At 58.4% G+C, this 43719-nt stretch carries 33 protein-coding genes; 24 read left to right on the plus strand and 9 right to left on the minus strand.

The genetic code is table 11. The features are described from left to right. Positions 1 to 16: 16 nt before the first annotated feature. Positions 17 to 478, minus strand: coding sequence for a DUF2946 family protein (locus JK199_RS12360; protein ID WP_244985119.1), 462 nt, complete (start codon positions 476 to 478; stop codon positions 17 to 19). A gap of 212 nt (positions 479 to 690) precedes the next feature. On the opposite strand from JK199_RS12360, the gene JK199_RS12365 reads away from it, so the two are divergent. The 4 genes from JK199_RS12365 (at position 691) to JK199_RS12380 (ending at position 7570) form a co-directional block, all read left to right on the plus strand. Further along, positions 691 to 1476, plus strand: a complete 786-nt coding sequence (locus JK199_RS12365; RefSeq protein ID WP_212376408.1) for an ImuA family protein — start codon at positions 691 to 693, stop codon at positions 1474 to 1476. A 100-nt stretch (positions 1477 to 1576) separates the two neighbouring features. After that, positions 1577 to 2446: a KPN_02809 family neutral zinc metallopeptidase gene (ypfJ, locus tag JK199_RS12370; protein WP_086654958.1), complete on the plus strand. Its 870-nt coding sequence runs from the start codon at positions 1577 to 1579 to the stop codon at positions 2444 to 2446. Between the two features lie 184 nt (positions 2447 to 2630). Next, positions 2631 to 6053 (plus strand): autotransporter outer membrane beta-barrel domain-containing protein, encoded by a 3423-nt coding sequence (locus tag JK199_RS15835; protein WP_244985120.1) that lies wholly within the window; start codon positions 2631 to 2633, stop codon positions 6051 to 6053. Between the two features lie 350 nt (positions 6054 to 6403). Continuing rightward, positions 6404 to 7570 carry a S41 family peptidase gene (locus JK199_RS12380; protein ID WP_212376411.1) on the plus strand — a complete coding sequence of 389 codons (1167 nt, stop codon included), beginning with the start codon at positions 6404 to 6406 and terminating at the stop codon, positions 7568 to 7570. A 163-nt stretch (positions 7571 to 7733) separates the two neighbouring features. Here JK199_RS12380 and pgm read toward each other — a convergent pair whose 3' ends face one another. Further along, positions 7734 to 9380: a phosphoglucomutase (alpha-D-glucose-1,6-bisphosphate-dependent) gene (pgm, locus tag JK199_RS12385; protein WP_077929732.1), complete on the minus strand. Its 1647-nt coding sequence runs from the start codon at positions 9378 to 9380 to the stop codon at positions 7734 to 7736. Positions 9381 to 9714: 334 nt separating this feature from the next. Between pgm and JK199_RS12390 the strand changes: the two genes are divergently transcribed. The 6 genes from JK199_RS12390 to JK199_RS12415 all read left to right on the plus strand — a co-directional run bounded on the left by JK199_RS12390 (position 9715) and on the right by JK199_RS12415 (position 16273). Beyond that, positions 9715 to 10410: a GntR family transcriptional regulator gene (locus tag JK199_RS12390; protein ID WP_212376414.1), complete on the plus strand. Its 696-nt coding sequence runs from the start codon at positions 9715 to 9717 to the stop codon at positions 10408 to 10410. Between the two features lie 125 nt (positions 10411 to 10535). Then, the gene (locus JK199_RS12395; protein WP_212376417.1) at positions 10536 to 11822 is read left to right on the plus strand and encodes an allantoate amidohydrolase; all 1287 of its coding nucleotides are present in this window, start codon (positions 10536 to 10538) and stop codon (positions 11820 to 11822) included. Positions 11823 to 11846: 24 nt separating this feature from the next. Further along, positions 11847 to 13076: a pyridoxal-phosphate-dependent aminotransferase family protein gene (locus tag JK199_RS12400; protein ID WP_212376420.1), complete on the plus strand. Its 1230-nt coding sequence runs from the start codon at positions 11847 to 11849 to the stop codon at positions 13074 to 13076. 34 nt (positions 13077 to 13110) lie between these two features. Beyond that, positions 13111 to 13296 carry a DUF4089 domain-containing protein gene (locus JK199_RS12405; RefSeq protein ID WP_212376423.1) on the plus strand — a complete coding sequence of 62 codons (186 nt, stop codon included), beginning with the start codon at positions 13111 to 13113 and terminating at the stop codon, positions 13294 to 13296. Beyond that, positions 13296 to 14660: an AtzE family amidohydrolase gene (locus tag JK199_RS12410; RefSeq protein ID WP_212376426.1), complete on the plus strand. Its 1365-nt coding sequence runs from the start codon at positions 13296 to 13298 to the stop codon at positions 14658 to 14660. The genes JK199_RS12405 and JK199_RS12410 overlap by 1 nt, the downstream gene beginning before the upstream one ends. A 5-nt stretch (positions 14661 to 14665) precedes the next feature. Beyond that, positions 14666 to 16273 carry a gamma-glutamyltransferase family protein gene (locus tag JK199_RS12415; RefSeq protein WP_212376428.1) on the plus strand — a complete coding sequence of 536 codons (1608 nt, stop codon included), beginning with the start codon at positions 14666 to 14668 and terminating at the stop codon, positions 16271 to 16273. 16 nt (positions 16274 to 16289) lie between these two features. Here JK199_RS12415 and guaD read toward each other — a convergent pair whose 3' ends face one another. Together guaD and JK199_RS12425 are read right to left on the minus strand one after the other, a co-directional pair. Next, positions 16290 to 17624: a guanine deaminase gene (guaD, locus tag JK199_RS12420; RefSeq protein ID WP_212376431.1), complete on the minus strand. Its 1335-nt coding sequence runs from the start codon at positions 17622 to 17624 to the stop codon at positions 16290 to 16292. A 25-nt stretch (positions 17625 to 17649) separates the two neighbouring features. After that, on the minus strand, positions 17650 to 18552 hold the full coding sequence (locus JK199_RS12425; RefSeq protein ID WP_077929738.1) for a LysR family transcriptional regulator: 903 nt from the start codon (positions 18550 to 18552) through the stop codon (positions 17650 to 17652). Positions 18553 to 18672: 120 nt separating this feature from the next. Between JK199_RS12425 and JK199_RS12430 the strand changes: the two genes are divergently transcribed. The 5 genes from JK199_RS12430 to JK199_RS12450 all read left to right on the plus strand — a co-directional run bounded on the left by JK199_RS12430 (position 18673) and on the right by JK199_RS12450 (position 23345). Continuing rightward, positions 18673 to 20112, plus strand: a complete 1440-nt coding sequence (locus JK199_RS12430) for an NAD(P)-binding domain-containing protein (RefSeq protein WP_408742381.1) — start codon at positions 18673 to 18675, stop codon at positions 20110 to 20112. Between the two features lie 63 nt (positions 20113 to 20175). After that, positions 20176 to 21069, plus strand: a complete 894-nt coding sequence (puuE, locus tag JK199_RS12435) for an allantoinase PuuE (RefSeq protein WP_212376434.1) — start codon at positions 20176 to 20178, stop codon at positions 21067 to 21069. Further along, positions 21066 to 21572 carry a 2-oxo-4-hydroxy-4-carboxy-5-ureidoimidazoline decarboxylase gene (gene uraD, locus JK199_RS12440; protein ID WP_212376437.1) on the plus strand — a complete coding sequence of 169 codons (507 nt, stop codon included), beginning with the start codon at positions 21066 to 21068 and terminating at the stop codon, positions 21570 to 21572. The genes puuE and uraD overlap by 4 nt, the downstream gene beginning before the upstream one ends. Beyond that, positions 21569 to 21901 (plus strand): hydroxyisourate hydrolase, encoded by a 333-nt coding sequence (gene uraH / locus JK199_RS12445; protein WP_086654971.1) that lies wholly within the window; start codon positions 21569 to 21571, stop codon positions 21899 to 21901. Before uraD ends, uraH begins: the two co-directional genes overlap by 4 nt. Before the next feature lie 25 nt (positions 21902 to 21926). Beyond that, a complete protein-coding gene (locus JK199_RS12450; protein ID WP_212376491.1) occupies positions 21927 to 23345 on the plus strand; it encodes a nucleobase:cation symporter-2 family protein in 1419 nt (472 codons plus the stop codon). Between the two features lie 13 nt (positions 23346 to 23358). Here the strand turns inward: JK199_RS12450 and JK199_RS12455 are convergent, their stop codons facing one another. Continuing rightward, on the minus strand, positions 23359 to 24399 hold the full coding sequence (locus JK199_RS12455) for a LysR family transcriptional regulator (RefSeq protein WP_212376440.1): 1041 nt from the start codon (positions 24397 to 24399) through the stop codon (positions 23359 to 23361). A gap of 186 nt (positions 24400 to 24585) precedes the next feature. On the opposite strand from JK199_RS12455, the gene xdhA reads away from it, so the two are divergent. From xdhA to xdhC, 3 genes are read left to right on the plus strand one after another with little or no spacing between them, the layout of a single operon-like run. Further along, positions 24586 to 26061, plus strand: coding sequence for a xanthine dehydrogenase small subunit (gene xdhA / locus JK199_RS12460; RefSeq protein WP_212376444.1), 1476 nt, complete (start codon positions 24586 to 24588; stop codon positions 26059 to 26061). After that, complete coding sequence (xdhB, locus tag JK199_RS12465) at positions 26054 to 28405, plus strand: xanthine dehydrogenase molybdopterin binding subunit (protein ID WP_212376447.1); 2352 nt, start codon at positions 26054 to 26056, stop codon at positions 28403 to 28405. The genes xdhA and xdhB overlap by 8 nt, the downstream gene beginning before the upstream one ends. 13 nt (positions 28406 to 28418) lie before the next feature. Continuing rightward, positions 28419 to 29240 (plus strand): xanthine dehydrogenase accessory protein XdhC, encoded by an 822-nt coding sequence (gene xdhC, locus JK199_RS12470; RefSeq protein ID WP_212376448.1) that lies wholly within the window; start codon positions 28419 to 28421, stop codon positions 29238 to 29240. A gap of 72 nt (positions 29241 to 29312) precedes the next feature. Here the strand turns inward: xdhC and hpxZ are convergent, their stop codons facing one another. Together hpxZ and JK199_RS12480 are read right to left on the minus strand one after the other, a co-directional pair. Continuing rightward, positions 29313 to 29717 (minus strand): oxalurate catabolism protein HpxZ, encoded by a 405-nt coding sequence (gene hpxZ / locus JK199_RS12475; RefSeq protein WP_408742382.1) that lies wholly within the window; start codon positions 29715 to 29717, stop codon positions 29313 to 29315. A 108-nt stretch (positions 29718 to 29825) separates the two neighbouring features. Beyond that, positions 29826 to 32129 carry a TonB-dependent receptor gene (locus JK199_RS12480; protein ID WP_244985132.1) on the minus strand — a complete coding sequence of 768 codons (2304 nt, stop codon included), beginning with the start codon at positions 32127 to 32129 and terminating at the stop codon, positions 29826 to 29828. 610 nt (positions 32130 to 32739) lie between these two features. Between JK199_RS12480 and fdnG the strand changes: the two genes are divergently transcribed. The 5 genes from fdnG to JK199_RS12505 all read left to right on the plus strand — a co-directional run bounded on the left by fdnG (position 32740) and on the right by JK199_RS12505 (position 39671). Then, positions 32740 to 35790: a formate dehydrogenase-N subunit alpha gene (gene fdnG, locus JK199_RS12485; protein WP_212376455.1), complete on the plus strand. Its 3051-nt coding sequence runs from the start codon at positions 32740 to 32742 to the stop codon at positions 35788 to 35790. Between the two features lie 9 nt (positions 35791 to 35799). Then, entirely contained in the window at positions 35800 to 36753 is a 954-nt protein-coding gene (gene fdxH, locus JK199_RS12490) for a formate dehydrogenase subunit beta (protein ID WP_212376496.1), read from the plus strand. 2 nt (positions 36754 to 36755) lie between these two features. Then, entirely contained in the window at positions 36756 to 37409 is a 654-nt protein-coding gene (locus JK199_RS12495; protein ID WP_077929749.1) for a formate dehydrogenase subunit gamma, read from the plus strand. Next, positions 37406 to 38386: a formate dehydrogenase accessory protein FdhE gene (gene fdhE, locus JK199_RS12500; RefSeq protein WP_244985121.1), complete on the plus strand. Its 981-nt coding sequence runs from the start codon at positions 37406 to 37408 to the stop codon at positions 38384 to 38386. The genes JK199_RS12495 and fdhE overlap by 4 nt, the downstream gene beginning before the upstream one ends. Before the next feature lie 64 nt (positions 38387 to 38450). Next, positions 38451 to 39671 carry a molybdopterin molybdotransferase MoeA gene (locus tag JK199_RS12505; protein ID WP_244985122.1) on the plus strand — a complete coding sequence of 407 codons (1221 nt, stop codon included), beginning with the start codon at positions 38451 to 38453 and terminating at the stop codon, positions 39669 to 39671. Here JK199_RS12505 and mobB read toward each other — a convergent pair. Next, the gene (gene mobB, locus JK199_RS12510; protein ID WP_342356328.1) at positions 39653 to 40180 is read right to left on the minus strand and encodes a molybdopterin-guanine dinucleotide biosynthesis protein B; all 528 of its coding nucleotides are present in this window, start codon (positions 40178 to 40180) and stop codon (positions 39653 to 39655) included. The genes JK199_RS12505 and mobB overlap by 19 nt on opposite strands. Positions 40181 to 40392: 212 nt before the next feature. Here mobB and JK199_RS12515 point away from each other — a divergent pair, with 212 nt between their 5' ends. Then, a complete protein-coding gene (locus JK199_RS12515) occupies positions 40393 to 42870 on the plus strand; it encodes an excinuclease ABC subunit UvrA (RefSeq protein ID WP_244985123.1) in 2478 nt (825 codons plus the stop codon). Positions 42871 to 42941: 71 nt separating this feature from the next. On the opposite strand, the gene JK199_RS12520 is transcribed toward JK199_RS12515, so the two are convergent. Next, complete coding sequence (locus JK199_RS12520; protein WP_212376459.1) at positions 42942 to 43364, minus strand: NUDIX hydrolase; 423 nt, start codon at positions 43362 to 43364, stop codon at positions 42942 to 42944. Between the last annotated feature and the right edge of the window lie 355 nt (positions 43365 to 43719).

Raw genomic sequence — 43719 nt, forward strand, 5'->3', positions numbered from 1 at the left:
TCAGCGCGTATCGTTTTCAGAGGAAAGCGGGTGGCCCTGTCGGGGGTGGCCGGAGGGCAAGGGCGCGGAGCGGCGGCGCACGCGGCAGCAGCACCCCGTAGGCTGTCTGGGACCACGCAATCAGAATCAGGGCCGCGAGGAATGCGACACTGAAGATAAAAGCCGGAAGATGCAGCAGCGGGCAGAGCGGGCAGGACCCGTCATGATGGTGCCCGGATGGGTGCGGCGCACCGGCCTGCATCATGGTGTGGTTGTGTCCGGTAGCCATATGCATGTGCATGTGGTGGGACATAGGCGGTGACTGATCCGGCCCGATATGCAGACCCGTCAGCCTCTCGAACGTCACGCGCGGTGCTTCATCCGGCAGAGCGTTGCTTTGCAGAAGAAGCTGCCCTCCAAGGCCCAGCAGAACGCAGCACACCATCAGCCAGCGGCACAGGGCCGCCAGTATCCGGGTGTGTGTGTCTGAACGGCGCATGATGAGAGAGTCCGCCTCCATTCGGGGAATGCCCCTAAAGAAAGCACCCGGAGGCAGTTGTAAAGAGTATAATCATACTCAGGCTCTTTCCTGAACCCCGGTGGGGTATAGGCGCGGTGTGGGGTGGTTCGGGTGGGAGAGCGTGTGCTTAAAAAATCCTTGTGTTCTTGTTTTGTTCTTATTATAAAAACCGGAACAGGAGGACTGCACTCATGGCGTCATCACACTCGGATACACTGGATTTGCTGCGGGACCGAATTGCGCGGATGGAGAGCGAGCCTGCCAGATCCGTGGCGCAGCGGCTTTCCACGGGCGTTGCGGAAATTGATGCCCGTCTTGGCGGGGGGCTGGAAAAAGGCACAGTGCACGAGTTTTTTGGAGCCGGGAGTGACAGGCAGGTTTCTGCCAAGCCCTCGCGTTTTGTAGCGGCGGTGCTGGCACGCACAACAGGCGCTGTTATCTGGATTGGGGAGGAGCACCTTGATCTGTGCGTGGCAGGCGTTGAACAGGCTGGCCTGAACCCAGGACGGCTGATCTGTGTGACAGCTACGCAGGCGTCTTTTGTGGATTTGTGTGAAGCTGTCCTGCGGGAGCCGGGGGTGGCTGCTGTGGTGGCTGATAGCCGCGCCGCGCCAGACCTGAATGCAACCCGTCGCCTGCAACTGGCCGCGCATGAGCGGGGTGCGACCGGCTTCCTGCTCTACCGGTCCACCTTTCTGGGGAGCGGAGCGTCCCGTTGCCTGAGTGCGACACGCTGGAAAATTGCCCCAAGCACCACTTTCAGCCTCCGCGATAACACGGCAGCGGGGCCATATAAGGCGGAAGAGCGGTGGTCTATTGAAATGCTCAGCCACCATCACGGAGGTGTTGCCGGATGGGTTGTTGACCCCGCCCGGTATGAAACGCATCCCTTTTCCGTTGCGCCCCAACATGCGTCTCACAATGATCGTCGCGAGACAACACGGCGCTCATGGTGGCGGAGCGCCTTGCGCGCCTGATTGTCCTGCACAGCGCATCAGTTCTTCTTGCCGTGCCTGATGCTGATTTGTGGTAAGAAACACCGCATGATCAGAACCGCAGGCATAAAAAGGACAAACCATGCGTCTGGATGATGAACGGGAAAGCACGAATATTGATGATGAGCGCGGAAGTGGCGGCGGTGGAGGCGGGCGCGGCCCGCTGAAGGTTGGCATTGGCGGGATTCTTCTGGCGCTGGGTGCTTTGTATTTTGGAGTAGACCCGAAAATTGTCTTCAGCCTTCTGGAAGGCAGTGCATCGTCTGGCAATCAGACAACGGTTGTGGCCCAGCAGCCTGCGCAGGGCCCGGACCCGCAAAAGCAGTTTATTGCCCGTATTCTCGCCTCAACCGAGGACGTCTGGACATCTTATTTCCAGCAGATGGGCCGTACCTATCATCAGCCGCGTCTGGTGCTGTTTACCGGCGGAACGCAGTCTGCCTGCGGATACGCGCAGACGTCTGTTGGCCCGTTCTACTGCCCTGCTGACCACAAGGTTTATCTGGATCTCGCTTTCTTTCAGGAACTGAAAAACCGTCTGGGTGCTGGAGGGGACTTCGCGCGGGCGTACGTTGTGGCGCATGAGGTCGGGCACCATGTGCAGAACGAACTGGGGATTATGGAACGGCTCGACAGGCAGGGGGGCGGCATGAGTGAGCGCGGTGCGACAGGTGCGTCTGTCCGCACCGAGCTTCAGGCAGACTGCTTTGCCGGGGTATGGGCAAAGCGGGCGAATGACGCGCGCAGTATTCTGCAATCAGGCGATGTGCAGGAAGGCTTGAACGCGGCCTCCGCTGTGGGGGATGACCGTCTGGAAAAGCAGGGGCAGGGCTATGTTGTGCCTGACAGCTTTACGCACGGCACGTCGGCTCAGCGCGTCAACTGGTTCAGCCGTGGGTTGCAAACGGGTGATATCCGGCAGTGTGACACGTTTAACGCACCGGCTCTCTAAAAAAAGATCTCACAAAATCCTGCTATTCCATCAGGCTCTCCAGCAGGGAGAGTCTGGTGTGAGGCTTTTTTACAACATCATGACGGTTTTATAACGAATTTCCTAAAAAGACCTTTTTTGTCAATTCAGACATATTATAACGGTCAGGTAATGTTTTAAACCAATCCTGTGGCCGAGAGTTCTGATGCAGTCATTTCGTGTGGTGTCCTGCCGGTTATTTTTAATGAGTTGCGTTTTTGCCTGTTACGAACATCAGGCCAGAGCCGCAGAAATTCCGCTGGATATTATTACAGAAAATGAGGACGGATATTCTTTCGGGCGGCTTGGCATCAAGGTCGGGGTGAATAACGCTCAGCCGGAAGAATATCTGTTCGATACCGGGTCAGATTCCTTCAATATCGCTGTGGGCATGAGCAGCAGCCAGAACGGACCTGCATGGTTTCCTACTCAGGCGGGCACAGCAATCAGCTCCCCTTACGGTTATATGTATGGAGATGGCACCTATGGGTATCTGCAATCCGATACGACCGTCTCCAACGTGCAGTTTTATAACAGCGCTACCGGCAAGTCCGTCGCGACGTATGATACGTCAGCGGGGCTCGGGGTTGCGCTGATTCAGGCATCTATTGCCACACCGGACAGGCTGAGCGGTGACCCCGGCCAGAAGATTCCGGACAACACCCCGGGCCTTTTGCCGGGGCAGACATATTATCAGGATCTGGGGTGGCAGCAGGCACTGGATCAGGGCAAAGCGCCGGATGAAGGCCATTTTTACGGGATTGTCGGGGCCGGGGATTTTGTTTTTCCGGGCGATAATGGCGGCGTTCCGGGCCAGTTGACCAAGACCGGCTATATTGTTGAGTCCAATGGCACGCCCACAGCCCCCGGAGACTGCGGGCAGGCCTGCCTGATTATGGACCTCACGCCCGCGCTGCGGGCGCAGTTTTTTACACAGATCCCCTGGCGCGGTGTGATTGGCAGCTTCCCGCTTTCGGGTGCGAATGCCGGACACCAGTTTGATGTGCTGTTTAATTATACCCTGAATCATAGTCTGAACACCGGCCCGATGCCGACATTGCTGGATTCCGGTACGCCGAGCATTATTCTAGGCAGCCCCAGCCTCCAGCAGCAGGCAACGGCGGCAGGGCTGACCGGCAGTGACGGTTATGACACTGACGTCAATCCCGGCCAGACACTGACCGTAACAGGGCAGGTGGCGGGCGCACAGCCTGTCAGCATTACCACGGGCGACGGAAGCGGCGGGGACCAGAGCAATCAGCTCACGGTAGGGAGCAACCCCTATACGTATGATAACTATGCCCTCTATGGCCTCTCCTTCTTCCAGCATAATGCTGTCATGTATGATCTGGAGCGGGCCGTTACGGGCTATACGCCGTTTTATGTGACGGCATCCAACTTCACCAACGGTCTGACGATTACGCAGGATATGGGGCCAGTCGGGCTGGCGGGTGTTGTCTCCGGCTCAAATGGCCTCACGCTTGAGACGGGGAGTGTTGCGTATCTGACAGGTACGAACACCTATACCGGCGCAACCACTCTCAGCCAGAAAAGCTGGATGGGGGTTGGTGGCCCCGGCAGTATCGCGCAGTCCTCCGTGGTGCGGGTGGATGGCACGCTGGACATCACGCGGTCTGATGGCGGACAGAGCATTCGCTCTCTGGCTGGCAGCGGGCAGGTGGTGCTGGGGGATAATACGCTGGTGCTTTCTCAGGCTTCCGGAACATTTAGCGGGTCTCTTGGAAATTATTATGCCACCGGGACAACACTCCCGGATGCTGTTCCAGCGTTCCTGTCGGTGCCGTTTTCACTGTCCGTCCCGTTGCCATCAGAGGTGGATACGCGGACCCATGGGGGCCTGATTATTGCCTCAGGGCAGGAAACATTAACCGGAACCAGCACATACACAGGCAAAACCGGAATTGCGCAGGCGGGTGAACTGATCCTGACGGGGCGTCTGGAAAAAACGCAGGTTGAAAATGCCGGGCATTTTGAAAATGATGGGGTCACGACAGGCGCTGTTAATTCAACAGGATTTGTGACCGGCACCGGGGCGTTTGCAGGGGGTCTGTCCGTCGAGAACGGATATGTCTCGCCCGGTCGTGCGGACAGCGTGACACCGGATACCGTGACGGTGGACCGCACGCTCACACTGGGGCAGGCGTCCACCTATCTTGTGCGCGTGGGGGATACGGCGGCCAGCACGATCACGGTCAACGGTCAGGCTGTTTTGCAGGGTGGCACGGTTATGGCGATGGCGTCTGCCAACACGCCCGCACCCTCCCTCGGGCAGCACTACACCATCCTGACGGCGACGGATGGCGTGCAGGGTCAGTTTGGCAAGGTTGTCAGCAATCTGAGCGGCGATGCCGCACTTTACCCGTTCCTGACAACCGGCGTTTCTTACCAGCCTGATCTGGTGGCGCTGGAAATTGCCCGCAGCAATACCGCATTTGCGGATGCGGCCCAGACCCGTAATGAACAGAGCGTTGCTACGGCACTGGACGGTCTTGCGCCGACGTCTGATGTTAGCCGTCCAGTGACCTCTCTGGATTTCTCCCGCGCTCGTGGCGCGTTTAATGCGCTGTCCGGTGAGATCCACGCTTCGGCCCGCACCGCGCTGATTCAGGATGCTTATGAAATCCGCGATGTTGCCATTGACCGCATGCGCGCGGCGGACTGCCTGCCGGGTGCGCAGAGCGGCACGGCTAAAACCGCCGTGCATGGCCGAGTGCAGGAAGGGAGCCAGTGCCATGCCGATGCCGGGCAGACATTGTGGATGCAGGCTTATGGAAGCTGGAGCCGGAATGGCCATACCGACAACGCTGCGGGAATGAGCAATTCCACCGGCGGCTTTGTCATGGGGGCGGATACCTCTGCCATTCAGGGCTGGCATGTGGGTGGTCTGGTCGGGTATGGCCATTCCAGCTTCTCCACGTCTGGTCGCGCAGCCTCCGGGCGCAGCGATAACGTCACACTGGGTGGGTATGCCAGCACACACTGGAAACGTCTGAGCCTGCGGATGGGGGCGACGTATACGTGGAATATGCTCTCCACACGCCGCACCGTGGCGTTTCCCGGTTTTTACGACCGGCAGAACAGCGATTATAACGGCGGCACAGCGCAGGCCTTTGGTGATCTGGGTTACCGGTTTGATCTGGGGCGTGTGACGGCAGAGCCGTTTGGGGATGTGGCCTACATCAACCAGCAGACCAAATCCTACCGTGAGCATGGTGGAGCTGCCAGCCTGTATGGCCACGGGCAGGATACCGGCGTGACATACGCAACCTTCGGCACACGTCTGGCATCCCGCATGCAGGTTGGCAAAGCCGTGCTGATCCCCGGTATGACGGTTGGTTACCGCCATGCCTTCGGGGCGCTTACGCCCACAACGCGTGAAGCCCTGATTTCCGGTAGTTCTGACTTTGAGGTCGGCGGTGTGCCGCTCGTGCAGGATGCTGCGCTGGTAAAAGTCGGCGTTCAGGCTGAGGTGACGCATCGCCTGCGTGTCGGCATCTCTTATACCGGCCAGTATGGTGTCCATTATTCAGAAAGCGGCCTGAAAGGCTCTGTTTCCTGGATTTTCTAGTTTTCCGCCTGTGCTCAGTAAAAATACAAAAAAGACGATACCCCCGAAGTGCTTCGGGGGTATTTTTTTACTCTGTCATATATCTCAGGTGTTTTGGTGGCGCATAACCTGAAGCGGATGCCGGGATAAAACGTCCGATCGTGCGGAAGATGAAAGTCATGTGAGGCGGCATTATGATAAAAAACAGAGTATTTAGGGTGATATTTCGTTTTATAAGCGCTTGCGCTGCTCTTTTTATTATACTGCTTTCTATTTGTGTCGGTTATTTCTTTAGTGTGGTTGCGCCGCGCAATCAGGCCGCTCAGCAGCAGGCGGACCTCTTTCTTACATTAAAAGGGCCAGCCCGCAGAGTGGCAATTTTTGATGCGGCAACCCGGATTATCGAAGCACAGTATTATGACCACAGCTTTACCGGGCTAAACTGGCCGTTATTACGGTCGCAGTCCCGTGTCAGGGCAGAGCAGGCAGAAGACGATTTTCATCTGTATTGGACTGTCTTAGTCCCACTCGCCATGGCATTTCCCGCATCACATATGGGTTTTACGATGCCCCCTCCGGCCCCGGTTGTTGCGGCACCCCGGAATGGAAAGACTGAAACAACTCCTGAGTGTGAGTTTGATGCGGGGGGAGTAACGCTTACATCCATCCAGCGTAAAACCGGGCGCTTTCTGATGGTTGCTGAAGTTACGCCAGAGTCTCCTGCTGCGCAGGCAGGCGTCGTGCCCGGCTGGCCCGTGCAGGTTTATTCCGTTCAACATGATGGGAACTCTTTGAAGAATACGATAACTGTGCACCCTCTGAACTCAGTGCAGCAGCATGATTTTGGCGTAACGGGAGAAGGAGCGACTGTGCCTGCTTCTCGCGATAATATCCGGCAAGAGCACAAAATATCGGCACCGTCTCTGACGCTTACATTCCGCTCGACCTGTCATGCGCCACAGGCTTTGTTTGAAAGTCGTCGACTGCCGGATGGTCCACTTTATATTCGTTTTGATAAATTCGATGCGCCGGAGACCGATAAAGTTGCGGCGGCGTTACATGCTGCGGATCGGCGTGGTGTTATTATTGATCTCCGGTTTAATACCGGGGGTAAGCCTGCGCTGCTTCTCAATCAGATCATGCCCAGAGGGGCAGAACTGTATCGTGAAAAGCGGTCTTCCGGCCCCAAGATGGTGCGGGCGGATTACTGGACGCATCGGTATACTGGAAAAATAGTTGTCCTTATCGGCCCGGCTTCAAAAAGCGCTGCTGAAGTCGTACCCTGGGTCTTGCAGCATGCAGGCAAGGCACTTCTGGTCGGCAGGCCTACCGGTGGCGCGGTTTTAGGTGCAGGTTTCTTTCCTTTACCGGACAGTGGTGTGGCTGAAGTTGCTGTAGAGGACATCGAGATGCTGGACGGGAGCCATCTCGAGGGGAAAGGCGTCAGACCTGACGTTGAGGTCTATCCAACTCCAGAAGACGTCCGTTCCGGTAAAGATGCCGCTCTTGAGGCCGCTATCCATGCTTTGGGGTTTTGAAAAACGTTCTCTGACTATTAAGGGCCGCATTGGCTGCCGGAAGGCGTTTGCTGGAAAATAGTATAGGGCGCAGCGTGTAGAAAAATTGCTGCGCCCTATGCTGTAAAAACTGGTCAGGAAAGCGCCTGCTTTATCTCAGGGCAGAGGAAAGCAGGCCTCTTTTTCAGGCTGCAAAAACTTTGGAAATGGCTTCCTGCGCTTCCGTCTGGATCGCGTGCAGGTGTTCCTCGCTTTTAAAGCTTTCAGCGTAGATTTTGTAAACATCTTCCGTGCCGGAGGGGCGAGCGGCAAACCAGCCGTTTTCCGTCACAATTTTCAGGCCGCCAATAGGGGCATCGTTGCCCGGAGCGCGGGTCAGTTTGCTGATGATCTTGTCACCCGCAAGTGTTTCCAGCGGGAACTGTTCCGGGGAGAGCTTGCTCAGTTTGGCTTTCTGTTCCGCATTGGCGGGCGCATCAATCCGCGCATAGAACGGCGTGCCCAGACGGGCGCTGAGTTCATGATACTGCACGCTGGGGTTTTTGCCGGTTTTTGCAGTGATTTCAGCCGCCAGCAGGCCCAGAATGATGCCATCCTTATCCGTGGTCCAGACAGTGCCATCACGACGCAGGAAGGTGGCTCCGGCACTTTCCTCACCGCCAAAACCCAGTGACCCGTCCATCAGGCCCGGTACAAACCATTTCAGGCCAACCGGCACTTCAACCAGCTTGCGGCCAAGGTCTTTGGCAACCCGGTCAATCAGCCCGCTGCTGACCAGCGTTTTGCCCACACCCAGTTCCGGGCTCCAGTCAGGCCGGTTGCGGAACAGGTAGGAAATGGCAACGGCAAGATAATGGTTGGGGTTCAGCAGGCCGTCCGGTTTGGCCACAATGCCGTGGCGGTCGGCGTCAGTGTCATTCGCGAAGGCTACGTCAAACTGGTCCGCCATGCCAATCAGGCTCTGCATGGCGTAAGGGGAGGAGCAGTCCATCCGGATCTGGCCATCCCAGTCGGCAGTCATGAAAGAGAAGGTCGGGTCAACGGCCTCATTCACCACCGTAGCGTTCAGGCCATACTGTTCAATAATGGGCTTCCAGTAACGCACCGCGGCACCCCCCAGCGGGTCGATGCCGATTTTAACGCCCGCATCCCGGATCGCCTTCATGTCGATCACAGAGTCCAGGTCGGCCACATAAGGGGTGATATAGTCATACCCTTTGATGCAGGCCGCTTTGCGGGCTTCGTCATAGGGCAGGCGCTTTACGTCCTTCAGGCGGTCGGCCAGAAAGCCGTTTGCCATGTCCTGAATGGCCTTTGTAATGGCGGTGTCTGCCGGGCCGCCATTGGGCGGGTTATATTTAAAACCGCCGTCTGATGGCGGGTTGTGGGAGGGGGTGATCACAACACCATCCGCCAGCCCCGTGGTGCGGCCTTTATTATAGGCCAGAATAGCGTGGGAGATCACGGGCGTGGGCGTAAAGCCCTCATGCTCATCAATCCGGACATCCAGCCCGTGGGCTGCAAAAACTTCAATGGCAGAACGCTGGGCCGGGCCGGACAGAGCGTGGGTGTCCATGCCAATAAACAGCGGTCCATCAATGCCTTCTGCCTTACGGTGGCGGCAGATGGCCTCACAGATTGCCAGAATATGGCCTTCGTTAAAGCTGGTATGAAAGGAAGAGCCGCGATGCCCGGATGTGCCAAAGGAGACGCGCTGCGCGGGGATGGAAACATCAGGCTTGCGGTCGTAATAAGCGGCAATCAGAGCTGGAATATCAGTAAGCCGGGACGGATCAAGTGTCTTGCCAGCTAACGGGCTGAGTGAGGCCATCGCTTCAGAAATCCTTGTCGATCTTGAGGGTATCAACGGTCTGCCAATACGCTTTCTGTCAGGAGGAAACCCTGTGTGTGGAGCGATGTCCAGAGCGGACGGGCTGTTTCAGCAGAATGTAAGACTAAAAAACATGCTGAAATGCGTCCTCGTCTGACAAAAAGACTGTCCCGGAGGGCCGAAAGAGCAGAGAAAGAGGCCCGATATGGCTTGCTGGCGGGATGGCGGCGGTAAAAAACAGAATGCTGTCTCCTCCGCTCACGGCATTATGTATAAGAAGAAACGTCTGGTAAGCCGGACGATGCCCTGAGCGATGATAACGGACATATCCCGCATGCCTCTGACGCCCAGCCCCGAAATCGACTCACCATCTGCCCGGATTGAGGACCGAATTGTTTATGCGGCGCTGTGCGGGCGGATTGCCCCCGGAGAGCGGCTGGGCGAGAAAGATCTGGCAGAGATTTTCGGGGTTTCCCGCACACTGGTGCGTGAGGCCATGATGCGCCTGCAGGCACGGGGCATTGTGCAGGTTTCCTCCCGGCGCGGCTGGTTTGTAATTGAACCCACGGAGGAAGAGGCCCGGCATACGCTGGATGCCCGCCGGGCGCTGGAAGTGGGCATGCTGGTCACGCTGGGGAAGGTGGACGCCCCTACCATTCAGGCGCTCCGTGCCCATGTTCAGGCCGAACAGGCCGCTATTGAGAAGAATGACAGGGCAGAGCGGAGCTATCTGCTGGGGCATTTCCATGTCTGTCTGGCGGAAACGCTGGGCAGCCCGGTTCTGGCCGCGCTGTTGCAGGATCTGACAACACGAACGGTGCTGATTGCGGCCCTGTATCAGTCTTCTCACGATGCCTGTGAATCCAGTGCAGAGCATGAACTGATTATTGATGCGCTGGAAGCAGGTGATGTGCCGGAAGCCGCGCGCCTGATGGACACACATTTGCGGCATGTTGAGAACGCGCTGAATGAGCGGCACGTCCGCAGCCGGCTGAAAAACCTGAAATCAGCCCTCAGTCACCCCGACTAAAAAGCGCGGTCAACACACGCGCATCGCGGCATAGGCCAGAAGGGGGTTGCAAGACCTTTTTCTTGTATGCAAGATTGTATTTGTATTGCAACGACCTGTGGTGACGCAGGCAGGAGCGGCTTTTAATGATGCCTTCAGACTGTTCGGATAGTGCTGGTCTGTCAGCCTCTGTGCCCGGAGGTGTGCGTGCCGTAACGCGCTGTGATGTGCTGGGACAGGCCCCGTTTTCTGAAGAGCCGGACCGGTTGTTTCGTCCGTATCTGAGTGCCGCCTATCGTGCCACCAGCACACAGATTGCAGCATGGATGCAGGCAGCGGGCATGCAGACCCGGATTGATGCGGCCGGGAATCTGATCGGGCGGTATGAAGCTCTGGCGCCGGGTGCTCCGGCCCTGCTGATCGGTTCCCATATTGATAGCGTGCGGGATGCCGGGCGGTATGATGGCATGCTGGGGGTTCTGCTGGGCGTGGAGCTTGTGGCGCATTATGCTGCGCAGGGCAGGCGTTTTCCCTTCGCGCTGGAGGTGATCGGGTTTGGGGATGAGGAAGGGTCGCGCTTTCCGGTCTCCATGCTGACGTCCCGTGCTGTGGCTGGTCTGCTCAGGGAGCCGCCAACTGGCATGCAGGATGCGGCAGGTCTGTCCTTGCAGGCCGCACTGGCCGGAGAAGGTCTGGCGCTGGAGCAGATGCCAGACGCGGCGCGCAGACCGGAAGAAATCCTCGCTTATCTGGAAGCCCATATTGAGCAGGGTCCGGTGCTGGAAGCCGAAAACCGCGCTGTGGGCGTGGTGACGGCCATTGCCGCGCAGTATCGTTTCCGGGTGCATCTTCAGGGTGTGGCGGGCCATGCGGGCACCATGCCCATGACCCTGCGGCAGGATGCGCTGGCGGCAGCGGCTGAGGCTATTCTGGCGATTGAGACAATTGCGCAGTCCGGCCCGCCTGATCTGGTGGCAACAGTCGGGCAGCTTACAGTGGCCCCCGGTGTGCCCAATGTGGTGCCGGGCTCTGTTGTGTTCAGCATTGATGTGCGGGCCGGAGAGGCCGCCGTGCGCAATGCCGCGGCGGAGGAGATCCGTAAAGCACTGGAAGCGCTGGCAGCGCGGCGCAAAGTGACGCTGGATATGAGCTTACAGCAGGATCTGCCCGCTACGCCGTGTGATACCGCTCTGACGGATCTGCTGGGTGAGGCCGCGCGAACTGTAACCGGCGCGGAACCCCGCAGAATGGTGAGCGGGGCCGGGCATGATGCGATGGTGATTGCCGCACTGGCACCAGTCTGCATGCTGTTTATCCGCTGTGAAGGCGGCATCAGCCACAACCCGGCAGAGGCTGTGGACCCGGCTGATGTTGATCAGGCCTTTCAGGTCATGACCCGCTTTATTGAAGATTTTGCCGGACGCCGTCCGTAAAGCAAGCAACGAAAGGCCTGTTGAATGGCAAACGATTTTTTTGGTCAGATTGACCCGCCGCAGCGGCTGCTGATGGGACCGGGCCCGGTTAATGTGCATCCGCGCGTCCTGCGCGCCATGGCAGCGGATATGCTCGGGCAGTTTGACCCGGAAATGACAACCTACATGAATGAAACTATGGCGCTGTATCGTCAGGTTTTCATGACGCAGAACCGCTGGACCTTTCTGGTGGACGGCACGGCGCGGGCAGGGATTGAGGCCGCTCTGGTGTCTCTTGTGGAGCCGGGGAGCAAGATTCTGATTGTGCGGGCCGGGCGGTTTGGCCTGCTGCTGTCTGAAATTGCCGAACGGATTGGCGCGGAAATCTGCACGCTGGATCTGCCCTGGGGCGAGGTGGCAACACTTGAGCAAATTGAAGATGCTCTGATTGCGCATCGTCCACAGGTGTTTGCCTGTATCCATGGTGACACCTCCACCACCATGGCGCAGCCGCTTGACGGTGTTGGTGCGCTGTGCCGCAAATATGATGTGCTGTCCTACGTAGATGCCACGGCAACGCTAGGCGGGATGCCGGTTGCAACGGATATATGGGGCGTGGACGTTATTACCGGGGGCTTGCAGAAATGTATGGGGGGCCCTCCGGGTTCCGCCCCCATTACCATTTCTGACCGTGCGGCAGAGCATATCATGGCCCGTCGCCATGTGGAGGCCGGGATCAGGAGCGGGGATATGGCTGATGGTAGCCGCGCCCGTATTCCGTCCAACTATTTCGATCTGGCGATGGTGATGGATTACTGGTCTGAAAAACGGCTGAACCACCATACGGAAGCCACCACCATGCTCTACGGCGCGCGGGAAGCCGCGCGGGTGATGCTGGAAGAAGGGCTGGACGCCCGGTTTGCCCGGCACAAGGCCGCGGGGGCGGCGATGGTGGCCGGTCTGCGGGCCATGGGGCTGAAGGTGTTCGGGCAGGATGCGTACCGCATGACGAACGTCACCGGCGTGTGGATCCCCCAAGGTGTGGAGGGTGAGCCTGTGCGCCAGCAGATGCGGGATGATTTCGGGATTGAAATTGGCACGGCCTTTGGCCCGCTGGCCGGGAAGATCTGGCGTATTGGTGCGATGGGCTATAACGCCAAAAAGCATAATGTGTTGCTGACACTGGGTGCTTTGGAAACCTGTCTGGCCACACAGGGATATGCCGTAAAGCGGGGTGCCGGGGTGGATGCCGCACTTGCAACCTGCCGGACCTGAGACACAAAGAAAAATATAATAACGGGAGGGTGATATGCGCGAACAGGATAAAACACTCACCAGACTGGAGGCGATGGCTGAGTCTCTTGGGCTGGCCATCCCGGATGCATGTCTGCCGGGCGTTCTTGCCAATACGCAGCTCTTGCAGGGCTATGTGGATCTGATTTGCGGTATGAGCCTGCCTGATACCTGTCTGCCTGCTTATGAGTATCAGCCCTGATGATCGCGATAACTGACCATGCACACCGCATCCGCACAGGAGCGGTGTCGGCTGTCCACACCGTTCAGCAGACGCTTGAGGCATTCCGGCAGCGTGACGCGGCGTATCATACCGCTACCCGGTTGCTGGACGAGCGTGCCCTGAAAGCTGCGGCTGACATTGATGCACGTATTGCACGCGGGGAACCGGTCGGGCCGCTGGCGGGTGTGCCATTTGGCGTGAAGGATCTGTTTGATCTGGCTGGTCTGGTGACAACTGCCGGGTCCGTTGTTTTGAAAGATCAGCCTCCGGCCAGGCAGGATGCGGAGGTGGTGCGCCGCCTGTGCGCCGCAGGGGCTATTCCCGTGGCGACCCTCAATATGGATGAGTTTGCGTACGGGTTCGCGACAGAAAACGCGCATTACGGCACAACAAAAAACCCGCATGATACGGCCTGTCTGGCCGGTGGCTCTTCCGGTGGCTCCGCTGCGGCCGTAGCGGCCGGGTTGCTGCCGCTCACGCTTGGGTCTGATACCAACGGGTCCATCCGTGTTCCGGCTTCTTTATGCGGTGTCTGGGGGCTGAGGCCGACGCAGGGTGCGCTGCCTCTGGAGGGTGTTTACCCGTTTGCCGCAAGTCTGGATGTGGTGGGGCCATTTACGCGCACCAGCGCAGATCTCGCCTGCGCATTTGAAGCCCTAAGTGGTGAAAATGGCGCAACAGTTCAGGATGTTTCCGGCCTGAAGATCGGGCGTCTGGACGGCTGGTTTGCACAGGATCTGGACCCGGACCTTGTGGCCGGGGTTAACCGGCTTCTGGCTGCATGCGCGGATGTGCGCAGCGTAACTCTGCCGGACGTCGCGCGGGCGCGGGCAGCGTCTTTTGTGATCACCGCAGCAGAGGGCGGCGCGCTGCATTCCGGCCGGTTGCGGACGCAGCCCATGGCGTATGACCCGGCAACGCGGGACAGGTTGATTGCTGGCGCTCTTCTGCCCTCCCTGCCCGTCATACAGGCGCAGAGACTGCGTGCATGGTTCCGGGATGTGCTGCATGAGACCTTCCGGGATGTTGATATTCTGATAGCCCCGGCCACGCCTGGCGTGGCGCCCCGGCTGGATCAGCCGACTATCACTCTGGGCGGCAGACAGGTGTCCGCACGGGCTAATCTGGGTCTGTTTACCCAGCCTCTCAGTCTGGCGGGGATGCCGGTTGTGGCCGCACCACTGGCTCCCGCACCGGGAAAACCTGTGGGGCTGCCGCTTGGTGTGCAACTGATTGCCGCACCGGGGCGGGAAGCAATATTGCTGGCATTTGCGCAGACAATGGAAAAAGCCGGTCTTCTGGGGTTTCCCTCCGCCAGTGCCGACGTAAGCAAACAGGCCTGACATCCATGCTGCACACGCCGCGCTCTACCCGCGGGATGGTAACATCCCCGCATCATCTGGCCAATCAGGCCGGGCTGGATGTTCTCAAAGAGGGCGGAACGGCGCTGGATGCCGTGATTGCCACGGCTGCGGCGCTGGCCGTGGTCTATCCGCACATGACTTCCATTGGCGGGGATGCGTTCTGGCTGATCCAGTGGCCAGACGGGCGGACAGAAACCATTGATGCCTGCGGCGCTGCCGCAGGCAGGGCTGATCTCGCATTTTACCGCAATGCCGGGCACGCAACTATTCCCTGGCGCGGCGGGGCCGCGGCCAATACGGTTGCCGGAACAGTGTCTGGCTGGGGTGAGGCGCACCGGCTTTCCGGGGCCTATCACAGGCAACAGCAGACGCAGGCGCTGCCGCTGGGGCGGCTTTTGCGGGATGCAGTCTGGTATGCGGAGCAGGGTGTGCCGGTTACGGCGGGCGGGGCTGAGGTTGCCGCGCAGAAAAGTGCTGAATTGTGCGCAGTGTCGGGATATGCGGCCGTTTTTGAACCAGAAGGCCGCCCGTTACAGACTGGCGATATTCTAAAAAACCCTGCACTGGGAAAAACCTTGCGCAAACTGGCTGCTGAGGGTGTGGCCAGTTTTTATACCGGGTCTCTGGCGCAGAGCGTGGCGGCGGATCTGGCACGAGCGGGTAGCCCTCTCTCTGCTAAGGATCTGGCCGTCCATGTGGTGAGCCTTCGTGCACCGTTGTCTGTCGGAGTGAGCGGCGCAACGCTGTATAATATGGCCCCGCCAACGCAGGGTGTTGCGTCGCTTCTCATTCTCGCTGTGTTTGACCGGCTCAAGGCGGAGGCTCCCGAAAGCTTTGCCTACTGGCACGGGCTTGTTGAAGCGACGAAGCAGGCTTTCCGGTATCGGGATACCCATGTGGGAGATCCCGTTTATATGACAGTCGAAGCCCAGCACACGCTGAATGATTCTGCCATGCTGGACCAGATGGCAGCAGCTATTGATCCTCAGAAAGCGGCCCCGTGGCCTTATCCGTCACAGGCCGGGGATACGGTCTGGATGGGGGCTATTGATGCGGATGGTGTGGCTGTCAGCATGATCCAGAGTACCTATTTTGAATTTGGATCAGGCGTGGTGCTGCCCCAGACCGGGATTGTCTGGCAAAATCGGGGCTCCAGCTTCCGGCTGGCAGAGGAGGGGTGGAATGTGCTCCGCCCCGGCCGCAAGCCGTTCCACACGCTGAACCCTGCGGCGGCCCGGTTTGAGGACGGGCGGGTGATGGTTTACGGCACCATGGGGGGCGAGGGCCAGCCGCAGACGCAGGCGGCGATTTTCACCCGCTACGCACAGTATGGCATGGGCTTGCAGCAAGCCGTTACTGCCCCGCGCTGGCTACTGGGGCGCACATGGGGGGATGAAAGCGTGACCCTGAAATATGAGGATCGGTTTGCGCCGGACCTCGTGGCACAGATGGCGGCGGCAGGGCACAAGATGGAACGTGTGGCACCCTTTACCTCTCTGATGGGGCACGCAGGCGCACTTGTCCGTCACCCTGACGGGATGCTGGAAGGTGCTACGGACCCCCGGAGTGATGGGGGTGTTGCCGCATGGTAGCGCAAGGTTAAGAGCGTTATGAGGCGGTGTTTTGCCGGATATGGACAGGCCGCCCATCTACCCATGTGGCTTTGACGCAGCGGTCATCCCCCAGCGTCATCAGAACAAAGAGCAGATCCGCGATGCTGGTGCATTCGCGGGTGCGCAGAGCCAGCAGGGGGGTGGCAGCCGGGTCCAGCACGCACAGATCCGCCTCCATGCCCGGCGCAATGGTTCCGATTTTACGCTCCAGATGCAGGGATTGTGCTGCCCCGGCCGTAGCCAGCCAGAACGCCTGAATGGCGTGTAAGCGCTGCTTTCCGGCCATCAGCGAGACCTTGTACGCTTCCCCCATCGTGCTGAGCAGAGAAAAGCTTGTGCCCGCCCCGATATCCGTGCCCAGACCAACATGGACCGGGCGGCGCGGTTCCAGCGCATCAAAAAGCCGGAAGGCGCCGCTCCCTAAAAACAGGTTGGAAGTCGGGCAATGGGCCAGTGTGCAGCGTGTGTCATGGCAGTGCTGGAAATCATGCTCGTGCATATGGATGGCATGGCCAAAAATGGCCCGCGGGCCTGCCAGGCCCGCTTTGTCATACACATCCAGATAGGACGTCCGGTCCGGGAACAGTGTTTTGACAAACGCAATCTCATCCTCGTTTTCAGCAAGATGCGTCTGCATGAACAGATCATCCCGGCTCCGGAAGAGAGCCCCCGCACATTCCAGCTGCTCCGGTGTGCTGGTGATCGCAAAGCGCGGTGTAATGGCGTAAAGCTGCCGCCCTTTGCCGTGCCATGCTTCAATCAGTTTTTGGGACTCATCATAGCCCTGTCTGGCGGTATCCCTGAGATTATCCGGCGCATTGCGGTCCATCAGGACTTTGCCCGCAATCATCCGGGTGCCAAGCTTTTCTGATTCCTGAAAAAAGGCTGTCACGGATTCAGGATGTACGGTGCAGTATACGGCCGCTGTTGTCGTCCCGTTACGCAGCAGTTCCTGCAAAAAGGCGCGGGCGACGGTCTGCGCGACCTCCGGGCTGGAAAATTTTGCCTCGGTGGGAAACACATACTGTTGCAGCCATTCCAGCAACTGCTCACCCCATGAGGCAATAACAGGGAGCTGCGGGTAGTGGACGTGTGTATCAATAAATCCCGCGCTGATCAGGCTGTTTGGGTAGTGGGTAACGTGTAAGCCTTCAGGCACCTGTGTCCGCAGCGCATCATAAGCGCCGCACAGGCTAATCTTCCCGTTTTCAATCAGGATCAGTCCGTCTTCTTCAACATGCAAAGCTTCTTCTGGCGGCATGGTGAAGGGATTGCCTTTGAACGTGACATAACGCCCTCTCAGAGCAGCGGTGCGGGACGGGGAGGGCATGGAACCTCGCAGACATGGGCCGGAGTTAAAGCTGATCGGCAAAAAACTGTTCAATTTCAGAAATAATCAGTCTTGCTGCCATGGAAAGCTGGCGTGACCTGTCAACACACAGCGCCAGCGTAACCGGGGACAGTTTTTTATGCAGGATGGGGGTGAACGCAAGCTGATTTTTCTGCACTTCATCATACACATCCAGATAGGAGAGAACGCCGATGCCAACTCCGGCACTGACGAGCGATTTGATCATCTGAATATTGTCAGCCCGGCCTACCGCCTGAATTTTCAGGCCGGTTTCCGCTTCCAGCAGCTCGAGCGGCCGCCATAACGCCAGCGGGGGTGCGGGAATGACAACCGGATACTCCGCGCACAGACTGAACGGTGCGGACTCCAGCGCGCCGACCGGGTGGTCAGGCGGGGTGATAAAGCCAAGCGGAATTTCCTTATGAGCTCTCACAAACAGTTCCCGCATGTGGCCGGGGTTGAACATCAGGGCAAAATCGGCCTGACCATCTACCAGAATTTCCCCCATATCTTTGCTGGCGCGCACATGCACATTCACCACAATGCCGGGATGTGTTTTTCGCAGACGGCCCAGCACGGCGGGCAGGAAGCCCTTTGTCAGCGCATCGGGGATCAGGATATCCGCCGAGCCCTGCCGCAGGCCTTTCAGGTTATCAATCTGCGTGGTGAGCGCGCGGAGATCCCGCGTCCAGCGGATGCCCGAAGAGAGCAGGAGTTCACCCGCCGTGGTTAGCCTCAACCCGGTTGGCAGGCGCTCGAAGAGCTGGGTGCCAAGCAGTTTTTCGCCTTGCAGGATCTGCCGGTCGATCGCGGAGGCCGCGATATTCAGCTCATCAGACGCTTTGCGGATTGAGCCCTGCTGCGCCACGGCAATGAAGTAGCGAAGGAAGCGAGAAAAAACCGGCATGTGAGGTGATCTCATTTTGCGAACGGATTAGACTGATTTAAGTCATATACAAGAATGGTCCGGGTGTGAAATTGTTTCAGATGGCGATAGGCCGGGATAAAGATAAGGTTAGACGTGCAGATGGAACAGGTTTCTTCCACCACAGGGCTGGACCAGCTTGAACAGCGTGTTCGGGATGATCTGGCTAAAATCCGCTACGCAACGGGTGACTGGTGCGTGCCTCTGGAGCGGGATGGAGAGCGTGTTCTGGATGTAGCTATTATCGGCGGCGGGCAGGGAGGGCTTGCAACGGCGTTTGCACTCCGTCGGCGTGGCCTGAGTAACGCTTGCATTTTTGATCAGGCGGCCCGTGGCGGAGAAGGCCCGTGGGTCACTTTCGCCCGGATGATCACCCTGCGCACGCCCAAGCACGTCACGGGGCCTGATCTTGGTATCCCGAGCCTGACGCCACAATCCTGGTTTGAAGCACGTTATGGTGTGGAAGCGTGGAAGGCGCTGGATAAAATTTCCCGGCAGGACTGGCAGGCCTATCTGGACTGGCTGCGCGATGTGCTGGCCCTGCCTGTACAGAATGACCGTAAACTGGTTGATATTGACTGGCAGGATGGTCTTCTGCGCCTCACGTTCCAGCAGGCCAGTGGTGCGCAGTCTCATGTCTGGGCGCGTAAAATGGTTCTGGCCACCGGGATTGAGGGGGGCGGGGCCTGGCATGTGCCAGACTTTATCAAGCAGGCTCTTCCCGCCTCGCGCTATGCGCACACCAGCCAGCAGATTGATTTTGCCGCACTCAAAGGTAAGCGGATTGGTGTGCTGGGGGCCGGGGCTTCGGCGTTTGATAACGCCGCGACGGCGCTGGAACTGGGGGCAGGGCGCGTCGATCTGTGCCTGCGTCGGCCGAAAATTCCGAGTGTGAACCCGTATCGCTGGATGGAGAATGCGGGCTTCCTCGGATATTTTGCCGATCTGCCTGATCAGGTGCGCTGGCGCTTTATGCACCGCATTTATGACCTTAATCAGCCGCCGCCGCAGGATACGTTCTGGCGTTGCCGCAAGCATGAGAATTTTGCCTTCCACACGGGCGCGCCCTGGCTTGCAGTAAAAGAAACACCGGAAGGCGTTGTCGTCACGACGCCACAGGGCGAAATGACGTTTGATTTCCTGATTATTGGCACCGGGTTTGTGATTGACCTCACCCGCCGCCCGGAAATGCACCGTTTTGCCCGGAACGTCACGCTCTGGCGGGACCGCTTTACTGCCCCTGCGGGCGAGGAGAGCGAGGTTCTGGCCAGCCACCCTTATCTGAGCGGTAACTTCCAGTTCCAGCCTCTGAATGCGGCGGACCCGCTGGCACCAATGCTCAAGGCCATTCATAACTTCACGTTTGCCGCGATGCCCAGCATGGGGCTTTCAGGGGCGTCCATCAGCGGGATGCGTTTTGGGGTGGAGCGGCTGGTGCAGGCCATCGGGCGTGAACTGTTTGTGCAGGATGGCGAGACGCATCTGCAAAGCCTGCTGGATTACGATACGGACGAACTCGTCAGCCTTGCCCCACCTGTGTAAGAGACGTCCCCTAAGCAAGAATACGTGCAAGACACACGACCATCAGGCACAGCCGGAGAGAGTATGACTGATTATCCGCGGGATATGACCGGATATGGCCCGACACCGCCCGACCCTCAGTGGCCGGGCGGGGCGCGCATTGCCGTGCAGTTTGTCATCAATTACGAGGAGGGGGCTGAGAACTGCGTCCTGCACGGGGATAAGGGGTCAGAGGCTTTCCTGTCAGAAATGGTTGGCACGCGCTCTATCCCGGATGCCCGGTCGATGCAGATGGAAAGCCTGTATGAATATGGCAGCCGCGCCGGGTTCTGGCGGCTGCACCGGCTGTTCCAGTCTACTGGGATGCGGCCCACAGTGTTTGGTGTGGCTCTGGCAATGGCGCGTAACCCGGAAGCCGTTGCGGCCATGAAGGACGGGAACTGGGAAATCGCCACGCATGGCCTGCGCTGGATTGATTATCAGGATATCCCGGAAGAGGTGGAACGCGCCCACATCCGCGAGGCCATTGCGCTGCATACGCAGATTACCGGCTCCCGCCCCCTCGGCTGGTATCAAGGCCGGACAAGCCCTAACACCGCGCGTCTGGTCGTGGAAGAAGGCGGCTTTGTATATGACGCGGACTCATACGCGGATGATCTGCCTTATTATGACCGGCGATACGGACGCCCTCAACTGATCGTGCCCTACACGCTGGACGTGAATGACATGAAGTTCGCGGCGCTGAATGGCTTTACGGAGGGCGAACAGTTCTTCCGTTATCTGCGGGACACGTTTGATATGCTGTACCGGGAAGGCGGCCGGATGATGTCCATTGGCCTGCATTGCAGGCTTGCCGGAAAACCGGCCCGTGCGCTGGCTGTGGCGCGTTTTCTGGAGCATGTGCAGGCGCATGAGAAAGTCTGGGTCGCGACCCGGCTTGAGATCGCGCAGCACTGGCTTGCGGTGCATCCGGCATGACGCTTGATGATGTGAATACCCTGCCGCCAGATGTCTTCGTGGCAGAATTTGGCGGTTTGTATGAACACTCCCCCTGGGTTGCGGAAGGGGCTGCGCAGCAGCGCCCCTTTGCCAGCAGGGATGCGATGTTGAAGGCTTTTTCTGACGTGGTGCATCAGGCCGGGCATGACCGCCAGGTCGCACTGGTCCGGGCGCATCCGGAGCTTGGGCATCGTGCGGGAATTGATCCGGCTTTGACGGAGGCCTCCGCACAGGAGCAGGGAAGCGCCGGGCTGGACCGCCTGAGCCCTGCCGAATATGCGCATTTCCAGAGCCTGAACACCGCATACCGGGACAAGTTTGGCATGCCGTTTGTTATCTGCGTCCGTAAGGCCGGGAAAGCGGTCATTCTGAATGCCATGGCGGAGCGTCTGCTCAGCACGCCGGAGGCCGAACTGGCAGAGGCGCTCAGGCAGATTGATGCTATTGCCTCTTTACGCTTGCAGGATAAAGTGACCGCATGAGTTCTCTATCAACACATGTTCTGGATACGGTGTCTGGTCGTCCTGCCGCCGGGGTGCGGTTGCGTCTGTTTTCAGGTGCTGCCGTCCTGTTTGATGGCGTGACGGATGCCGATGGCCGGTGCCCGGCCTTACGCGCGTTGACGCTTGAGGGCGGGCAATACCGGCTGGAATTTGAAATCGCCGCTTATTTCCGCGCACAGGGGCATGAACTGGCGGACCCGCCATTTCTGGATGTTGTCCCCCTCGTGTTCGGGCTGAGTGCGGAAGGGCACGCGCATGTGCCGCTGCTTGCCGCCCCATACGGATATTCCACTTATCGAGGGAGTTGAGTGCGTGACCCTCGACAAACGTAAAATGACAGAAACCGTCCATCCGGTTGATCAGGTTCTCCCGCTATGGGAACTGGCAATTTACGGCTTCCAGCATGTTCTGACATTCTATGCGGCGGCGGTCATTGTTCCCATTCTGCTGGCCAGCGCGCTTGGCCTTTCGCACGACATGCTGGAACATCTGATTGAAGCTGACCTGTTTACCTGCGGGATTGCCTCCTTCATTCAGGCCGTCGGCATTGGCAAGATCGGGGTGAGGCTGCCGCTCCTGCAAGGGGTGACCTTTGTGGCGGTGATGCCCATGATCGCGATTGGCGTGTCGGCTGGCGGCGGTGTGGAGGGGCTGCATCAGATTTTTGGCGCGGTGATTGTTGCCGGACTGTTTTCTTACGTTGTAGCCCCGTATTTTTCCCGTCTTATCCGGTTTTTTCCACCTGTTGTGACAGGGTCCGTCATTCTGGTGATCGGGCTGGCGCTGCTGCCGGTTGCCGCGAATGATATTGTGTCCGGCCATGGCACCAACGTCATGCAAAATCCCGTGGAACTGCGGAACGTGGCCTATGGTCTGGGCACATTGTTCTGCATTCTGGCGATCCAGAAATTCTTTCGTGGGTTTATTGGCACGATTGCCGTGCTGATCGGCCTTGTCCTCATGACGCTGGTGGCCTGGGCACTAGGAGACGCGCATTTTGGGGATGTTGGCGCCGCGCCGTTACTGACAATTTCCCGGCCGTTTTTCTTTGGGATGCCAACCTTCCACGTTGTACCCATTCTGTCGCTGATTATCGTCATGATTATTTCAATGCTGGAAACGACGGGCGACGTGTTTGCAACGGGGGCTATCGTTAAAAAGCCGATTACCTCGGATGATATCGCCTCCGCCATCCGCGCGGACGGGCTTGCAACGTTTATCGGTGGTGTTTTCAATTCTTTTCCCTACACCTGCTTTGCAGAAAATGTCGGGCTGGTGCGGCTGACGCAGGTTAAAAGCCGGTGGGTTGTGGCCTCTGCTGCTGTGATCATGATGGTGCTGGGCTGTATCCCCAAACTGGCCGCCATTATGGCGAGTGTCCCGCTGCCTGTTCTGGGTGGGGCGGCTCTGGCCATGTTTGCGGCGGTTGCCGTGGTCGGTATCCAGACGCTCGCACAGGTGGATTTTGAAGATCAGAATAATATGATCATTGTCGGGACCAGCATCGGTCTGGGCATGCTGGCCACAGCCCAGCCGCATATTGCGGATAACTTCCCTAGCTGGGCGCAGATCATTTTTGGCAGCGGGATTACGCTCGGCTCCATGGCGGCAATGGGCCTGCATCTGGTGTTCAACCACTTCATGCCCGCCAACAAGCATGGTGTGGTCATCGGGGATCAGCCCTCTAAAATCTCTTCAGACGAGACTGCTCAGACGGTCCTGACCGATGAAGGGCGCGTGCAGGAAGGGTAAGCGCGCCTGTACTTCAGGGCGGGGTTGTCCCGCTCTGCTCCGCTAGTGCGTTAAAGCTTTCTGTAATCAGATCCAGCGTGGTCTGGGCGGCTGCACTCAGCCGCCGTTGCGTATTATAGAACAGGGAGAAGCCTAGAGGCCGGATACTGGACTCTGTTATGGGCACAAAGCAGAGTTCCCCGGCTTTGACCTCATTCATTACATCCATCTGGGTCAGCATGCCAACGCCTAATCCGCTACGGATCAGCGCCTTGATGCTGGCAATGCGGTTGCTGGTAAAGGTGGGGTTCAGGCTCAGACTGTGCTGAGCCAGCCCGTCCTGAATGGCCGCACCCACGGCCAGCGTGCTATCCGGCAAAATCAGTTTGCTGCCGGTGGCATGGTTCAGCCGGGCGTCTTCCCGTTGGGCGAGAGGATGGTCGGGCCGGACAACAAACCCGATGGCAGCCTGAAGTGTGCTGACAATGCGGACCTGCCGTGAAGATTTCCCGGCGAGGGAAATCCCGAAATCAACATCATTCCGGCTGACGGCCTGCCAGATGGCTTTAAAATCCAGCGTCTGAAGTCTGAACTCCACGCGGGGGTGCCGCTTGGTTACGTCCGAGAGGATGTCGGGGATTAACCTGTCACTCACGGCTTCAATCGCGGCAATTTCAACCACGCCGCCATGCAGGCCTGAAAGTCCGTCCAGCCGGGACTGAAACTGCTCAAAATCCCGCTTGCCGGAAATAATGGCCGCCAGCAGCAACTCCCCGGCGGTCGTCAGGCTGAGGCCGGAACTGTGCCGGTGGAAGAGCGGGGTTTGCATGTCCTCTTCCACAGCAAGAATTTGCCGGTTTACTGCGGAGGGAGACACATTGAGGGCAGAGGCCGCCTGCCGGATGGAACCTGTCTGTGCCACCATCTCAAAATAGATGGAAAACCGCGAGAGTGTAAAAATGCGACCGGGGTTTCGCACGGCGTATCTCCAGACAATGCAGCGGGCGGCGGTATCAAAAATCCTGCTGTAAGACTGTTGGCGGGGTGTCGATAAAAACGCAACAGGGCGTCGCATTCTTTATGGTGGACGAATACTGAAAATGAGATGATTCTGAAACGATATACAGTATGACCAGAGCGAAGGGGCCGGCCCTCATGCCGTCAGCTTTGCGCCCGGCGAAAAAGGCCCCGGTCACCCGGCATGATAAGGCTTTTATGGTGCTGAAAGCCGGGAAAATGTTCCAGCAGGAGAGCGCAGTTTATGCGGCAGTCTATCCGGTTTTATCTTGGAAATGTGCGTCACGAGATCCCGGCGTTCAGCCCGACGCGGACCGTGCTGGACTGGCTGCGTGAAGACAAGCGGCGCACTGGTACCAAGGAAGGCTGCAATGAGGGCGATTGCGGGGCCTGTACGGTTCTGGTGGTGCGGCTGGAAGGGGATAAACTCGTCTGGCGGGCCGTCAATGCCTGTATCCAGTTTTTGTGGATGCTGGATGGGGCGCAGCTTTTCACGGTGGAAGACCTGCGGAGCCCGGAAGGCGCTCTGCATCCGGTGCAGCAGGCTATGGTGGAACTGCACGGCGCACAGTGCGGGTTCTGCACACCGGGTTTTGTCATGTCGATGCTTGCTTATTGCAAGACGCCGGGAGCTTCGATGGAAGAAGACGCCATTAATACGGCACTCGCTGGCAATCTGTGTCGCTGCACCGGTTATGCGCCTATCGTGCGGGCCATGAAGCAGGCCCTCAGTCTGTCGGGGGATTTACTGGATACGCAGACAGAAGCCATCACAACGCGGCTCAAGGCTCTGGCTGACGGGGAGACCGTTGAGATTAGCGGACCGGAAGGACGGCTCACGCTGCCCGGCAATGCGGATGCGCTGGCCACGGCCTATCAGGCAGACCCACAGGCAACATTAGTGGCGGGCGCGACGGATGTTGGATTATGGATCACCAAGGGGCTGCGCACCCTGCCGCATGTGATCAGCGTCGGGCTGGTGCCGGATTTGCGCACGATTGAACACACGCCAGACGGACTGAGGATCGGTGCTGCCGTAACCTATACGCAGGCGAAGGAGGCCATTGCCGCCATGCTGCCAGATGCGGGGGAGGTTATCCGGCGCATTGGCTCCACTCAGGTGCGGAATGCTGGCACGGTCTGCGGGAATATCGGCAATGGCTCCCCTATTGGAGACGGGCCTCCCGTGCTGATTGCCGCCGGAGCCGTGCTGAAGCTACGATGCGGAGAGGCGCATCGTAGCCTGCCACTGGAAGAGTATTTTCTGGCCTATGGCAAACAGGACCGGATGCCAGGCGAGTTTATTGAGGCCGTTGTAATCCCTCACCCCCAGCCCAGCATGGTTTTCCGGGCTTATAAGATTTCCAAACGGTTTGATCAGGATATTTCCGCCGTTCTTGGGGCGTTTGCTCTGACGTTTGAGACAGATGGGCGGATTGCTTCGGCCCGTATCGCTTTCGGCGGGATGGCTGCTACACCCAAACGGGCCGCCGCAACGGAAGCCGCCTTGCAGGGGCAATTCTGGACAGAGGCTACGCTCAGGGCGGCGCAGGACGCGATGAAGGCGGATTTTGAACCAATTTCCGATATGCGCTCCAGCGCATGGTATCGCCAGACGGTCGCGGGCAATTTGCTGACACGCCTGTTTGCGGAAACCGCGCCGGACTATGCAGGCGCAGAAACCCGGCTGGCCGGGTGGAAGGAGCAGGCCTATGTCTGAAGCTCTTAAACTTGAGCAGATGCCGGTCGCGCCCATCGTCCCCGGTGGGGCGTCCACAAGCCTGCGGCATGAAAGTGCCCGGATGCATGTGTCCGGGAGTGCGGCCTATATTGATGATCTGCCAGAGCCGCAGGGGCTGCTGCATGTTGTGCCGGGTCTGAGCACAAAAGCGCATGCGCGGATTGTCTCGATGGATCTTGAGGCCGTGCGGGCTGTGCCCGGTGTGGTCTGTGTGCTGACGGCGGCGGATATCCCCGGCGAAAATCAGATCAGCGCCGTGGGGAAAGGTGATGAACCCCTGCTGGCCGAGGGAGAAGTCTGTTTTTACGGCCAGCCTGTTTTTGTCGTGGTGGCGGAAAGTCGGGGTGTCGCGCGGCGGGCCGCTAAACTGGCAAAAATTGAGTATGAAGACCGTCCCGCCGTGCTGAATATCGCGCAGGCGCGCGAGGCTGGCGGTGAACTGGTCTGGCGCCCGCTGGTGATGAGCCGCGGGGATGTGGAGGCTGGTCTGGCGGCCGCTCCCCGTAGGCTTTCCGGGCAGGTGACCATTGGCGGGCAGGAGCATTTCTATCTGGAAGGGCAGGCAGCACTTGCCCAGCCGGGGGAAGAAGGGGAGATGCGCGTCTGGTCTTCCACCCAGCACCCGACGGAAACACAGCATATGGTGGCGCATTGCCTGCATGTGCCGAGTAATCTGGTCACGGTGGAAGTGCGTCGCATGGGCGGGGCGTTTGGCGGCAAGGAATCTCAGGCCAATACGCCCGCCTGTCTGGCGGCCATTGCGGCCCATGCCACAGGTCGTGCCGCTAAAATGCGGCTCGACCGTGATGATGATATGATGATGACCGGCAAACGCCATGACTTCGTGATTGATTATGATGTCGGGTTTGATGATGAAGGCAACATCCTTGCGGTCGATATGGTGCTGGCGGCGCGATGTGGCTGGGCGGCGGACCTTTCCGGTCCGGTGGTGGACCGTGCCCTGTTTCATGCCGATAACGCCTATTTCTACCCGGATGTACGCTTCCGCTCGGAGCCGTTGAAAACCAACACGCAGTCCAACACGGCCTATCGCGGCTTTGGCGGCCCGCAGGGTATTGTAGCGGCGGAGCGAGTGATTGAGGAAATTGCGCTGGCAACCGGGCTGGACCCGCTGGATGTGCGGGTGCGCAATGTTTACGGCACGGGCACACGTAACATCACGCCGTATCATATGACGGTGGAAGATTCGATTGCCGCTGACATTATGACACAGCTTGCAGAGCGTTGTGATTACCGTGAGCGCCGTCAGGCCCTGCGGGAGGCCAATAAGAGCAGCCCCTTTATCAAACGCGGCATTGCGCTGACGCCCGTTAAGTTTGGTATCTCCTTCACTGCAACCCATTACAATCAGGCTGGTGCGCTGGTGCATGTCTATACGGATGGGTCCGTGCAGGTGAATCATGGCGGCACGGAAATGGGGCAGGGCCTGCACACCAAAATGGTGCAGATTGCCATGCGGGAATTCGGTCTGACGGAAGACCGGGTGCGGATAACGGCAACCACAACAGGCAAGGTGCCCAATACCTCCGCCACAGCCGCCTCAAGCGGCGCGGACCTGAACGGGATGGCCGTGCTGGATGCGGTGCAGAAAATCAAGGCGCGGCTGGTCAGTTTTGCGGCTGAACACTGGAGTGTGGCGGAAGAAAACGTGCGGTTTCTGCCTGAGGGCGTGCGGGTTGGCGAGGAGGTTATTCCTTTCCCCGAACTGACAAAGGCCGCGTATTTTGCGCGCGTTTCCCTCTCGGCGAACGGGTTTTACAAAACGCCCAAAATCTCATGGAACGCCGCTACAGGGCGCGGGCGGCCTTTTTACTATTTTGCGTACGGTGCGGCCTGTGCCGAGGTTGCTGTTGATTTGCTGACTGGCGAAAACCGGATTGAGCGCGTCGATATCCTGCATGACGCCGGACAGTCTCTGAACCCGGCAATCGATATCGGGCAGATTGAAGGCGGGTTTGTGCAGGGCGCGGGCTGGCTGACAATGGAAGAACTGGTGTGGGATGAGTCCGGGCGGCTGCGGACGCATGCCCCAAGCACGTATAAAATCCCCGCCTGTTCTGACCGGCCCCGTATTTTCAATGTGGCCCTGCTGGAAAACTCCCCTAATCAGGAAGCAACAATTTTTCGCTCCAAGGCCGTGGGCGAGCCTCCTTTTGTGCATGGTGTTGCGGTGTTGCAGGCGATGTCTGACGCGCTGGCCAGCCTGAATGCTTACAAAACCTGCCCCCAGCTTGATGCGCCCGCCACCCCGGAGCAGATTTTGCGAACCGCTGAGCGGATGCGCAGCCAGCGGCAGGCCTGAGGCGGGGCGCAGAATGAAGGAGCTTTCCACACGACTGTCAGACTGGCACCGGGATGCTGCCCCGGTTGCCTGTGTGCAGGTGGTGGACGCGCGCGGCTCTACCCCGCGTGAGAGCGGGGCTTTCATGCTGATTGGAGAACACTGGCAGGCCGGGACGATTGGCGGCGGGTGTCTGGAATGGGACTGCGTACACCGGGCCAGAACCCTGCTGGACGCAGGGGATGCCGAATGGACCCATAGTTTTGTGCTGGGGCCGGAAACCGGGCAGTGCTGTGGGGGGCGGGTAGATGTGCGCATCTCCCGGCTGGATACCGCGCTTGCCATGCGTCTCCAGCAGCATCTGGCCGGGCAGGAGCAGGCGTGGCCTGTGCTGGTGCTGTTCGGGGCAGGGCATGTCGGGCGTGCTCTGGCGCGGGCGCTGTCACCTCTTCCCCTGCGCCTGATCTGGGTTGATCCGCGCCCGGAGGAATTTGGTGTGGTGCCGGAAGGCGTTGAGGCACGAATGACCGGAGCATGGGAGCAGGTTCTGGCGGAGATCCCCGCCGGGTCGGGCGTTCTTGTGCTGACCCCTAATCATTCTCTGGATGCGCTGATTGTGGCGGCAGCGCTGGAGCGGGGGGATCTGTCTTACGTCGGGCTGATCGGCTCGCGCACCAAGCGCCGTCGGTTTGAAGCCGGTTTTCGGGAAATCGGCTTACCGGAAGAGCGTATTGCCGCGCTGATCTGCCCGATCGGGGATCGGGGGGTGCGGGATAAACGGCCGGAAATTATTGCGGCGCTGGTAGCGGCGGAACTGATTGAACGCTTTCTGCCTCACCCTCAGCAGGTCGCCTGAAACGCTTATCTCCGGCGCATCTGTCTGGCGCGTAAGTCTATAGTTGCCGGTCACTCACGAGTTGCCGTTCGCTCACGCCGCCGGACTGCTGGTTTCGGGACGCTCGGCCATGAGCGAAACATGGGCGGCAATAATTTTCCACCCCTGCTCTGTCAGAACCCATGTCTGAATCTGCCGCCCGATGCGGGATGATCCCTCGCGCTGGAATTCCAGACTGACAACAGCGGAGGTCTCTCCCCATGTTGTAATGGCGCGGCGCAAAACTTTGCGTGGCGGCGAGCCGCCGCTCCGTGCCCGGCGGAAGGCGGCAATTTCCTCCGCGCCATAGAGGTTTTCTCCCACACCGTAACGCACTGTTTCCGCTCCGTCGTAAAAAAAGGCATCCAGCGCGGAGAGGTCATTCTCGCCCAGAGCTTTTTCATAGGCATCGGAAAGTGCCGTGATTTCAGCCACCAGAGCGGGCGTATTGAACATAATCAGAGGCTTTCAGTGTGGGGTGCGGAATGAGAAAAGGTGCCGGATATCCCCTACGGAGATATGCGGCACCTTTTTTGAAGACTGGACCGACTTTCGTAAAGAGGGCGGTCAGAAGGACGTGGAAATTGTGCCCGTCATGGTAAAGCGTGGTTCCAGCATAAAGGCATTTCCATAGCCAGTGTAAGCGGCTTTGCTGCCGCTATAGACGGTGCTGGTATCATGCGCGCTGTAGACGGCTCCCATAGCCCCGGAGCGAACAACAGAGCCGGTCAGGTTGGTAAAGTTCAGCTTGAAGGTCGGGGATTTCAGGAACCCGACGGGTTTGAAATGATAGCCGAGGGAGAGGGAGTCCGTCACGTAGCCGGGGATACGCTGGTCATTGGCAATGGAGACGGATTGCGGGCCGGTGTAATGCACGGCACCGTTGGCAAAAAATCCTTTATACGTATAGGTCAGACCAAAGTTAGCCATGATCCGTGGTGCCATGACGGCCTGTGTCCCTTTGGAACGCAGCATGATGTTCTGATACGGGTCAAAAACATTGCTGTCCTGAGTGGCGTGCAGATACTCCACAGAGGCATAGGGGCTGAAGCCGTGGATTTCCCGCCCGGCAATCATGAAGTCAAACCCGCGCATGGTCTGATTGCCGATGGAAAACGGCTTGAAGCTGTTCATGCCCAGATACTGGTCCACAATGCGGTTCGTCACGTTGTAGTTAAAGAAGGACAGGTCAAGCAGCATGTATTTGTTGTGATACCGGTAGCCCAGTTCTTCCTTGATGGAATACTGGTTTTTCAGCATCGGCGCGCTGGCGGAAAGCCAGCCCATATCTGTCGCACTTGGCTGGCGGTAATCCCCTTCCGCATTCACGTAAATCTGGCTGTTAGGGTCAATCTGATAGCTGATGGAAAGCTGGGGCAGGGGGGCTGTGGTATTGGCCCCGGAGCTGTTACCGGGGATCCAGTTTTTATTCTGGCCGCTCCAGCCCCTGTTCCATGCGTTGGACATGACGAACTTGAAACCGGCATTGATCAGCAGCTTGTTGTTCAGGTAGCGGGACTGGTTCTGGATGAACAAGGAATGCAGTTCATACCCGGCATTCTGCCCGTACATGGCGCCGCCCACCGCATATTTTGCCCAGTTCGGGCTGGCTGCGGCTCCGTTATCCATCGTAACGCTTTTGGGGTAGCCCTGAATGGTCTGGTTATTTTCATACCAGTAGCCAAGCGTCAGGTGGTTATGGCTGTCAATCTCGTAGCTCAGCTTGGCCACAGCACCCACCTGCCGGGCTTCATTTTCCAAAAAGAAGCTGGTCATGTTGGTGCCTGCGGGCACAGCAGCGCCCCCGCTATTATGCGTATACTGGCCTTCCGTCGCCACGCCGCCGGGAGAGGCGTCCCAGCCCTGACCCATGCTGAAATAAGGCTGGAGGTCGAAATTGAACTTTTTTGGCAAAACGATGTGGATGGGAGCCGTCAGGAAGATCTGGTTCCAGTGGTCGTTATTGTTCTTCCAGTAATTGACGTTCTTGGGGTCAGCCGAGCGGCCATAGCCGTTTCCGGTATGTTTATATTCAAAAAATTCCTGCGCGGTCGGGTAATTGTCGATCGTGAAATCAGCGGAGTTCCATGACAGGAAAAGGCGCGCGTTAGAGCCGTTCTGCCAGTCTTTCTGGAGGCCGAAATCAATATGTTTCCGCTGATTGATGCCTGCTCCCATCCAGCTCCGGGCATGCGCGTTGGAAAAGGAGAAATAGCTTTTCACGCCGCTTTTGCCGATCTCACCGGACTCCAGACGGATAAATTCGCGTGAGAGGTTATTGGTGCCGTAAGAGAAATCGACCATGCCGCCCGCTTTTTCAGCCGCCCGGTGCGTGCGGGAGTTCATCACCCCGCCCGCAGCGGACATAACGGGCAGATCACGCGCGGCACTCCCGGGGGTGACGCTGACTTCCTCAAGGTTTTCGGAATCAATATCTTCCGACATATATTTGGCCGCCGCTGCCGGTGCGCCATCCACCATCAGCGCCATATCCAGATCAGTCAGGCCGCGAGACTGTATCTGTCCGCCTTCCATGCCGGAGCTGTCGGGCGTCATGACGTTCAGGCTTGGCAGGTTCTTAACCAGATCAAGCGCTGTGGATGTCGGGCTGCGCATGGCGATGTAGGCTTTTGTCACTGTCTGCACGGCATGCGGCGCTGTTTCCTGCCGCATCATGCCACCGCCACCATTCAGGGCCTGACGGCGGGATGCGACAGAAATTTCTTCCTCCCCATGTGCGAGCATAGGGCCGGTGGCACGGGGGGGCGCACTGTGGGGCTGCACTGCTCTGGCAGGCGCTGCTTTGCTTGCCCGGTGATGCGCGGTGCTGCTGTGTGAGGTGGCGGTAGCAGCCTGCGCGTATGCCAGCATTGCCCATGCGCTTACAGCCCCGGCCAGACTTGTCAGAAAAAAACGGGGCGGACGACGGACCGGAGTTGTAGCGGACAGGCGTGGGGGAAAGCATTGTGAAGGCATGCGGAATTTTCCTGTCAGGAGGCGCAGCAGGCGGGAAAAAAGAAGGGAACAGTGCGGGTAAAAAACGGAGAAATGTTACTTTCAGGGGAAAAACCGAAGTGCCAGCCTCGCTGCAGAAAGGGCGCAGGAGAGGGGGAATAAAGCCGCATTTCTCTGTCCGGTATGTCTGTGGAATGATCCGTGACCGATATATAAAAGACCGGAGGCGTTCGCACAAAATAAAAAAAAGCACTTTAGCGTTGCCAATATCAGAGCAGCTATGTCCCAGCTTTGAGGGGCGCAGGCGCGTTGAAACGTCGCTTTTCAGGATAAAGCATAAATATCAACCTATAGTTGCAACATCTGTATTCAAATAAATACAGACAACTGCCATAAACTCTTTATTTTGAAAGAAAAGTGATTTGCTGCGCGACTATTTAAGTGATCTGTATCAATTCAGATTTTGGCGAAATACTCTAAATATCCGTTATGCGGTTTATCGATGCATAACTGAAGGCGTAGTGCAATGACTCTGGGAAGACGGCAATTTCTGAAAGCTGGCGGTACATGTGTTGCCGGGGCCAGTGCCCTCGCACTGGGTTTTGCACCGCCTAAAGCTTATGCAGGGGATTCCCGGCAGTATAAGCTGGTGCGGGCGAAGGAAACCCGCAACAACTGCACATACTGTTCCGTGGGGTGCGGTATTCTGATGTACAGCCTTGGTGATGGCGCAAAGAACGCCAAGCCAAGCATTTTCCATATTGAAGGGGACCCGGATCATCCCGTCAGCCGTGGCTCCCTTTGCCCCAAGGGGGCGGGGCTGGTTGACTTCATCCACAGTGCCGGGCGCCTGCATTATCCGGAATATCGCGCGCCGGGGGCGAAGGAATGGAAACGGATCAGCTGGGAAGAGGCGACGGACCGCATTGCCCGCCTGCTGAAGGATGATCGTGACAAAAATTTCATCGAACGCAATGAAAAAGGCGAGCTTGTCAACCGCTGGTTGAGTTCGGGCATGCTGGCTTCTTCTGCCGCGAGTAATGAAACCGGGGTGCTGGATTTCAAATTCGCACGCGCGCTGGGAATGCTGGGGCTGGATTGTCAGGCCCGCCTGTGTCACGCGCCGACCGTTGCCGCTCTGGCGCCGTCCTTCGGGCGCGGCGCAATGACCAACAACTGGGTTGATATCAAGAACGCCAATGTTGTGCTCATTATGGGCGGCAACCCGGCGGAAGCGCATCCGGTCGGCTTTAAATGGGTGATGGAAGCCAAAATCCGTAACGGCGCCAAGGTGCTGGTGGTGGACCCGCGCTTTAACCGCAGCGCCGCGGTTGCGGATTTTTACACCCCCATCCGGGCCGGGGCGGATGCGGCGTTCATGCTGGGTGTTGTGAACTATCTGCTCACGCATGATAAAATCCAGCATGACTATGTTAAGGCCTACACCAACGCCGCTCTGATTGTGCGGGAAGACTATACGTTTGATGAAGGGCTTTTCAGCGGTTACAACGCCGAAAAGCGCACATATGACAAATCGTCCTGGACGTATGAACGGGATGAAAAAGGCTTTGCCCTTCAGGACCCCACGTTCCAGAACCCGCGTTGCGTGATCAATCTCCTGCGTAAGCATGTGGAACGCTACACGCCGGACATGGTGACGCAGATGTGCGGCACCCCGGTAAAAGACTTCCTGTATGTGTGTGAAACGCTGGCATCTACCAGCGTGCCGGATCTGACGTCCACCTTCTTGTTCGCTCTCGGCTGGACACACCATACCAGTGGCTCGCAGGTGATCCGCTCAGCAGCCATGGTGCAGTTGCTGCTGGGGAATATTGGCATGGCCGGCGGCGGCATGAACGCCCTGCGCGGGCATTCCAACATTCAGGGCTATACGGACCTTGGGCTGCTTTCCCTCCGTCTGCCGGGGTATCTCAACCTGCCGTCTGACAAACAGCAGGATATGGCGACCTACCTGAAGGAAACCACACCCGCGGCTGATCTGCCGGGGCAGGTGAATTATTACCATAATACGCCAAAGTTCTTTGTCAGCATGATGAAGACCCTGTGGGGCGAGCACGCAACCTCTGACAACAACTGGGGTTTTAACTGGCTGCCAAAATGGGACCGTAGCTACGATATGCTGGCCTATTTTGACATGATGTATCAGGGCAAGGTGAACGGCTACATTGCGCAGGGGTTCAACCCTCTGGCGGCTATGCCGGACAAGAACAAGACCATTGCGGCGCTGTCTAAACTGAAATTCCTTGTCTCTATTGATCCTCTCAGCACGGAAACGGCCTCGTTCTGGCAGAATGAGGGCCAGTTTAATGATGTGAAGACAGAAGACATTCAGACAGAAGTCTTCCGACTGCCTGCAAGCTGCTTTGCTGAAGAAAACGGCTCTATCGTCAATTCCGGACGCTGGCTGCAATGGCACTTTGCGGGTGCGGCACCGCCGGGAGAAGCATGGCAGGACAGCCGCGTCATCGGGACAATTTTTACCAAAATCCGTGACCTGTATAAAAAGGAAGGCGGCGTCTGCCCTGAGCCTGTCCTGAACATGCAGTGGAACTACAAAGACGCGGAAGACCCGACGCCGGAAGAAGTGGCGCGTGAGTGCAACGGATACGCGCTGGCGGATATTACGGATGATCAGGGGAAGGTTGTGGTCCCCAAAGGCCACCTCCTGCCTGATTTCTCAGTCATGAAAGATGATGGCACAACCTCCAGCTTCTGCTGGGTGTTTGCAGGGTCCTGGACGGAAGCAGGCAACCAGATGGCCCGCCGGGACAATACGGATACCGGCCTTGGCACCACGCCCGGCTGGGCATGGGCATGGCCTGCCAACCGGCGCATTCTGTATAACCGTGCCTCTATGGACCCGGATGGCCGCCCGTGGGACCCCAAACGCCAGATTCTGGAATGGGATGGCAAACGCTGGGGTGGGTCCGATGTGCCGGATTATCCGCCTACATCCCCGCCGGGCAGCGGGGTCAGCCCCTTTATCATGCTGCCGGAAGGTCTGGGGCGTCTGTTTGCCTGTGGCGGCATGTCTGATGGCCCGTTCCCGGAGCAGTATGAGCCGACAGAAACGCCTCTTGCCAGCAACCCGCTGCACCCGAAGGTGACGTATAACCCGACGGCGCGTGTGCTGAAGGATGATCGTGCGCGGATGGGGGAACAGAAAGATTTCCCTTACGTGGCAACGACCTATTCCATCACCGAGCTGTTCCGTCACTGGACAAAGCATTCCCGCCTGAATGCCATCGCTCAGCCGGAGCAGTTTGTTGAAATTGGGGAAAAGCTGGCCGGACGCCTGAATATTGCCGCAGGGGATAAAGTCAAAGTCTCCTCTAAGCGCGGCTATATTGAAGCCAAGGCTGTGGTGACCAAGCGCCTGCGCACCCTGAACGTGATGGGCCATGATCTCGACCAGATCGGCATCCCCTGTCACTGGGGGTTTGAAGGCGCAACCCGCAAGGGCTTTCTTGCCAATACCCTGAGCCCGGCGGTGGGGGATGCAAACACCCAGACGCCCGAATTCAAGGCCTTCCTTGTTAATGTTGAAAAAGCCTGAGGTGGAATGATGGCAATGCAATCACAGGACATCATCAGGCGGTCCGCAACAAACGGTCTGACACCGGCTCCACAGGCGCGCGACCATCAGCAGGAAGTCGCCAAGCTGATCGACGTCTCCATTTGCACCGGTTGCAAAGGCTGTCAGGTCGCATGTTCAGAATGGAATGATCTGCGGGATGAAGTCGGCCATAACGTCGGTGTTTATGATAACCCGGCGGACCTGACGGCGGAAACATGGACCGTTATCCGCTTTGATGAAGTGGAAGATGAAAGCGGCAGGCTGGAATGGCTTCTGCGCAAGGAAGGCTGCATGCATTGCGAGGAGCCGGGCTGCCTGAAAGCGTGCCCCAGCCCCGGCGCGATTGTGCAGTTTGCAAACGGTATTGTGGATTTCCAGTCTGACCAGTGCATTGGCTGCGGGTACTGCATTGCGGGTTGCCCGTTTGATGTGCCGCGTATCAACAAGAAAGATAACAAGGCTTACAAATGCACCCTGTGTGCAGACCGTGTGAGCGTTGGGCAAGAACCTGCCTGCGTTAAAACATGCCCGACCGGTGCCATCTCCTTCGGCTCCAAAGCTGACATGAAGGATCTGGCCGCAACCCGTGTGGCCGAGTTGAAAAGCCGTGGGCATGAAGGCGCTGGTCTGTATGACCCGCAGGGCGTTGGCGGCACGCATGTAATGTATGTGCTGACCCATGCGGACAAGCCGGAGATGTATCATCGCCTGCCCAAAGACCCGCATATCAGCCCGTTTGTGCGCGGCTGGAAAGAATGGCTGAAGCCGGTGGGGGCTATTGGCTTTATTGCCACTCTGGCCGGGGCCTTTGCGCATTATGTCGGGGTTGGCCCGAATACGGTCGATAGTCCGGAGCCTGAACCTGTCAGGCCGCTGGAAGAAAAAGAGACTGTGGAGGCATCAGAGACGGCTCAGGGTGATCACCCGGCAGGGAGAGAATAACCATGGACACCAAAAATCTTATCCTGCGGACAAAGTTCATAGACCGCATGTGCCACTGGACCATGGTGGCCTGCTTCTTTCTGGTCGCCATGTCCGGGCTTTCATGGTTTTTCCCCAGCCTGAGCTGGATGAACGGGGTGCTGGGCACACCGCAGCTTGCGCGGATGCTGCACCCGTTCCTTGGCACTGTGGTGTTTGTGCTGCTGATCTGCATGTTCTTCCGCTTTGTGCATCACAACATGCCTGTCAGAACAGACGTGACGTGGTTTCGGAATATTGTGGATGTTCTGATGAACAGACACACAAAACCGCTGAAAATTGGCAAATATAACGCTGGGCAGAAAATCCTGTTCTGGTGCATCATGCTGCTGATCAGCGCTCTGTTCGCCACCGGTGTTGTGGCGTGGCGTCCTTATTTTGCCGGGTATTTCCCCATCCCGGCCATTCGCCTTGCCCTGCTGGCGCATTCTCTGGCAGGTCTTGGGCTTATCCTGCTGGTTATTGGTCATATCTATATGGGCATCTGGGTGCGCGGGTCCGTTACGGGGATGCTCACAGGCTATGTTTCCCGTGCATGGGCCAAACAGCATCATGACCGCTGGTATGAAGAAGAGGTTGCACCCTCCAAGGATACTCCGGCAAAGCATCATTCATGATCAAAGACCGCACAGATATCCCGGCACTCGATAAACGGGTGCCGGGAGTTCCCGCTATTGAGCCTGTTCTGTTCCCCAAGCTGGATGCGCTTTACGCCCGCCGCTCGTCCCGGCTGGAAGAACTGGCGTTCGAGCTGGTTAAAGAGGCCGTTCAGAACGAGGCCTCTTCCGCGCCGGCGGATGAAGTCAATGCCGGGTATTTTGGGTTCCTCGCCACCCTTGTTGCGGCACAGGGCCGCATACTGGCGCACAGTCCTCTGAGCCTTACAGAAACTGCCTCCATTCGGGCTCTGCTGCGTGAGGGCAATACATCGCCCGAAATCCCCTCGCAGGAGATGCTGGAAAACACGCAGTACTGGCAGAAAGCCTTCGCAGCCCTCGTGGCGGACGCGGGTGATCATCTTCCGGCGGAAACGCAGGAAAGCTTGCAGGCTCTGGCGGCAGAACCGCCGCAGGTGCTCGCGGCACAGGCTTACGCGCTGCTATCCGGCCAGTATGATCAGGTTAATGCCGGGGCAGCAGTCTTTTTGTGGGCCGCACTCTCTGTGTTCTGGGCGCAGGCAATCGCCTTGCTTGCACAGGACGACGCGACTCTCCACCAGCGCCGTTCCGAAGGGGGCGCGTGCCCGTGCTGCGGTGCGCCCCCTTCAGGGTCACTGGTGCTGACGGGGGATCGTGAAGGGTTGCGTTATCTCCAGTGCAGCCTGTGTGAAATCCGCTGGCATAAAGTGCGGGCCACATGCAGCGTGTGTGATGAGACAGGCCATATTGATTACTGGTCCTTTGAGGACACACATGCCCCGATACAGGCTGAAACCTGCGGGGACTGTAAGAGCTACGTGAAGCTCTTCCGGCTGGACCGGGACCCGGCGCTGGAAATCCTCGCGGATGATCTTGCAACCGTGGTGCTGGATGCCGCGCTGGAAGAGCAGGGCTTCATCCGGGCGGCGCTGAACCCGTTTTCCTTCCCGGCCTGAGATGTGCGCGGAACGCGCGCGTCACGGGGAGGGGATGCTATCAGAACAGGATTTTTTCTGAATAATGCGGAACAGTTTTACGGACATAGTGGCGTGTGACACCGCATTGGGGCTGATTGCCGCCTGTGCGGAGCACGTCTCTGTGCCTGCGGTCAGTGTTCCGCTGACAGAGGCCGCAGGCTGTGTGGCTGCGGAAGATATCCACGCACTGACCCCGCGCCCGGAAGCCGATATTTCTGCCATGGATGGGTATGCGTTTAACCACGCGGTCATGCAGGCGGCCCCAGCGGGCCTCCCTGTTGCTGGTCAGATTGCCGCCGGGTCCTTCCCCGTTCCTCTGCCGGATGGGCAGGCGCTGGGTATTCTGACGGGCGCGCGGCTTCCGGCCGGGGCGGATTGCGTTATGGCTGCGGAGCGGATGTCTCTGAGCAGCGCCGGATATGTCTCGCCCGCCAAAGTGCTGGCGGATCAGGGCGCTAATATCCGCCGGGCGGGAGAAGAGTTTTCCAGCGGTGCGGTTTTGCTGAGCAAAGGCACACGTCTGGACTGGCGGCATGTCGCACTTCTGGCCTGTCAGGGTATTTCAGAGGTGCAGGTTATCCGCCCCGTGCGGGTTGCTCTGGTCTCAAACGGGGCGGAACTGGCGGCTGATGCGTCAGACGCCCGGGCAGATTCAAATTCTCCCATGCTTGCGGCCTTGCTGCGGGAGGCCGGAACGGAGGTTACGCTTTATTCCGTTCCCACAGATAACGAGGCAAAGCTCAGCGCGACACTGGCTCAGGCATGGACCGGGGTAGATATTCTGGTGACCACTGGCGGTATTTCCGTCGGCCAGACAGATCATGTTCTGGATGCGCTGCATGGTCTTGGCGCTGAAACGGTCTTCCGGGGGGTGGCCATTCGTCCCGGCAAGCCGTTAACAGTCATGGCACAGGGGCCGCGTCTGGCGTTCTGTCTGCCCGGCAATCCGGGTGCGTCCGCCATCTGTGCGCTGGTGTTTTTGTTGCCCTGTCTGCGCGCAATCATGGGGCAGCAGCCTCAGGCGGCCCTGCTGCCGGGTGTTGCAGATTTTGCCTTCACACCGGTTGTCAGCACAACACATTTTCTGCCGGTCTCGTGCGTGCCGGGGGCGGACGGGTTCCGTCTTTCTCTGCTGCCGACTGTTGGCGCGTCCGACATTATCGTCTTTTCCCGTGCAAATGCCTTGCTGCGTGTGGACCCGGACAGGCCGGTTCAGCCCGGTCAGACACGCTGGGTTCTGCCGCTTCAGCCTAACGGGATCTGAACGGCGCGTTCGATAATAAAATCGGCCAGTGCATCCGTATTATTCAGGTCCAGTGCACGTAATGGGGCGGGAACGGCCTCGGGCGTATCTGTTGCCACGGCAATAATGTTGTTTTGTGTCTTGAAGAGAGGGTCTTTCCCCACGCAGGGCCGGTAGATTTCAAGGCAGGCTGGCACAGTGGTGTGAAAGCCTTCAATCAGGATCAGATCAACCGGGGCCATACGGGACACAAGATCCGTGAGAGTGAAAAGATTTTCCGGCTGGTGATACTGTAAAACCCAGCGGTCAGGCGTGGCCAGCATGACTTCCGACGCCCCAGCTTCCCGATGCACAAAGGAATCTTTTCCCGGTTTGTCGATATCAATGCTGTGGTGTGTGTGTTTGATTGTGGATACCCGCAGCCCTTTTGCGCTCAGGGCAGGCAGCAGTCGCGCCACCAGATGCGTTTTGCCAGACCCGCTCCGTCCTGTGATGCCAAAAATGGCCTGATGCCGGATCGTATTAGTCACCCTGTTTCTCCCGCCTGTCACGCCTCGCTTTACCATACGCATCAGAGCGGGGAAGGGGAGGCTGCACACATGCGGTATCAGGCATGTCATGAAAATGTGCATGGCAAGTCTGACGGATTGCGGGCGAGAGGCGCGGTGTCGTACGGGCCAGAAGCTGTATAATGCTCTGCATGGATGAACAGATAAAAACTTCCCCGCCTGAACCGCGCAGCATGATCCACGTTCGTGGTGCGCGTGAGCACAACCTCAAAAATGTCGATGTCGCCTTGCCGCGTGACAGGCTTGTGGTGTTCACCGGGGTTTCCGGGTCCGGTAAATCCTCGCTGTCGTTTGGCACGATTTATGCCGAGGCGCAGCGGCGTTATCTGGACTCTGTCTCGCCCTATGCGCGGCGTCTGTTCAACCAGATGCCGGTTCCTGCCGTGGACGTTATTGATGGCCTCCCCCCGGCGGTGGCCCTGCAGCAGCAGCGTGGCGGAAGCAGCGGGCGTTCGTCCGTCGGGAGTGTGACAACTCTCTCCAATCTTCTGCGGATGCTCTACTCCCGCGCAGGGCATTATCCTGCTGGTCTGGCGCGGCTGGAAGCGGAATCCTTTTCCCCCAATACGCGCATGGGGGCCTGCCCCCGCTGCCACGGCATGGGGCAGATTTATGATGTGACGGAGCAGACGCTTGTGCCGGATGGCAGCCTCACTATCCGCCAGCGGGCCGTGGCTGCATGGCCGACGGCATGGCAGGGGCAGAACCTGCGGGATATCCTTATTACGCGCGGCGTCAATGTTGATATCCCATGGCGTGATCTGCCGCAGAAAACCCGTGACTGGATCCTGTATACGGAAGACACACCAACCGAGCCGGTTTATCCCGGCCTAACCCATGCTGAGGTACAAGAGGCAATCCGGCGGGGTGAGTCGCCAGCCTATAACGGCACGTTTACCGGCGCACGGCAGTATGTGCTGCAAACTTTTACAAAATCCCAGAGCGCGAAAATGCGGGCTCGGGCGGCGTCTTTTATGGTCAGCGCGCCGTGCCCGGTCTGTCATGGGCAACGCCTTAACCCGGATGCGCTGCGGGTCACGTTTGAAGGGCGTAATATTGCAGAGCTTTCAGAGCTTCCGCTCAAGCATATTCAGCAGGCCCTGCGGTCTGCTCTGGCCGGACTGACGCAGCAGGATGCCACAAGTCTTGCCGCGCATGGCATTGTCGGGGCGCTGATCGAGCGGATTGATGTGCTGCTTGATCTTGGTCTGGGCTATCTGCAACTCAGCCGACCTGTTCAGACCCTGTCTCCCGGTGAATATCAGCGTTTACGGCTTGGCACCCAGATCCGCTCCAATCTGTTCGGTGTCGTGTATGTGCTGGATGAACCCAGTTCCGGCCTGCACCCGGTGGACACACAGGCGCTGCTGCGGGCACTGGATGGCCTGCTCGCGGCTGGCAATTCGCTTCTGGTGGTTGAGCATAATCCGGATGTCATTCGGCGTGCGGACTGGCTGGTAGATGTTGGGCCAGATGCCGGGGAGCGAGGTGGCCGCGTTCTCTATAGCGGGCCGCCTGAGGGTTTAAAGGCGGTTCAGGACTCCCGCACACGGCCTTATCTGTTTAACCCGCCCACGCATCGGGATGTGCCTCCACGCAAGCCTGCTGGCTGGCTGGAGCTGTCCGGCCTGTGCTGGAACAACCTCAATCATGTAAGCCTGTCTTTGCCGCTCGGCGTGCTGGTGTCTGTTACGGGGGTATCCGGCTCCGGGAAGTCCAGCCTTGTCGGGCAGGCACTCGTCTCGGTGGTCGCAAAAGCGCTCGGGCAGCCAGTCACAACAGACACGCAGACGGATGATGGCACGGATGCTCCTCTGCTGGAGGCTGAATCCGGTCAGCCCGCGGGCACAGTGGTGTCTGGCCTGAGCCGGATCAAACGACTGGTGGTGATTGACCAGAAACCCATCGGGCGCACCCCACGCTCCAATCTGGCAACCTATACCGGGCTGTTTGATCAGATCCGGCAGGCTTTCGCGGCAACGCCGGAAGCCAGAAAGAAGCGGCTTGATGCAGGCTGGTTCTCGTTCAACGTCGCCAAGGGCCGCTGCCCCAAATGTGAGGGCGTCGGGTCAGTCATGGTGGAACTGCTCTTCCTGCCGAGTGTGTATGCGCCCTGTCCGGAATGTCATGGCACGCGCTATAAACCTGAGGTGCTGGAGATAACCTTGCGCGGCAAGACCATTGCCGACGTGCTGGGGATGAGCGTCGACGAAGCGCATGATTTCTTTGCATCCGAACCCGCAATTGCGCATGGGTTTGATACCTTACAGCAGGGCGGTCTGGGGTATCTGCGGCTTGGTCAGCCCGCAACCGAACTGTCGGGCGGGGAGGCGCAACGCATCAAGCTGGCGACAGAATTGCAGAAGCGCCGTTCCGGACACGTGCTGTATGTGCTGGATGAACCAACAACCGGCCTGCATCCATCAGACGTGGACCGTCTGATGAGTCAGTTACAGACCCTTGTTGATCAGGATAACAGCGTGGTGCTGGCCGAGCACGATATGCGCGTGGCGGCAGCGAGTGACTGGGTCATTGATATGGGGCCGGGAGCGGGTGAAGACGGCGGACAGATTGTCGCGGCTGGCACACCCAAGGACATCGCGGCCGATCCTCAGAGCAAAACAGCGCCATTTCTCGCGCGTTATTTGTAATCTGGCGCTTTCCGGATTGAGTCCTTTATGGCCGTGGGGGAGGCGGAATGCTTTAACCGCCCATCCTCCGATTACACGGTAATAAGCTGTCTTGCTAACGGCAGGAGCGTATCACGGGTGAGGGGGGCCAGAAGGTCCACCGGGGCGTGCGCCGGATCAACCCAGAGGACTTCCGCAATCTCCGCTTGGGCGGTGACGGGGTCGGTCAGCATAATCCGGAACACATCGGCCTGAATAAGATGGCCCGGTTCATTCGCCGCCTCTGCCGTGAACGTCCCCAGAAAATCATTCTGGTCTGGGGAGACTGTAATACCCAGCTCTTCGCTCAGTTCTCTGGTAACGGCCTGAGCGGACGTTTCACCAGCATCAATCTTGCCGCCTGCCTGCATGAAGAACCGGGAGCCGTGCTTCCGGACCAGAAGCGTCTGACCGTCCTGATTAAAAATCAGAGCAGTTGCAATGCGGATAATGGGACGCTGGCTGGCGGACGACATCAGAAACTTTACTCCAGAAAACATGAAGGGGCTGACATATCAGCACACACATTCCCTTCCCACCATAAGAGCCGGGGAGGGGAGCGATGCTTTCTGTCGCTCCGTGTGAGGAAACACCGGGAAAGGACTGAGAAAAAGGAACTTTTTCCACAAAAAATGAAAAATAAACGAATGTTAATGCGGATAAAAAGCCAGAATACACCCCTCAGAGAGTCCGTTTCCCGCAGTTTTCCGGGCCTTGCAGGATGTTTCAGGGCGCGTGTTGACAGGTAGGGTTCGATCGCTTAGAAACCGCTTCACCGGACGAGATGACGGTTGGCAGCGGCCTCTGGCTCTGCTAGATTGATCGGCTCGA

Source organism: Acetobacter persici, assembly GCF_018256955.1.
GTDB classification, from domain to species: Bacteria; Pseudomonadota; Alphaproteobacteria; order Acetobacterales; family Acetobacteraceae; genus Acetobacter; species Acetobacter persici.

What these genes read in the sequence shown, in the direction of transcription:
- JK199_RS12415 (WP_212376428.1), top strand. Translation starts at nt 14,666, where the DNA reads ATGCTGCACACGCCGCGCTCTACCCGCGGGATGGTAACATCCCCGCAT.
- JK199_RS12365 (WP_212376408.1), top strand. Translation starts at nt 691, where the DNA reads ATGGCGTCATCACACTCGGATACACTGGATTTGCTGCGGGACCGAATT.
- JK199_RS12430 (WP_408742381.1), top strand. Translation starts at nt 18,673, where the DNA reads ATGGAACAGGTTTCTTCCACCACAGGGCTGGACCAGCTTGAACAGCGT.
- JK199_RS12400 (WP_212376420.1), top strand. Translation starts at nt 11,847, where the DNA reads ATGGCAAACGATTTTTTTGGTCAGATTGACCCGCCGCAGCGGCTGCTG.
- JK199_RS12515 (WP_244985123.1), top strand. Translation starts at nt 40,393, where the DNA reads ATGATCCACGTTCGTGGTGCGCGTGAGCACAACCTCAAAAATGTCGAT.
- JK199_RS12390 (WP_212376414.1), top strand. Translation starts at nt 9,715, where the DNA reads ATGCCTCTGACGCCCAGCCCCGAAATCGACTCACCATCTGCCCGGATT.
- JK199_RS12405 (WP_212376423.1), top strand. Translation starts at nt 13,111, where the DNA reads ATGCGCGAACAGGATAAAACACTCACCAGACTGGAGGCGATGGCTGAG.
- xdhC (WP_212376448.1), top strand. Translation starts at nt 28,419, where the DNA reads ATGAAGGAGCTTTCCACACGACTGTCAGACTGGCACCGGGATGCTGCC.
- JK199_RS12520 (WP_212376459.1), bottom strand. Translation starts at nt 43,364, where the DNA reads ATGTCGTCCGCCAGCCAGCGTCCCATTATCCGCATTGCAACTGCTCTG.
- JK199_RS12425 (WP_077929738.1), bottom strand. Translation starts at nt 18,552, where the DNA reads ATGCCGGTTTTTTCTCGCTTCCTTCGCTACTTCATTGCCGTGGCGCAG.
- ypfJ (WP_086654958.1), top strand. Translation starts at nt 1,577, where the DNA reads ATGCGTCTGGATGATGAACGGGAAAGCACGAATATTGATGATGAGCGC.
- JK199_RS12360 (WP_244985119.1), bottom strand. Translation starts at nt 478, where the DNA reads ATGCGCCGTTCAGACACACACACCCGGATACTGGCGGCCCTGTGCCGC.
- JK199_RS12505 (WP_244985122.1), top strand. Translation starts at nt 38,451, where the DNA reads ATGCGGAACAGTTTTACGGACATAGTGGCGTGTGACACCGCATTGGGG.
- uraH (WP_086654971.1), top strand. Translation starts at nt 21,569, where the DNA reads ATGAGTTCTCTATCAACACATGTTCTGGATACGGTGTCTGGTCGTCCT.
- fdhE (WP_244985121.1), top strand. Translation starts at nt 37,406, where the DNA reads ATGATCAAAGACCGCACAGATATCCCGGCACTCGATAAACGGGTGCCG.
- fdnG (WP_212376455.1), top strand. Translation starts at nt 32,740, where the DNA reads ATGACTCTGGGAAGACGGCAATTTCTGAAAGCTGGCGGTACATGTGTT.
- JK199_RS12495 (WP_077929749.1), top strand. Translation starts at nt 36,756, where the DNA reads ATGGACACCAAAAATCTTATCCTGCGGACAAAGTTCATAGACCGCATG.
- guaD (WP_212376431.1), bottom strand. Translation starts at nt 17,624, where the DNA reads ATGCCCTCCCCGTCCCGCACCGCTGCTCTGAGAGGGCGTTATGTCACG.
- fdxH (WP_212376496.1), top strand. Translation starts at nt 35,800, where the DNA reads ATGGCAATGCAATCACAGGACATCATCAGGCGGTCCGCAACAAACGGT.
- JK199_RS12480 (WP_244985132.1), bottom strand. Translation starts at nt 32,129, where the DNA reads ATGCTGGCATACGCGCAGGCTGCTACCGCCACCTCACACAGCAGCACC.
- JK199_RS15835 (WP_244985120.1), top strand. Translation starts at nt 2,631, where the DNA reads ATGCAGTCATTTCGTGTGGTGTCCTGCCGGTTATTTTTAATGAGTTGC.
- pgm (WP_077929732.1), bottom strand. Translation starts at nt 9,380, where the DNA reads ATGGCCTCACTCAGCCCGTTAGCTGGCAAGACACTTGATCCGTCCCGG.
- xdhA (WP_212376444.1), top strand. Translation starts at nt 24,586, where the DNA reads ATGCGGCAGTCTATCCGGTTTTATCTTGGAAATGTGCGTCACGAGATC.
- JK199_RS12410 (WP_212376426.1), top strand. Translation starts at nt 13,296, where the DNA reads ATGATCGCGATAACTGACCATGCACACCGCATCCGCACAGGAGCGGTG.
- xdhB (WP_212376447.1), top strand. Translation starts at nt 26,054, where the DNA reads ATGTCTGAAGCTCTTAAACTTGAGCAGATGCCGGTCGCGCCCATCGTC.
- uraD (WP_212376437.1), top strand. Translation starts at nt 21,066, where the DNA reads ATGACGCTTGATGATGTGAATACCCTGCCGCCAGATGTCTTCGTGGCA.
- JK199_RS12455 (WP_212376440.1), bottom strand. Translation starts at nt 24,399, where the DNA reads ATGCGACGCCCTGTTGCGTTTTTATCGACACCCCGCCAACAGTCTTAC.
- puuE (WP_212376434.1), top strand. Translation starts at nt 20,176, where the DNA reads ATGACTGATTATCCGCGGGATATGACCGGATATGGCCCGACACCGCCC.
- JK199_RS12395 (WP_212376417.1), top strand. Translation starts at nt 10,536, where the DNA reads ATGATGCCTTCAGACTGTTCGGATAGTGCTGGTCTGTCAGCCTCTGTG.
- JK199_RS12450 (WP_212376491.1), top strand. Translation starts at nt 21,927, where the DNA reads ATGACAGAAACCGTCCATCCGGTTGATCAGGTTCTCCCGCTATGGGAA.